This is a genomic window from Burkholderia sp. LMU1-1-1.1, from assembly GCF_040675865.1.
In the GTDB taxonomy this organism is placed as follows: domain Bacteria; phylum Pseudomonadota; class Gammaproteobacteria; order Burkholderiales; family Burkholderiaceae_D; genus Rugamonas.
This window is the reverse complement of record NZ_JBEGHG010000005.1, coordinates 168,678-215,079: the sequence shown is the minus strand read 5'-3', so window position 1 is coordinate 215,079 and position 46,402 is coordinate 168,678. Positions and strand designations below refer to the sequence as shown.

The following is a 46,402-nucleotide window of genomic DNA, read 5'->3' as shown; positions in this document are numbered from 1 at the left end:
CGTGCCGCCGGCCGTGGCGCCGGTGGCGGCGGGGCCGCCCGAGGCGCCGGACGCGCCGCCGCCTCGGCCGCCGCCGCGCCCTTCAGTGCTTGATGCGGCGGCCGGTTCGCCGCCGCTTGATGTGGACTCCGGCGGCGTCGGTGCGCCGCCGTTGGGATTCTTGGGCATGTGGATTCCTTTCAAGTCGGACCGGCCGCGCCGCTGTCGAACATCGACAGCGGGCGGTCCGGCTCTATCGTCAATTGGTGGGTGGGGGCGCCGGCGTCGCGGAACTGCCGCTGTAGCCGTTGCGCGGTTTCTTCGCTGATTTCCAAAACGGCTGTGTGCGGCTGTCCGCGCGGGCCGATCAGATCGACCACGGTGATTTCGGGATCGGTCTCGGCCAGCGCCAGAAAGTCCGTCAGCGGCGTGCCGCAGGCGGCATGTATCAAGTACCTGGCCTTGCCCGGCGCGGTGTGCGCTTGGCTCATGGTTTTCTCCTCAAAGCAGCGCCCTCCGCGGCCGCGGCCGTCGGAGGGCAGGAACGGCGTGTGGCGCCGTCGCCTCAGCGTGTCAGGACAGCATCAGTGCAGTGTTTGCTGACCGCCATACAGTGCGCTGTTGCCGCCTTGTTGCTGGGCCAACTGGGCCAGTTGGGCTTGCTGAGCGGCTTGCTGGGCGTAAGCGGCCGTGACCGGATCGGCGCCGAACGGCAGCATGCCGCCCAGTTGTCCGGCGATGCCGCCGATCGTGCTGCCCAGTCCCGCGTTGCCAAACGCGCCGCCGATGGCGCCGCCCAAGGGCTGGGCGACGTTCTTGATCAGGTTACCGAACCAGCCGCCTTGCGGCGTCAACCCCTGCTGCCCGTCCTGTATCTGCTGCAGTTGCTGCAGTTGCTGCAGCTGGGCCTCCTGCTGGGCGTAGGCTTGCGCCACCGGATCGGCGCCGAACGGCAGCAGGTTGGGGGTGGTTTGGCCGATCGGCTGGCTGCCGATGCGCGGCCCCACGATGCCGGTGTTGCCGATCGTGGGCGAGTAGTAGCTGCTCAGTGGACGGTTGCGCAGCAGGTTGCCCAGCCAGCCGGAGCCGGCCGTCGAGCCGAAGTTCGGCCCCATGCCCTGCGCGATGCTTTGCAGCTGCAGTTGCTGCAGCTGCGCCTCTTGTTGCGCCTGTTGCGCGTAGGCCTGCGACACCGGGTCGGCGCCGAACGGCAGCATGCCGCCCAACTGGCCGGCGATGCCGCCGATGGTGTTGCCCAGGCCGGCGTTGCCGAAGGCGCCGCCGATCGCGCCGCCCAACGGCCGCGCCACATTTTTAACCAGGTTGCCGAACCAGCCTTGCGGCCCCAGGCCTTGCTGCTGCAGTTGTTGCAGCTGCGCCTCTTGTTGCGCCTGTTGCACCTGTTGCGCGTAGGCTTGCGACACCGGATCGGCGCCGAACGGCAGCATGCCGCCCAGCTGGCCGGCGATGCCGCCGATGGTGTTGCCCAGGCCGGCATTGCCGAAGGCGCCGCCGATCGCGCCGCCCAGCGGCCGCGCCACATTCTTCACCAGGTTGCCGAACCAGCCTTGCGCCGACAGCTCGCCCGGCTGCTGCATTTGCTGCTGTAGTTGTTGCAGCTGGAGCTGCTGCAGTTGTTGCTGCTGTGCTTGTTGTGCGTAGGCCGCGCTGACGGGGTCGGCGCCCAGTGGCAGGAAGGAGCCGCCGATGCCGCCGGCCACCTGGCCGATCTGGTTGCCCAGTTTGGCGTTGCCGAACAGCCCGCCGATGCCGCGTCCGATCAGGCCCCCAAGCGGGGCGCCGAACATGCCGCCGAGGAAGCCCATTGGTGCGAGGCCGCCGGTCTGCCCCATTTGTTGCGGCGCTAGTTGTTGCCCATAGTATTGTTGAAACTCATTCATGACATCTCCTTGTTGTTGGTTACTGTTGTTGATGGCTTTATTGATTCCAGCGCCGGCGCGCCGCCACTTTTTATTGTTGGTATTGTTTGCGGTTGTTCCGCAAGGTTGCCTCACTGCGGTGCCCTGCGCTGGAGGAAATTGGACCTGCGGCGCGGCGGGAAGTTTTGGTATTCTTGGTTCCCGCCGCGCGGTAATCAGGTATCATCCAGCCTCATTTGTAAACCGCTTCCATCATGACTTTGCGCAGCCTCGACCTCTTTTGCCGTGTCGTCGACAACTATGGCGACATCGGTATCTGCTGGCGTCTCGCCCGCCAGTTGCGGCGCGAACACGCGCTCGACGTGCGGTTGTGGGTCGACGATCTGGCCAGCTTCCGGCGCCTCTGTCCGCAAGTGGCGACCGATGCCGACACCCAGCTGATCGACGGCGTCACCGTGCGCCACTGGCGCGGCCAGGATGGTGTCTACGGTGCCGCCGACGTGGCCGACATCGTCATCGAGTTTTTCGCCTGCGACATCCCGCCCGGCTACATCGCCGCGATGGCCGAGTCCGCACCGCGCCCGGTCTGGTTCAATCTGGAAGGGTTGACGGCGGAGGAGTGGGTCGAGGGCTGCCATCGGCTGACGTCGCCGCATCCGCGCCTGCCGCTGACCAAGCATTTCTTCTTCCCCGGCTTTACCGACAAGACCGGCGGCCTGCTGCGCGAGGCGGCGCTGGAAGCCGAGCGGCTGGCGTTCCAGTCGGACCCGGCCGCGATGGCGGCGTTCCTGGGCGGGCTGGGCGTGACGGCGCGCGAACTGGTCGCGACCAAGGTGTCGCTGTTCTGCTATCCGCACGCGCCGGTCGCGGCGCTGTTCGACGCCTGGCGGCAGGGCGGCGAGGCCATCGTGTGCCTGGTGCCCGAAGGCGTCGCCGCCGAGGCGGTGCAAGCGTTCCTCGGCGGCGCGGCCACGGCGGGCGCGGCGGCCACGCGGGGCGCCTTGACGGTGCGGGTGCTGCCGTTCGTGCCGCAGCCCGACTACGACAAACTGCTGTGGGCCTGCGACCTGAACTTCGTGCGCGGCGAGGACTCCTTCGTGCGCGCCCAGTGGGCCGGCAAGCCGTTCGTCTGGCACATCTATCCGCAGGATGAAAATCTGCACCACAAGAAATTGCGCGCCTTCCTGCAACGCTACGCGGCCGCGTTGCCCGCGCTGGAACAATTTTCGCTGGGCTGGAACGGCGCCCCGGCGGGGGGCGGACAGGGCGATAGTCCGCGCTTGTGGCGCGCCTTCCACGGGGAGATGCCGCAAATGGCCGCGCGCGCCGAAGAGTGGCGGCAACAGATGTTGGCCAACGGCGATCTGGCCGACAACCTGATGCGTTTCGCCGCCAGCTTGAGATAGGCGTCGCGGGAAAAGCCGGGTATAATGCCGGGTTAATCTCGCACATTTTTACTGGATCAACCGTGAGCTGACGGCTTTTGGCCCGGCGACAGATGATTTTTACGCAACCTACTTTTTACGTACACTCCCTATGAAACCTGCAAAAGAAATTCGTGTTGGCAATATCATCATGGTCGAAGGCAAACCATTCATCGTGCTGCGCTCCGATGTCAACGGTTCGAGCCGCACGGGCTTCACGTACAAATGGAAGATGAAGAATCTTCTGACCAACAGCCCGCTGGAAAACGTCTTCCGCGGCGACGACAAGTTCGACGTGGTCGTGCTGGACAAAAAGCCGGTGACCTACTCGTACTTCGCCGATCCGCTGTACGTCTTCATGGACGCCGACTACGAACAGTACGAAATCGAAGAAGAGAACCTGGGCGACGCGCTGAACTACCTGAAAGACGGTATGGAATGCGAAGCCGTGTTCTACGACGGCAAGGCGATCTCGGTCGAACTGCCGACCACTATCGCGCGCCAGATCGTGTACTCGGAGCCTGCGGTCAAGGGCAACACTTCGGGCAACGTCCTGAAGGAAGCCAAGATCGAAAACGCCATCGAATCGAAGCGTCACACCGTTCAAGTGCCACTGTTCGTGAGCCAGGACGACGTCATCGAGATCGACACCCGCACCAACGAATACAAGCGTATCGTTCGTAACTAATACTGCGATAATCGCCCAACATCGGCGATTTTGTAGCAAAAAAGCACGCCCGCGACAGCCGGCGTGCTTTTTTTACGCCTAAAAGTAGGTCAAATGCAATTAATTACTGAAATAGAAGTAATTTTTGTGGTGTGGCTGTCAACACGCTGATATATTAATGCGACGCAACAAATTTTGCGTATTGATGATCGCGGGATCATCATGACTACCACTCACGAGGACGGTATGGATCGCAGGCAGTTCGTTCGAATCGGCGTCGCGGCGGGCGCCGCCGGTGCCACCCGGGCCCAGGCCGCGCCCGCGGCGGCCGGCAAGCACGCCGGCGGCATACTCGACGCCGGCGTCCGCGAGCAGCAGCAGATGATGGAGGCCGGCAAGCTGACCTCGCACGCGCTGACGTCGCAATATCTGGCGCGCATCCGCACCATCGACAAGGCCGGCCCGCGCATCAACGCCATCATCGAAATCAATCCGGAGGCGCTCAAGATCGCGCTCGAGATGGACCGCGAGCGCCACCTCAAACGCGTGCGCGGGCCGCTGCACGGCATCCCCGTTCTATTAAAAGACAATATCGCCACCGGCGACCGCATGAGCACCACCGCCGGCTCGCTGGCGCTGTCGAACGTGCGGGCGGCGCGCGACGCCCACGTCGCCGCGCAACTGCGCGCGGCCGGCGCCGTCATCATCGGCAAGACCAACTTGAGCGAGTGGGCCAATATGCGCTCGACGCATTCGGTCAGCGGCTGGAGCGCGCGCGGCGGCCTGACCTTGAATCCGTATTCGCTCGACCGCAACTGCAGCGGTTCGAGCTCGGGTTCCGGGGCGGCCATCGCCGCCGGCCTGGCCACCCTGGCGGTGGGCACGGAAACCGACGGCTCGATCGTCTCGCCGGCGTCGATCTGCGGCCTGGTGGGCATCAAGCCGACCCTGGGGCTGGTCAGCCGCAGCGGCATCATCCCGATCGCCCATTCGCAGGACACGGCCGGGCCGATGGCGCGCAGCGTCGCCGACGCCGCGCTGATGCTGGCGGCGATGAGCGGCGTCGATCCGAAGGACCCGATCACGAAGGAAGGCGCGGGCAAGGGCGGCGACTACATGGAGTCGCTGCGCACGGGCGGGCTGAAAGGCGCGCGCATCGGCGTGGCGCGCAACTTCTTCGGCGAGAACGCCGACGTCGACGCGGTCATCGAAAAAGCGCTGGCCGAGCTGCGGGCGCAAGGCGCGGTGCTGATCGAGACCGAGGTGCCGAACGCGAACAAGTACGGCGACACCGAGACCGAGGTGATGCTGTACGAGTTCAAGGCCGACCTGGCCGCGTACCTGAAGGAATACGCGCCCAACGCGTCGGTGGCCAACATGGCCGACGTCATCGCCTTCAATCAGAAACACCGCCAGCAGGAGCTGCCTTATTTCGGCCAGGAGCAGATGGAGCGCGCGCAGCAGAAGGGCGGGCTGGACACGCCGGCCTACCGCGAGGCGCTGGCCAACAACCACCGCTACGCGCGCGCCGAGGGCATCGACCGAGTGATGCGCGAGCACCAGCTGGACGCGCTGGTGGCGCCGACCGGCGGCCCGGCGTGGCTGACGGACTTCGTCAACGGCGATCATTTCACCGGCAGTTTCTCGTCGCCGGCGGCGGTCGCGGGCTATCCGCACATCACGGTGCCGGCGGGGTATGTGCACGGCCTGCCGGTCGGACTGTCGTTCGTCGGCGCGGCCTACAGCGACGCGGCGCTGATCCGCATGGCCTACTCGTACGAGCAAGCCACCTTGCACCGGCGCGCGCCGCAGTTCCCGCCCAGCGTGTCGCTGGCGGTGAGATAGGGTTTAGCCTTCGCTTTATTTGATGAAGCGGAAGGTCGGTTCGATATTCCGTTCCTGCAGATGCCGCACGATGTCCTCGATGGTGGCGTCCTTGAGCAGCAGGCCCGCCGGCGTGGCGCTGGCCTTTGCCGGTGCAGCTGGCGCCGTGCTCCCGGTGCCGCCGCCAGGCCGGTTGCTAAGCACTTCCAGCGCATGTTCAAATTCGGCCGCGGTGATGCCGCGCAGCCCCTCCAGGAAGGCGGTTTGCGCGGCGATGGGCGGCTGCATGTCCAACCCCAGATCGTCGGCGAACGACGCCCCCATGCCCGGATTGATGAACGCCGCCCACAGGCCGCTGGCCATATGCAGGCACGGTGGTAGCTCGACCACCGATTTGTCGATATCGATGTCCTGCTGCGCGAAGTAAGCCTGATGCAGCAAGGCTTTCAGCTGCCGCAGCCGCGCCACCGGCACCGGCGTTTCCAGCGACAGCCACAGACCATAGCTGTCGCCGCCCGACACGCTCACCGCCGGCGCGGGCAGTCCCAGCTCCGTTTGCAGCGCGTTGGCGGTCTCGCACAACTGGCTCCAGTGGCCGTCGTCGGGCAGCTTGCGGAACTCGATCACCAGCGCGCGCACAAGGCCTTCGCCATTGGCCAGATCGACGCCGATGGTCCGTTCGCCGCGCAGATGCGGTTCCAGGTCGGCGTCGCTGTAACGGCGGTCGTCGAGTAAATAAAGCCTGCGCAGCTCCGCGATTAACTTCCGCATTGATCTTTCCCTTCAATCTTTAATCTGATTCGTGCCGCATTATCCATCTTTTGAGGCCCTTACGCCGGCTGCAGCGGGGTGCGCCATTCGGTGAGGTAGTGCTGCGGCGTTTTGCCGAGGATGCGGCGGAACATGGCGCTGAAGGCGCTGGGGCTGGCATAGCCCAACGCCGCCGCGACCTCGCCCACGCCTTGTCCCCGCGCCAGGCGGCCGAAGGCCTCGGCCAGATGCACCTGCCGCACCCACTGGCGGTAATGCAGGCCGGTCTCCTTCGGGAACAGCCGTATCAGCGTGCGCGCGCTGGCGCCGACATCGGCCGCCCAGTCCTCGATCGTGCGCGTGCTTCCCGGGTCGTCCATGATGGCGGCGCATACCGCCAGCAGGCGGCGGTCGCGCGGCCACGGGATCGCCATCGGCACCGTCTCCGCCGCCGCCAGCTCGGACAGGATCAGCATCGCCAGATGCTCGCCGCGCCCCGGCAGCGGATACTCCACTGGCTCGGTCAGCAGCGCCAGTATCAGCTCGCGCAGCAGCGGGCTCACTTCGATCACCCGGCAGCCGTCGCCGAACGCGGTCGCCGCGCCGGCCTCGATGTAGATGGTCCGCATCGTCACCTTGCCGATCGAAGTCCAGTGGTGCACCACGCCGGGCGGTATCATCAGCGCGCGGCGCGGCGGCAGTATCCACACGCCGAATTCGGTCTGCACGCGCATCAGGCCTTCGGTGGCGTACAGCAGCTGCGCGCGTTCGTGGCTGTGCGGCTTGGCCGACACGCCATGCGCGGCGTCGCGGGCCATGGCGGTGACCACGCGCGGCACGCGCTGGTAGTCGCGATGGTCGCTGCTGCGGGGTGGTGAAGGGGGCTGCTTTGTCACGCAGTTGTCACTTAATCGACGAAAGATGGAATATATCGCTATTGGAGCCATCATACACTGGAAGTTTCGACACTCAAGGCTTCATGATGACTTCAACAACCACCGCCGGCGTCCGTGCGGAGACCCCCGCACCCGCCATCCGGCCGCATGGCCAAACCGTCATGGGCATCCTCGGCGCCGTCGCGCTGGTCCACTTGCTCAACGACCTGACGCAGGCCATGCTGCCGTCGATCTATCCGATGCTCAAAGCGCAGTTTGGACTGAGCTTCACGCAGGTCGGCCTGATCACGCTGGTCTTCCAGTGCACCGCCTCGCTGCTGCAACCGTGGATCGGGCTGTACACCGACCGCAGGCCGATGCCGTTCCTGCTGCCGCTGGGGATGTGCGCCACCCTGGTCGGCGTGCTGTTGATGGCCATCGCCGCCACTTTCCCGGCGCTGCTGGTGGCGGCGGCGCTGATCGGCGTCGGCTCGTCGACCTTCCATCCCGAGGCCTCGCGCGTGGCGCGCCTGGCCTCGGGCGGCCGCTTCGGCTTCGCCCAGTCGCTGTTCCAGGTGGGCGGCAATATCGGCTCGGCGCTTGGGCCTTTGCTGGCGGCCGGCATCATCGTCGGCAGGGGGCAGGGCAATATCGCCTGGTTCGCGGTGCTGGTGGTGGTGGCGATCGCGGTGCTGGCGCGCGTGAGCCGCTGGCACCGCGACCACCTGGCGGGCTTGCCGCGCAAGGCCGCCGCGCCGGTCGTATCGCCGTTGTCCCAAGGGCGCGTGATCGGCGCGCTGGCGGTGCTGGCGCTGCTGGTCTTTTCCAAGTACATCTACATGTCCAGCCTGACCAGCTACTACACGTTCTATCTGATCGATAAATTCGGCGTGTCGGTGGCGTCGGCGCAGATGTACCTGTTCCTGTTCCTGGCGGCGGTGGCGGCCGGCACCTTCATGGGCGGCCCGATCGGCGACCGCATCGGCCGCAAGCGGGTGATCTGGATGTCGATCCTCGGCGCCGCGCCGTTCACGCTGATGCTGCCGTATGTGGACTTGCTGTGGACCGCGATGCTGAGCGTGGTGATCGGCTTCGTCATCTCGTCGGCGTTCTCCGCCATCGTGGTGTTCGCGCAGGAGCTCATGCCGGGCAAGGTCGGCATGATCGCCGGCATCTTCTTCGGCCTGATGTTCGGCGTCAGCGGCATCGGCGCCGCCGCCATGGGCCACATTGCCGATGTCGCCGGCATCGCCCATGTCTACAGGCTGTGCTCCTATCTGCCGCTGCTGGGAATATTGACGGTGCTGCTGCCCCGCATCGAACAGCGGCGCCGCTGATACTTCCCTTACGCCTCGATGAAGCGCATCTTGAAGTTGCGGCCCTTGATGGCGCCGAAGTCGCCGCCCAGCGGGTTGTTCTTGCTGAGGCGGTCGAACGCCTCGTAGGCCACGCGGCGGTCGATCGCCACGTAGGTCTGGAACTCGAACACGTTGATCTTGCCGACTTGTTCCTTGCTCAGGCCGGCGTCGCCGGTCAGCGCGCCGAGCAGGTCGCCCGGGCGCAGCTTGTCCTTTTTGCCGCCCGAGATCACCAAGGTCATCATCGGCGCCGGATCGACGCCGTAGTCGTCGCCGTCCAGGCTGTCGAGGTCGAACCACTCGGCCTTCGAACCCTGGTACTCCTCGATCAGCTTGACCCACTTCTTCTCGTTGGGCGCGCATAGCGACAGCGCCAGGCCCTTTTCGCCGACGCGGCCGGTGCGGCCGACGCGGTGGATGTGCACCTCGGTGTCCTTGGAGACGTCGACGTTGATCACCGCCTCCAGGTTGGGGATGTCGAGGCCGCGCGCGGCGACGTCGGTAGCCACCAGCACCGAGCAGCTGCGGTTGGAGAACAGCACCAGGATCTCGTCGCGCTCGCGCTGTTCCAGCTCGCCGAACAGGGCCAGCGCCGAGAAGCCCTTGGCGCGCAGGTCGTCCGCCAGTTCGCGGCACTGCACCTTGGTGTTGCAGAAGGCGATCGCCGACGCCGGCTTGTAGTGCCCCAGCAGCTTGCCGACGGCGGCGGTGCGCTGGTCGAAGCCGATCTCGAAGAACAGCTGCTCGATCTTGCTGTTGTCGTGCTGCGCCTCGACCGTCACTTCGACCGGATCGGCCAGGAAGGAATCGGTGGCGCGGCGGATGTCGTCCGGGTAGGTGGCCGAGAACAGCAAGGTCTGGCGGCGCTTCGGACAGGCGCTGACGATGCCGGCGATTTCGTCGTAGAAGCCCATGTCGGTCATGCGGTCGGCCTCGTCGAGCACCAGGGTCTCGACCTTGGACAGGTCCAGCGTGGCGCGGCCCAGGTGGTCGCGCACGCGGCCCGGGGTGCCGACGACGATGTGGGCGCCGTGTTCGAGCGAGGCGATTTGCGGACGCATCGGCGAGCCGCCGGTCAGCACCAGCACCTTGACGTTGCCGGTGCTGCGCGCCAGCCGGCGCAATTCGTTGGCCACCTGGTCGGCCAGCTCGCGGGTCGGGCACAGCACCAGCGCCTGCACCGCGAACCAGGCCGGATTCAGCTTGGCCAGGATGCCGATGCCGAAGGCTGCGGTCTTGCCGCTGCCGGTCTTGGCCTGGGCGATCAGGTCGCGTCCGGCCAGCACCGACGGCAGGCTTTGCGCCTGGATCGTGGTCATCTCCTTGTAGCCGAGCGAATCGAGGTTGGCGAGGAATTCGGCGGTCAGCGGCAGGCTGGCGAAGGAAGTGCTGTCGCCTTCCGGCGTGGTGGTGTCGGTGGAGGTCATGATGTCAGGCCTGTTCAAAAAGGACGTAAGCACAGTCTAACAGGCTCCGTTCCGGCCCTGATGCTGTGTGCGGGGTTGATTATTACAGTGACTTAGTTTGGCGCCCACACCGGCAGGCCGGTCAGGTCCAGGGACTCGTCGCGGACCCAGACCGGCAAGCCGCTGGCGTCGGTCGGTTCAAGCAGTTCGAGTTGTTCCTGCTTGAGCTGCGCGCGCCTGGCGCGCGGCGCCGGTGGACGCTTCGCTTCCGGTTCGAGCGGCGCGGCCGGGCTGAAACCGGGCAGGTCGAACGTAGCGTTATCTTTTTTATCTCTCATTTCAAAATCTCGTGCCCACGGCGCCATCGAAAACGCGCCGCTCAAAACAAAAGCCCGGCTGCAGGAGTCGGGCTCAGTGAGGTAATAACCGCGATTGTAGCATACCCACGCGGCGCCAAGGGGAATCTCAGCGGAAGCTCAAGGCCCCCGTCAGGTCGCCCGGCGGCGGCGCCTGGCGCGCCGCGAAGGCCTCGTTGCGCACCTTCAGCCCGTGCAGCAGCGGCAGGTCGTGCAGGCGGGTGATGAAGCGCAGGATCGACGTGGTGTCGTAGAAGCTGTGGTCGACCTGGCCCTTTTTGGCGAACGGCGAGACCACGATGGCCGGGATGCGCGAACCCGGGCCCCAGCGGTCGCCCTTGGGCGGCGCCACATGGTCCCACCAGCCGCCGTTCTCGTCGAAGGTGATCACGATGACCATGTCCTTCCACTGAGGGGACTTCTTCAAGTGCTCGATCACGTTGGCGATGTGGGCGTCGCCGGACTCCACGTCCGAATAGCCGGCGTGCAGATTCAGGTTCCCTTGCGGCTTGTAGAAGGTCACGGCCGGCAGCTTGCCGGCGATGGCGTCGGCGATGAATTTGTTCGAGATCGGGCTGTCGCCCATGCCGCCGTCGCGCAGGTGCTCCGCGCGCGCGGCGGTTCCCGGCGCGAACTGCTTGAAGTAGTTGAAAGGCTGGTGGTGGTACTGGAAGTTGGGCTTCTCGCCGCCGCCGCGCGCGTCGAGCGCCGCCTGCCATGCGCCGCCGTACCACGCCCAGCTCACCTTCTTGGCCGACAGCAGGTCGCCGATGGTGTCGTAGGTTTGCGGCGGCAAGGTGCCGGCGTCGTCGGGATCGGCCAGCAGCTTGTCGCCGCCGGCGGCCGGGCGGATGTAGCTCGGCTGGTAGGGCGGCGCCATGGTGTTGACCGCGTAGCCGTCCGGCGTGATGGCGCCGTTGTTGACGTACAGCGGCATGCCGTCCATCGCCGATGCCGGGCTGTCCTTGGTCACGCTCAGGCGCATGCCGGTGGGGCCATCGTCGAGCACCGCGATTTTCTTTTTAGCGGCGGTTTGCGGCGCGTTGAAGTATTCCGGAGTGCGGCCCGTGATCAGGAACTGGTGGTTCAGGTAGGAGCCGCCGAAAGCCGCCATGAAGAAGTTATCGCACAGGGTGTACTGCTCGGCGATCTTCCACAGGCCGAGGTTTTTATTGGTCTCGCCGTAATAGCCCATGACCATGCCGCCGGTGTTGCCCCACGCGGCGAAGCCGTCGTTCTTGCCGCCGTTGATCTGCATCTGGTTCTGGTAGAACAAGTGCCACAAGTCGCGCGTGATGACCGCCTCGGGCAGCGGCTTGCCTTCGACATCGGCCAGCTTGAACGGCGCATTGGGCAGGTCCTTGACGTCGTCCTCTTTCAGCACGTATTTTTTGCCGCCGATGTCCTGCGGCGTGGGCACCATGCCGCCCCAGATCTTGGGCAGCGCCGGCAGCACGTCGCCGTTGCGGTCGCGTTGCAGGCAGGCGGCGGCCGGCGCTGCCGATAGCGGCGCGGCGGTGCCGGGGAAATTGGCGAACAGGTTGTTGAAGCTGCGGTTTTCCAGATAGATCACCACCACGTTCTTGACACTGGCCTTGAGTTTGGCGTCGAGCGAGCCCTTGGCCGGCTGGCGGGCCGGCGCGGCCTCGCTCAGGACGGGCAGGGAAGTGGCCAGGCCGGTCGCGGCGGCGGCCTGGAAGATGCGGCGGCGCGCCGGGTTGGCGGGCGCGTCCTGCTGTGCTTGTGTTTCGACCGGTACCGTATCCTTCACTATCGCCTCCTGAGCTGCCAAAAAGCATGATTGTGGCATTTCAGGGGGGAATGAATGTGTCGGAATGTAAAAAAAATGCGCCCGATTCTACTCCGAGGCGAGTCGACCGTTACTGGATGACCTCTTAATCCGCGTCTACCAATTCGCGATGTGGCTGCCCATCGGTTGTGGTGACTGTTTTGGGTCTACCGCCCTTACGCCCGTTTGCCGCCGACGTTATTTTTTTTGCGGCACTCGATTTGGCTCCTCCTATGGCTCCAAATTTAGAGGCAAACGCTGCATGTGGCACGACTGATAGTGCCGCCTCAATCACCTCTTTGGTGCTTAGGTGAACATCTAAGCTTTCGATAACAATTATTTCGCCGGAAGGAGAGAGGAAAGCATCCTTCAAATTCTCCGGTTGAGCGTCCTTCAATTGGGGGACAAGTGAGGTGGGTAAAGATAATTCCACCCCCTGTTCGAAGCCCAATACAAGACACTTCTTATTTTTAAGATACTTAAGTCCGGTAAGTTGCCACGGATTCTTTGGCGAACTCACGCTCCTTTTCAAAGCCTTTTCGTATTCTTCGTTAGAAATCACGATTTTCGGTTTCATGGTGCTCTCCTATGGACAAGCAGCTACTTGGCAGCCAACGACTCCATTTTGTTGAAAATGTAGGGATCTAGCGATGTCATCATATTTCGCTGTCAAGATTTTAACGGCGCCGAGCTCATTTGGCGTAGCAACGCTAGCCATTCCGGTTTTGTCGATCTTGATATACGTATTTTTTAGGCAAACCTTGCCGAACACATCCCACCAATTCTTCCTAAATTCAGGTAAATTATTGAGAACGTAGTTCATGACATTTACGATGTGAGACTTCTTTGGCGTTCCAAATTTAATCTCAAAAGTTATTTCTGTTGAGACGTACGAGAAGAAGACCCGGAACTCCCATTGCTGAGCTTTATTAAACGCATGGACATGAGGCGGGCAATGATCTGGTGTCCTGAATACAATTCGTATGATCGCACCTTGAGACTGGATCGTTTGTGCATGCGGCATAATTTATCCTAACAGCTTAGGTTTGTCAAAACTGCCTGTGGCGCGGTTGACTTGCCGCCGGCTCTAGCTCAGTTACTCGGCATCAGTTGCCGGAGCTGTTCGTCCAATTTTATGAAATCGAGCGGTTTGGTGAAGTGCAGGTCGAAGCCGGCATCCCTGGCGGCCTGCTTGTCAGCCTCCTGGCCCCAGCCGGTCGCGGCGACCAGCGCGATGTTGCCGCCCCACGGCTCGCTGCGGATTTTGCGTGCGAGCTCATAGCCGTTCATGTCCGGCAGGCCGATGTCCAGGATGGCGGCGTGGGGCGCGGATTCGGCGATCGCGCGCATGGCGTCCCGCCCGGTGTTGGCGACCACCGTGCGGTAGCCCAGCATCTCCATCGCGGCCGCGAGCGTCTCGGCGGCGTCCACGTTGTCGTCGACGATGACAATGCTCGCCGCCTGGCCGGCGGCTGGTGGCGGTGGCGCCGGTTCCTCGGCCACCGCGTCCGCCGGCGGCTCGATCAGGGGCAGGCGGACCGTGAAACAGCTGCCCCGGCCGACGCCCGCGCTGTGTGCCGAGACCTCGCCGCCATGCAGCGCGACCAGCCCCTTCACGAGCGACAGGCCGATCCCCAAGCCGCCCTGCGCCCGGTCAAGCGCCGGCGTCAGCTGCGAGAACATGTCGAAGATGTTGTCGAGCTGGTCCGCGGGGATGCCCATGCCGTCGTCGATCACCTGGATCACCGCGCTGCCGTCGGCCACCTTGGCGACCAGTTCGATGTAGGCGCCCTGGTGGCTGTATTTGCTGGCGTTGTTGAGCAGGTTGGCGACGATCTGCGTCACCCGCGCGCGGTCGACACGGCCCCACATCCGGCAGTCGGGCAACTCGACGCGCAGCGATTGCCCGGCCGCGTGGATCGACGACAGCGCCTCCTCGGCCGCGAACGTGAGCGTTTGCGCCAGGTCGGCCGGCTCCAGCCGCAGATCGATCTTGCCCTGGCTGATGCGCGACACGTTCATCAGGTCGTCCACCAGCCTGGTCATTTGCGCGACCTGGCGCGTCAGCACGGCGAGCTCGCGCTCCGACTGTGGCGCGCCGGCGCCGCGCAGCTCCATGGTGGCGATGACGTTGGCCATCGGCGCGAGCGGGTTGCGCAGCTCGTGCGCCAGCGTCGCGAGGAATTCATCCTTGCGGCGGTCCTCGGCGGCCATGTCGTCGTTGGCCTGCCGCAGCCTCGCTTGCGCCAGCTCCAGGTCGTTGGTGGCCGCCTCCGCCTTGGCGCGCGCCGCCAGCAGCTCGCGCTCGTACAGTTTGCGGTCGGTGGCCATCAGCACCGCGATCTCGTCTTGCACCACGCCGTTGCGCTCGCGCCGGATGGCGCTCAGCATCATCGGGATGCGCCGCCCGTCCTTGTGCAGCAGGTCCAGCTGCACCTCGGACACCGATCCCTGCATTTGCAGCAGCGGCGTCCAGTGGGTTTGCAGGAACACGCGGGCGCCCATGGGCATGAGGTCGGGGAAGCGCTTGTGGCCGATCAGCTCGGCCAGCTCATAGCCGAGCCAGCGCGAGACGGTGGCGTTGGCGCGCAGCAGCGTGCCGTTGGATGCGGCGATCAGCAGGCCGCACGGCGCGTCCTCCCACAGGTCCCAGCCCGAGCTGCGGCGCTCGCGCATGGGGTCAGCGCAGCCCGGCGAGGTAGGCGCGCATGGCGTCGATGCTCGCGGCCGGCGCGCTCAGGTGCGGGCAGTGGCCGGTGTTCTCGATCATCGCCAGCTGGCTGCCGGGAATGGCACGGTGGATGAAAGCGCCCACTTCCCTGGGGGCGATCAGGTCGTCGCTGCATTGCAGGATCAAGGTCGGTGTCGTCGATTTGGCCAGGTCGGCGCGGTGGTCCGACAGGAACGTGACGCGCGCGAAGTGCTTGGCGATGTCGGGATCGGTGCGGCAAAAGCTGTTGGTCAGTTCCACGCCCAGTTCCGGCGCCTCGGGCGCGCCCATGATGGCGGGCGCCATGGTGCTCGACCAGCCGAGGTAATTGCCGGCCATCGTGTCGAGCAGGTCGTCGATGTCCGCGCGCGAGAAGCCGCCCCGGTAGTTGTCGTCGTCGATGTAGCACGCCGACGGGCCGACCATAATTTGCGCGGCGAACTTGTGCGCCGCCACGTTTGAGGCGAGCAGGCCGATCATGGCGCTGACCGAGTGCCCGACGAAGACCGCAGGCCCGGTCGAATAGTGGTCGACGATTTCCAGCAGGTCGTCGGCGTAGCCGCGCAGGGTGGAATATTTGGTTTTGTCGTAGGCCGACAGGTCCGAGCCGCCGCTGCCGACCAGATCGAACAAAATAATGCGGTACTGGTCGCGGAACGCCGGCACCAGATGGCGCCACATGCTCTGGTCGCAACCGAATCCGTGGACCAACACCATGGTCGCGTCGCCATCGCCGTGGACGTTGATATTGTTGCGGGTTTGCAGCTGCATAAAATTTTGTCCGGGACCTTAGTGTCGATTTGGCAAGCTCAAGAGGTGCCAAGGATATCACCAAAACGCGGAGGCTAGCGACGAGATAGTTGTGGCGCGCCGATGCCGAAAACGGAAAAGCCGTTGATTCCTTTGCAAGAATCAACGGCTTTTTGAATCTGGTTGCGGGGACAGGATTTGAACCTGTGACCTTCGGGTTATGAGCCCGACGAGCTGCCAGACTGCTCCACCCCGCGTCTGAGGCCCGAATTATACACAGGCCTGGTTCGATCCGCAAGGGCCAATATTTCCCCGGCTTAAGCGGCGGCCAGGCGCCACAGCGACGTGACCTCGGCGGCGCGCGCCGCATGCAGCGGATCGGTCGTGTCGGCGGCGCGCGGATGCGTCGGACGCACGTCGTGGCGGTCGAGCACCTTGAGGCCGGCGGCGGCGATCCATGCCATCAGCTCGTCGCGCGGACGCAGGCCCAGATGCTCGGCCAGGTCGGAGAGGATCAGCCAGCCTTCGCCGTCCGGTGTCAGGTGGCCGGCCAGGCCGGCCAGGAAGCCGCGCAGCATGCGGCTGTCCGGATCGTAGACGGCGTATTCGATCGGCGAGCTGGGGCGCGCGGGCACCCACGGCGGGTTGCATACGACCAGCGGCGCGCGGCCCTCGGGGAACAGGTCGACCTGCAGCAGTTCGACCTGGCCGTCCAGATCGAGCCGCGCCAGGTTTTCGCGCGCGCAACTGAGCGCGCGCGGGTCCTGGTCGGTGCCGATCACGCGGGCGACGCCGCGCTTGGCCAGCACCGCCGACAGCACGCCGGTGCCGGCGCCGATGTCATAGGCCAGCTTGACGCCGGCCGGCAGCGGCGTGTTGGCCACCAGGTCGACGTATTCGCCGCGCACCGGCGAGAACACGCCGTAGTGCGGGTGGATGCGCGCCTCCAGCGCGGGGATCTCGACGCCGGTGCGGCGCCATTCGTGGGCGCCGATCAGGCCAAGCAGCTCGCGCAGCGAGGCGATGAACGGTTCTTCGAAACGGCCGTAGGCCTCGTTGCAGGCCAGTTGCACGTCCGGCGCGCGGCGCAGCGGGATGGTGTAGGCGTCGTCGAAAGGGATCAACAGCATGGCCAGGGTGCGGGCACGCTGCGATTGCGCCTGGCGGTGCAGGTGGAACGCTTCGGTCGGCGTGGCCGGGGTCTTGGCCGGCTTGGCTTTTTTCGACGGCTTGCCTTTGACGTCGGCACGGCGGGCCAGCGCTTGCAGCAGTTGGCGGGCGTTCTGGAAGTCGCCGCGCCACAGCAGGGCGGTGCCTTCGCAGGCCAGGCGGTAGGCGACATCCGCGTTGGTGCGGTCGTCGGCGATCATCACGCGCTTGGGCGGCGGCATGCCGGCCTCGGAGCGCCAGCGCGCGGAGCACTGCACGCCGTTTTCCTCCCAGTGTATCTGCTGCGGAATCGGGGAGGAGGGAGTTTGTACGGGCATGTCAGGCAATCGGTAGAAAGAAGCGGCCAAGCGGATGGCAATGATGGGAAAAAAACAAGCACAAAAAACGCCGGGGATGCGTAGCATCCCTGCGGCGTTTCCGTGTCGAGGCGCTTATTATACTTGGCGGTCAGCTTGCGGCGGTGGTGGCGCTTTTGTTGTCATCGGCGGCGACGGTGGCCGGGGGCGCAGGATCGGCAGTTGCGGCGGTTGCGGCAGCATCGGCTGCCGGCTTGGCCGCTTCCATGGCCGGATCGACGGCGCCCGACGGGCCGCCGGTCACCTTGTCGGCGGCGCCGGCCTGGCCGCCGTACGCGGCCGCCGATTTGGCCTGGTCGGCCGGGGTCGGCGCGGTGTAGGTGTTGGCTTCCTTGCTGTCGACCAGATTGAGCAGCCGCAGCGAGAGGCTGCGCAGCGCGTTGCGGTCGACGGTGTCGCCGTTTTGGCCGCCGTCGTCGCCGTTGGTGGAGAGCACCGTTTGCAGATCGCGGCCGATCAGCTGGAACAGGTCGGCCAGGGTGCCGGCGAAGTCGATGTTCGGCAGTTGGACGCTCGGCAGGTCGATCGCTTGCGGCTTGTTGCCGGCCTTGTCGCTGGCGCGGTCGTTGGCCCGCTCGCTGGCGTTGTTGCCAATCTTGTCGGCCTTGGGCGCGTTGCCGCCGGTGGTCTGGCTGGCGGCGGCGTCGAGCTGGTAGTCGTATTTGATTTCGACCTCGAAGTCGAACTTGCGGCCGTCGGCGGTGGTGATCGTGCCTTTGCCGATGAAGTGCGAACTGTCGGTCAGGCTGAAGGCGGCCAGCGAGCGGGCGCCGTTCGGTCCCGAGCTTTGCTGCACGCCCAGCGCGTAGCTGGACGAGGCCTCCAGGCTGGCCGAGTCGAAGTCGATGGTCGCGCCTTTGGCGGCGTCGCCGAACAGGGCCTGGGTGAAGCTGTTCATCAGGTCTTCGGCGAAATCGACGGTGGCGGTGCCGATCGAGGCGACACGTTTTTGCATGTCCAGCGCGTTGCTGGACAGGGAAAGCGGCGAGGACGCTGCGCTGTTGCTCTTTTGCGTGGCGGACGTACCGGTGGTCTTGCCGTCGTTTTGCGGAGTGGCGGCAGTGTAGGACGCCGGCAAAGCACGGGCGCCGAGTGCGGAGAGAGAGGACATGGCAGTTTCCGTTTGGTAATACTTATATAACGGTTGTGCCGCCGAAAACTTGAGGGCTAGCGTCAATTAATGGTGGTGGGTCCAGCCTTCCGGGGCTGCCAGGTAGGAGGCGACAGCGTCTTTTTGGCCGATGGCGTGGTGTTTGACCTCGCCGCACGCGCAAATGCCCAGGTACGGCTGGATGTGCGAGCAGGCCGATACTTTTTGCAGGCGGACTTGCACGGCCTTGGCGCACTTGGCGCATTTGAAGGTGAGGGTACGTGGTGCTTTTAACATGATTGATCCGGAAGCGAGAGGCGAAGGCGGGATTTTATCACTCGTCGCCGGCGCACCGGCGGACACTCACGCATAGACATTCAGCGCCGGTTGCGACACGGGCTCGGCGCCATAGGCGCGGCGGATCCGTTCAGATGAGCCTGCCTGATCTTGCTGCCGGGTGGCGCCGGTGGCCTCCTGCGACTGCTGCTGCGCCAGCTCGGCGCGGGCCTGGGTTTCCATTTGCTGCGCCTGGGCGGCCACGGCGCGGTCGGCGCCGGACGGGCCGGCCGGCGCCAGCGCCGCCGCCTGGATCGTCGCTGCGCGGGCGATGGTTTCCTCGGGCGTGCCGCCGGGCGAGGTGTCGATCTGGACTTCGCCGCCGATAGCGTAGTTGACGCCGTTCGGACCGCGTTGGTAGGTGTAGGACGCGCCGGAAACGGCCATGCCGCCGGCCGCCGCCAGGTGCGCCTGCTCGTGCTGGCGCACTTCGGCGTCGCGCGCCTTGAGTTCGTCGATCAGCTTCAGGGCTTCGGGTGTCAGCGTGGTGGTGGAGGCGGCACCGCTGGCGGCGGTCTTGGACGCGGCCGGCGCGGACGCATCCTCCCTGGCCTGGGGCGCTGCGCGCTCGGCCGGCTGGATCGCGGAACTGGTTGATATGGCGCCAATGCTCATGATGGTCGCTTCCGAACTGATGCATTCATGATAGCAAATTTGTCGCAATTGGTTGCAAATTCGCCGTCAACACCCGGATGCGCCGTCGCGTTATGTACTCACCAGGGATCATTCCATCGAGAGGCAAAGACCATGGACGACAGGAAGCAACCGAGCAAAGAGTCCGTGCGACAGTGGTTGCGGAGTCAGATCGAGGAACGGCGCCCGCCGCCGGATCCTAAACAGATCCGGCGCGAGCTGGGTTGGGAGCTCTTGAAACTGGAGCGGGGGGAGCCGTCCAAGCGATGAAGCTCACATCACGCTGATCGTGCTGCGGCCGCCGGCGGACGGCTGCACCAGGATTTTGGTGGCGATCCGCTCCGTCATTTCCTGCACGTGGGAGATGACGCCGACCTTGCGGCCCATGGCCTGCAAGCCGTCCAGCGCATCCATGGCCACGCGCAGCGTTTCCGCATCGAGGCTGCCGAAGCCTTCGTCGATGAACAGCGATTCGACCCGCACCCGGTTCGACGACAGCGACGCCAGTCCCAGGGCCAGCGCCAGTGACACCAGGAACGATTCGCCGCCCGACAGCGAGTGCACCGAGCGCATCTCGCCGCCCATGTCCTGGTCGCGCACCAGCAGTGCTAGCGACGGGCTGGCCGGATTGTTGATGCGTTCCAGCTGGTAGCGGCGCGCGAGGTGGTTCAGGTGGGCGTTGGCGTAGCCGAGCAGCACGTCCAGCGTGAACTGCTGCGCGTAGTTGCGGAACTTCTTGCCATCGGCCGAACCTATCAAGTCGCTCATGCGCGACCAGCGCTGTTCGATCGCCTCCTGTTTTTCGATCTCGGCGAGCATCGCCTGCGATTGCCGGCGTTTGGCGTCGTCCTGCGCCAACGCCAGCTGCAGCGCGGTCGCGGCGTCGTGCGCGGCTTTGCGTTCGGCCATCAGTTCATTGAGGGCGGAGGCGAGTGTGGCGATCGGCGACTCGGGAAGGTCGGGGGGATCGGCCGGATCGGGCGTTTCGTCTTCCGCCGCAACCGTCGCCGGAATGCGTGTTGGCGGCGCTGACAGCTGGTGCTGTTCCCGCTGGCGTTGACGCTCCTTTAAAACGGTGACGGCGTTGTCGGCGGCGCGGTCGATGGCTTGCAGCGCGTTGCGCCGGGCGTCGATGTCGTCGGTGGTGTGGGCCAGCAGGGCGTGCAGCTGTTCGAGATCGCGCGGATTGTGGTCGTCGTCGGCGGGCTGGCGCTGCTGGAATGCCGCCAGCCAGTCGTCCAGGTTTTTAGCGGCCGCCGTGGCGGCGTCGCGTAACGCGGCCAGGCGGTGACCCGCTTGCGCCAGCGCCTCGTCCAGCCGTGTTCTGGTTTGCGTCGCCTGCTGGACCGCCTGCTGGCGGCTGGACAGCTGCGACCTGGCGTTGTCGATGGCGGCAACGAGCGCCTGTTCGACTTCGCGCACCTGTTTGCCGCCCCAGAGTTCCATGCGCTGCTCCTGCATGGCGCGCAGCGCGGCGTCGGCGGCGTTCCAGGCTTCACGTGCGCTGAGCGCGTCGTGGCCGGTCCTGGCCAGGACATCGTTCAAGCCTTTCAGTTCGACGTCGATGGTCGCCATGACGGTGCCGCGTTCGTCGTGCGCGGCGCGTTGCGCCAGCCATTGCTTGCTTTCGGCCTGGCGCGCGGCGTGGAATCGGGCCGGACCGGTTTTCCAGTCGTCCTTCCATTCGTCGCTCGGGATGTCGCCGCCGCTGAAGGCGGCGTCCAGGTCGGACAGCAGCGCGCTCAGTGTCAGCGCCACTTCGATGCGCTGGTCCTCAAGCGCTTTGCACTCGGTATTGGCCAGCGCCAGCGCGGTCTGCGCGCCAGACGCCACGCCTTGCAGACGCGCGTGCTCCGCCGACGCCACATCCCAGGCCGACTGCGCCTGGTCGCGGGCGTTGCGGGCCGCGTGCAGCGCGCGTTCTTGCCGCTCGGCCGCTTGCAAGGCCGTGCGGGCGGCCTCCAGTTCGGAGGTGAACCAGTCGGCGCGCTCGGGTTCCGCCGGCAACTGGAGTTGCGAGGCGCCGTCGGACACCAGCGCATGGGCGCTCCACGCGGCGCTTACTTTCTCCAGCGCCTGCTGCACGCCACGGCCTTCGGTGGCCAGTACTTGCAGCTGTTCCAGGCTGGCCTGGACGGTCGCGCGTTGGGCCGCCTGTTGATTGACGTTGGCCTCCATCTGCCGGCGACAGCGCGTCACCTCATCCTGTAGCCCGCCCAGCATCGCTTGCAGTGGTCCGTCGTTGTGGCGGTACGGATGTTCGTGCGCACCGCACACCGGGCAGGGCGTGTCGTCCTCCAGCGACGCCCGCAGCGATTCGACGTTCTCCGCGCACGCGGCCTCCGCCAGCTTCAGCGAACGTTCGGCCTGCGAGAAAGCGGCCAGGATGGCGATGTTTTCCTGCTGCGCCGCCGTCAATTGCTGCTCGGCCGCCGCCATCGCCTGCCGCAGTTGCGCCGATTGCGCCGCGATCTGCGCGCCGCGCTGCTGGCGCGCTTCCAACTCTATCCATATTTTCTCGGCGCCGGCCAACAGGTCGCGGCGCTGCTCCCAGCCGCTGCGCGTCGCCTGCAACTGCTCGGCGGAGAACGCGGCCAGCGCCTGGACGGCATCCTGGCGCCGGGCCTCCAGCGTTTGCAGCACGGCGCTGGATGTGGCCAGCTTGGCGCTGGCGTCCGCCTCCTCGTCGCGATGTGCCTTGGCGCTGCGCTGCACGCGGGCGACCGCGTTGCCGAGCTTTTCCGCCTGCGACGCGGCTTGGCCGGCCTGCACGAACAGGACGTCCCAGCGGTCCCACGATTGCGCGAGGGTTTGCCATTGTTTGTGCTGGCCCAGCCAGGTGACGCCGGCCGCGTGCTGCGCGTCCAGGCGCAGGCGCTCGTCCTGCTTGGCCTGCATCGCCGATTTGGCGGCGGCATCGGCTTGATCGGCTTTTTCGCACGCGGCGGACGCCTGGCGGTAGGCCGGCAGCATCGCTTCGATGCGCGCGTCCAGCGCCTTGGCCTGGTCGAGCAGCGGCGCGGCGGCGCGTTGCGCGTTCTCCGCCTCCAGCAGTTGCGTCGCGGCCTGCGCGTGCGCGGCGCCGGCGCGTTCCAGCTCCAGCGCGGCGTCGGCCGCCGCCTGGGTGCTTGCGGCGATGGTGGCGTGGGTGGCGGCGATGTCGGCGTCGATGCGGCGGATGTCGTCGGCCAGCGGGCGCGCCGGCTGCACGGCAAGGATGCGGGCGAGGGCGCCGCGCTGTGGCGCGGACGCCAGCACGTCGGCGGCGGCGAGTTCGCTGGCCTGGCGCGCGGCCAGCTCGTCTTCCTTCAGTTTTTCCGCCTGCTTGTGCCAGCGCAGTTCCTGTTCCAGCTCCGCCTTGCGCTGTTCCAGTCCGTGCAGCGTTTCTGCGGCGGCCGCGCCTTGCGCCTCGATCTCGCCGCGCTCTTCGGCGCCGAGCGGCTTCTGGTCGGCCAGGCGCGCGTTCAGCTTTTGCAGCGCCAGTTGTTCCAGCTTGGCGCGCTCGAAGGCGCGCATCGAGATCTCGGTGTAGATGGTGCTGCCGGTCAGGGTCTCCAGCAGCTCGCCGCGCTCGTTGTCCTCGGACTTCAGAAAGGCCGAAAACTCGTTCTGCGCCAGCAGCACGGCGCGCGTGAACTGCTCGAACGACAGGCCGATGCGCTTTTCAATCTCCGCCTTCACTTCGGTCTTGGTGCCGCCGATCGGTTGCAGCGCCGGCAGCAGGTGCAAGGTCATCGCCGTCGGCTGCAAAGCGCCTTCGGCCTTGGTGCGCGAGCGCCGCACGCTCCAGCGCGCGCGATACGAGGCGCCGTCGTTGCCGACGAAATCGACCTCCGCGTAGCCTTCGGCGGTGCCCCGGCGCAGCAGGGTGCGCGTGTCCTGCGTGGAGACGGTTTCGGCGCCGACGTCGGTGAGGTAGTTGCGGCCCGCGACTTTGAGCAGGCGTGGCGTGGCGTCGTACAAGGCCAGGCAGAGCGCGTCGAGCAGCGTGCTCTTGCCGGCGCCGGTCGGGCCGCTGATGGCGAACAGGCCGGTCGAGGCCAGCGGCTCGCTTTCGAAGTCCACGCCGAATTCGCCGGCCAGCGAGGCCAGGTTCTTGCCGCCGATTTTCAGGATCCTCATGGCAGCATCAACTCCGCGAACGCGCTCAGTTGTTCCGGCGGGGCGTCGTTGCCGAAGCGCTGCTGGTAGAGCTGGCGGAAGATGTCGTCCGGCTTGAGCTGCTCCAGCTGGTCGAGCGTCATCACGTCGCTGTCGATGGACGACGCGCGCGCGGCGCTGGAGGTTTCGATCTTCGCCAGCCGCACCGGCTTGCCTTCCAGCGCGGCTTCGATGCGCGAGCGCAGGCCGGGCTCCGGGGCGTCGAGCCGCACCCGCACCTCCAGGAAGGGTTGCTGGTCGGGCGGGGCGTCGGGCACGTCCAGCGCCGCCAGTTCCTCCAGCACCTGCGCCAGCGGCGCCGGTTTGGCGGGAATTCGCAGCAGCTCCACCGCGCGCGGGACGTGGATAGCCGTGATCGCGCCGACCGCCGCGCCGTCGATGTCGATGCGCAGGATCTGGTGCTGGTAGCCGACCTCCGCGAACGACAGCGGTATCGGACTGCCGCAATAGCGGATGTGATCCTGCTTGCCGACCGCCTGCGCCAGATGCAGATGACCCAGCGCGGCGTAGACGATGGCGGGGTCGAAGATCCCGGCCGGCAGCATCTCGGTGCCGCCGATGACGATGCGGCGTTCTGAGTCGTTGGACATCTGGCCGTCGACCATGTGGCAGTGGCCCATCGCCAGGATCGCCTGGCCGTCCTGGCGCTTGGCCAGGGCCAACTCCAGCGCCTGTTTGTAGAGCAGGGCGATGCCGGCCAGGTAGGGATCGGCGCCGCCATCTTCCGCCGGCATTCGGGGCACGTCGCCCGGCCGCAGGAACGGCACCGCCAGGCACCAGGCCTCGACCGCGCCGCCGCTGCCGGTCAGCGGCAGCACCAGGGCCTCGATGTCGATGGCGCCGTCGGCGTCGCGCTGCACGGCGCCGACGACGCGGGTGCCGTGGGCCTCCAGCAGCGGGCCGGGGGCCTCCAGGCGTCCCGGCGAGTCGTGGTTGCCGGCGATGACGATCAGGTTCAGGTGCGGCGCGCGTTCCTTCGCCCGCTGCAGGAAGCGGTACAGCTGCTTTTGCGACGCCGACGACGGATTGGCGTTGTCGAAGATGTCGCCGGCGATCAGCAGCGCGTCGGCCTGCTCGCTGACGACGGTGTCGAGCAGCCAGTCCAGGAAGCACTGGTGTTCGTAGTGGCGTTCGAAATTATGCAGGGATTGGCCGAGATGCCAGTCGGAAGTGTGCAGCAGACGCATGGAGTGTGTAGTGGAAACAGCAAACCAGCAATATAGCGCAAGATGGGTGGGGACGACTTGAGAAATGATGAGTTGGCGGCGGTTGTCGTCAAACCGGCATGCTTTTGCCGGGACGCCGGCGCCGCCGCTTAAGGGTCGGACCCGTCGGGTCCGACCCTGTGTGGCCGTGCGGGTCGGTCCCGGTTTTACGCGAGCGCCGCTCCGGTCCGGAAGGTGTTGCGGCCCGCCTGCTTGGCCTCGTACAACAGCATGTCCGCGCGGTTCAGCAATTCGGCCGGGGTGATGTCTTCGCCTTGGTAATAGGCAAGTCCGATGCTGGCCGACACCGACACCACCGTCCCGCTCAAGTCGAACGGAGCCTGCATCACGCCGACGATCTTGGCCGCCAGCGCGGTGCCGTCCTCGACGCGCTGGATGCGCTCCATGATGACGGTGAACTCGTCGCCGCCCAGCCGCGCGATGGTGTCGCTGGCGCGCATGGCGTGGGTCAGGCGCGCCGAGAATATTTTCAGCAGCGCGTCGCCGACGCTGTGGCCGAACGTGTCGTTGACCGGCTTGAAGCGGTCGATATCCATGTACATCACCGCCATCATGCCGCCGCCCTCGCGGTGGGCGGCCATGCCCTCGTCGAGCTTTTGCAGGAAGCCGGCGCGGTTGGTCAGGCCGGTCAGCGCATCGACCTGCGAGAGCTTGAACAGCCGCTGTTTTTCGCGCTTTTGCGCCGTCACGTCCTGGCGCATGACGTGAAAGCCCATCACCGTGACATCGTCCTCGTCACGCTGCGGGATGTAAGCGACTTCGAAGGTGCGTTCGTCGCCGCCGCTGCTGTCGTCTTCCTCGAACGTCAGCGCCTCGCCGGCCAGCACGCGCTGGATGTAGGGCGCCAGCACCGCGTAGCGCTCCTCGCCCATCGTCTGCCGGATGGTCTTGCCCAGCACCGCCATGCCGCCCCGCTTGAATTCGCGCTCGTAGGCGACGTTATGGAAGCGGTACACCTCCTCGTAGTCGACGTAGGCCACCATCGCCGGGAGCGTGTCGGTGATGGTGCGCAGCCGCGCCTCGCTCTCGCGCAGCGCCATGACCGATTTGCGCACATGGGTGATGTCGTCGACCGTGCCCACATACCCGTACACCTGGCCGTCGACGACCATGGCGGCGACCTTGAACGAGATCCAGATCATCATGCCGTCCGGGTGGATGCAGCGCAACGTGTCCTGGTGCGGCAGCCGCGTTCTGACCATGCGCCGCAGGGCCTTCCGCAGCACCGGGCGGTCGCTTGGATGGACCGCGCGCATCCAGGCGTCGCCCAGCGCCTCCTCGCGCCGCAGGCCGGTGATGAATTCGAAGGTGCGGTTGACGTAGGTGCAGTGGCCGGCGGCGTCGGCGCGGATCAGGCCCAGTGGCGAGGCGTCGTTGACGGCGGCCAGCTCCGCCTGGTTCTTGCGCATCGCCAGCTCGGCCTCCTTGTGCGGTGTGATGTCGCGGGTGGTCACGGCCACGCCGTTGTCGATCGCCACGACCTGGCGGTGCAGCCAGCGCTCGCCGGACGGTCCGGGGCTGGAACGATCGCGCTCGACTTCCTCCTCCAGCGGCCGGCCGGTGGCCAGCACTTGTTTGAATTTTTCCACCAGGCCGCTGCTGTGCAGGTGGGGCGCCACCTCGCGCAGCGGCTTGCCCTTGATGTCCCGGCCTTGATAGCCCAGCCTCGCGGCGGCGTGTTCGTTCAGGTCGGCGATGACGAAATCGGTGATCTCGCCCCCGGCGCCGGGCGCGCGCCTGGCCTTGAGCAGGTACAGCGCATCGAGGCTGGCGTCGGCGGCCGCGCGCAGCAGCAGCTGGGCTTCGATCACCTGCCGGGCGCTGTCGCGCACGCGCCGCGCCTGGCGCATCAGCAGCCCGGCCACGGCCAGCACCAGCAGCGACGCCACCGTCACCGCGCCGTAGTACAGCGTGCGCCGTTTGGCGAAACCGGCCATGGCGCTGGGGACGGGATTGCCCACCGCCGCCATCAGGAGAAAGCGCGGCATCTCCGCGTAGCCGTAGATGCGGTCGACGGCGTCGAAAGGCCGCTTGAGCAACAACTCGTCGGCGGGGCGGGTGGCGCTGCGCGGCACCACGCGAAAGTCGATGGCGTCGCCGATCACGATCTGCTCGTCGATGCGGGCGGTGGCCAGGCCGTTTTCGCGGCTGATCAGGATCACCGCGCCGCCGTTGTCGACGTTGACGCGGTCGTAGTCGTCGACCAGGTCGGCCGGGTCGAGCAGCGCCAGCACCACGCCGGCGAACCGGCCGCCCGGCCCGTCGAGCCGGCGCGAGATCTGGATCTGCCATTTGTTGGTGCGCGGCTCGACCACCGGCGTGGCGACCACGGTGCGTTGCTCGGCGCTGGCGGCGTGGCTTTTGAAGAAGGCCTGGTGGTGGAGGTCCGGCGGAAAATAGCCGTTGCCGCGGTCGACCACCTTGCCGGCGGCGTCCAGGCGCGCGAACGGCAGGTTGAATTTGGTCGGCATCAAGGTGTCGAGCATGCCGTTGTTGGCGGTGAATTCGGCCACCCGCAACGCGCCGCCGGACTCCTCGAACTTGAGCTTGAACAGCTGCGTGGCGTGGTCGGTCTGGCGCAGCAGGTGGTTGGCGTGTTCGGCCAGCGTGTGCGCCAGCGATTGGCTGTGCAGCACGGCCTCGAAGCGCGCGCTCTTTTTCTCCTGCCGCACCTGGTAGATCACCGCCGACCACATCAGCGCGAGCACCAGCAGCGCAAAAGCCGGCAACAGCATCGAACGATACAGTGTGCGCAGCGAAGCGAGCGTCGGGCTATCTGTGTGTGCGGTCATCGAGTCAGCGGTAGCGGGAACAGGGCGCCATGAGTGGATATTCTGCACGGAAATACGCGCTTTGTATCCGGTTTCCTGCCGGCGCCGCCAAAAAAAATGCATTCCGTTCACAGGTGGTATTGGTTTCCTCATTAAAATAGCGGCTAACCTCAGCCCCGCGCTTGTACGCGAAGGAACAACCTTGATTGAATTGATAACGCAGCCGATGTTCACATCCGCCTCCCGGAGGGGCGCATGAGTTTGCCCGCCGCGCCCGCCGGCCTGGTCGGTCCCGACGGCCAGCCGCTGTTCGGCCGCTACGCCGGGCAGGCCGGTCCCATCGACTGGACCCGCCTGGCCGCGCCGTTCGCGCGCGGCCGCCTGTGGCGGCGCTTCCACCACAAGCGCTGGCACTACGTGGCGCTGTGCACCGAGCGGGTGTTCTGCGCGGTCGCCATCGTCGATCTGGGCTGGGCCAGCACCGCGTTCGCCTACGCCTTCGACCGCAACGACGGCGATATGCTGGCCAATTTTTCGCGGGACGGCCTGCCGGGGCGCTCGGCGCGGCTGGCCGACCACGTGGGCGGGGACAGCTGGTTCAGGCACGGCGGCGACCGCATCGCCATCGACAGCGACGGCGAGGGCCGCTACGAATTGTCGCTGCGCTGCGACTTCCTGGAGATCGACGCCGCCTTCGGCCCGGGCGCCTCGCCGCTGCTGCTGGCGAGCGGGCCGGTGGCGCGCGGTTCGGTGCACGCGACGCAAAAGTCGTCCGGCATGCCGCTAACGGGCGAGGTGCGCACCTGGCGCGAGGATTACGACCTGGCCGGCGGCGTGGCCAGCTTCGATTATTCGAACGGCCTGCTGGCGCGCGAGACCGCGTGGCGCTGGGCCTCGGCCCACACGCTGGAGATGGGCTTCAACCTGCAGGCCGGCTATTTCCGCGGCCACGAGAACGCGCTGTGGCTCGATGGCCAGTTGCATGCGCTGGCGCCGGCGCACTTCCTGTACGATAGCAGCGATCCGCTGTCGCAATGGCATATCTTCACCGAGGACGATTTGCTGGAGCTGCACTTCACGCCGGAGGGCGCCCGCCGCGACAACAAGAAGAAGCTGTTCGCGGCGAGCCGCTATCTACAGCCGGTCGGCAGTTTCAGCGGCTGGGTGCGCAGCGGGCCGGATCAGCCGAAACGCATCGTCACGCAAATGATGGGCGTGACCGAGGATCATTCGTCACGCTGGTAGCCTCACCAAACCTGGGAACGCCCGCCATGAGCATCAGGAATCTCGACCGACTGTTTCAACCGCGCTCGGTGGCCGTGATCGGCGCGTCGGAAAAACCGCAGCGCATCGGCACGCGCGTCCTGGACAATCTTGTGCAAGGCGCGTTCATTGCCGGCGGCGGCGCCGTCTGGCCGGTCAACCCCAAATATGCGCAGCTGCGCGGCATGCCGTGCTACGCCAAGGTATCGGCCTTGCCGGCGGCGCCGGACCTGGCCATCGTTTGCACGCCGGCCGCCGGCATCCCCGGCGTGATCGCCGAGCTGGGGGCGCGCGGCACCAAGGCCGCCATCGTCATGACGGCCACGGACGGCCGCTCCAACACCCTGCGCCAGGCGATGCTGGACGCCGCCAAGCCGCATCTGCTGCGCATCCTCGGGCCGGGCAGCATCGGCGTGCAATCGCCGGCGCTGGGCCTGAACGCCAGCTTCAACCACCTGCCGGCCGGCGACGGCAAACTCGCTTTCGTTTCGCAATCGGGCGCGCTGGCGGCGGCCGTGCTGGACTGGGCCGCGCTGCGCGGCATCGGCTTCTCGCGCTGCATCGCCATGGGCGAGAGCGCCGACGTCGACTTCGGCGACCTGCTCGACTATCTGGCCGCCGACAACGGCACCCACGCGATTTTGCTGTGCATCGAGCAATTGAGCTCGGCGCGCAAGTTCATGTCTGCCGGGCGCCTGGCCGCGCGCGGCAAACCGGTCATCGTGCTCAAGGTCGGGCGCGATCCGGCGCCCGGCGCCGACCTGGTGTTCGACGCAGCGATCCGCCGCGCCGGCATGCTGCGCGTGCATTCGACCGAGGACTTGTTCGACGCCGTCGAAACGCTGGCGCGGCGCCGGCCGCAGCGCGGCGAGCGGCTGGCCGTGCTGACCAACAGCGGCGGGCTGGGATTGATCGCGGCCGACGCGCTCGACAGCGGAGGCGCGCGGCTGGCGCCGTTGTCGGCCGAGTCGCTCAAGCAGCTGGCACAGGCCGGCGCGCCGACCACCAATCCGGTCGACCTGCTGGCCGACGCGCCGGTCGAGCGCTACACGGCCGCCGTCCAGGCCCTGCTGGGCGAGGCGCAGGCCGACGCGCTGCTGTTCCTGCACGCGCCGACGGCGATGGTGTCGAGCCAGCTGATCGCCGAGGCGGTGGCGCCGCTGATGCGCTCGGTCGGCAAGAACGTGCTGTCGTGCTGGCTCGGCGGCAGTTCGGTGACGGCGGCGCGCCAGGTCTTCGCCGACGCCGGCCTGCCCACCTACGACACGCCCGAGAAGGCGGTGCACGGCTTCGTGCAGATCGCGCAGTACCGCCGCAACCAGGAACTATTGATGGAGGTGCCGGCCGGCCTGCCGAGCACCTCGGCGCCTGAGCGGGCGGCGGCGCGGTCGCTGGTCACGGCGGCGCTGGCGGCCGGCCGCGCCGAGTTGCCGGACGAGGAAGCGCGGGCGCTGCTGGCCGCCTACGGCATCGCGCTGGCCACGCCGCGGCAGGCGGCGCTGTCGGGTCACACCCTGGCGGCGGCGCGCATCCAGATCGGCGCCGATCCGGTGTTCGGGCCGGTGGTGTTCTTCGGCCAGGGCGGCATCGCGGCGGACGTCGCCGCCGACCGCGCCGCCGGCCTGCCGCCGCTGAACATGGTGCTGGCGCGCGACATGGTCGGCCGCACGCGCGTGGCGCGCCTGCTGGCGCAAGGGCAAACGGCGGCCGATGCCGACGCCATCGTGCGCACCCTGGTGCAGGTGGCCGACATGGTGACCGAGCTGCCGGAGCTGGCCGAGCTCGACCTCAATCCCCTGCTGGCCATCGGCGGCGTCGTGGTGGCGCTGGGCGCGCGGCTGCGGCTCGCGCCGCCGCGCGGCAAGACAACGTTGGCGATCCGACCCTATCCGCAGGAACTGGAGCAGGAGGTCGCGTGGGACGGCGGCCCGATCCTGCTGCGGCCGATCCGGCCGGAGGACGGCCCGCAGCACCAGGCCTTCTTCCACGCGCTCGATCCGGACGACGTGCGGCTGCGCTTTTTCTCGGCCATGCGCGAGCTGCCGCCGGCGCAGCTGGCGCGCCTGACGCAGATCGACTACGACCGCGCGATGGCTTTCATCGCCACCCGCAACGGCGCCGACGGCCTGCCGGAGACGCTGGGCGTGGTGCGGGCCGTCACCGATCCCGATAATCAGCATGCTGAATTCGCCATCATCGTGCGCTCCGACTTGAAGGGGCGGGGATTGGGTTATATCCTGTTCGGTAAGCTGGTCGATTACTTCCGCGCCCACGGTACGGCTGAGATCGTTGGTGACGCGTTGTCCGAGAACCTCGGCGTGCAAAAGCTGGTGCGCCAATTCGGTGGTGTGGTATCGGCGCATCCCGAACCCGGAATGGTGCGTCTCCAACTGCCTTTGCGATAGTGTTAGTTATCCGGTTGATATATATTTGCTGTTCCAAATGAAATAAAACGCGGGGACCTGTTTGTTCTAGCTCAAGGCGCCCGTGTCGGGTTTATTTACACTTTCACTTCCGCTTGCCGCCCAACCGGGTGGGCGCAACTTTAGTCTTGGGAGTCAGAATGTTAACGGCCACATATACCCTGGTAGCGCTGTCGGTGGAACAGTCCAGCGTTCGCCTCAGTTTGTTATCGTTTCAAAAGTATGTGCGCTCGACGCTGATGCAGCAGAACAGCATAACCCTGTCCCAGCTGGAATACGCGTGCGAGAACCTCAATAGCCTGTATCAGGCCTGCCATTGGCGCAAGACCGAGATGTACCTGATCCCGGCGCTGCGCGAAACGACCGAGCGCGCCGACGCGCTGCTCGACGAGCTCAACCATTTGAACCAGGCCGCGCTGGCCGCCATCCGCACCTTGCAGGAGCGCATCGGCATCTTCGCCGACGTGCGCGACTTCCGGGTCGAGCAGGTGTGCGAGAGCATCGAGACCTGCTGCGCGTCGCTGCTCAAGCGGCTCGAAAAAGAAGAACAGGAACTGTTTGCCATGGCGCGCGGTCTGATAGGAGGGGAGACCTGGTTCTCCATCGCCAACCAGCTGATGATGCACGACAAGCACCTGGAGGAGATGAAGCGTTCCGGCGTGGCGCTGGGCGACCAGGCGCCGCCGGCCGTGGCGGCCAAAGCCAAGGCCAAGGCGGCGGCCCAGGCGGCCGGCCGGCGTGCCGTTCCCCGGCTCGACGACGCCCAGATCACCATTCCTGGCCTGCAAGTGTTACCGACGGTGGACCTCGACGATGCCGACGCCGGATCGCCCCCGGCCCCTTTATATGGCGCCCGGCAGCAGCCGCTGGACGATGTCATAACGAAATAGCCGCCAAATAGCACGCGCCCCGGGCAAATTCCCCCTGCTTTGCTATGATGGTGGTTTTCTCCATCACATAGCGCACCATGTTCGATTTCATCTTCAAGCGCACTACCGACCAGTCGACCGCCGTCGAGGCCACCCCTGTGGCGCCGGAGCAGGCCGCCGCCGCCGCGTTATCGGCCAGCCGCCGCGACGAGCAGGCGCAGCGCGCCGCCGCGCTGGCCGGCGATGAAGCGGCCGCCGTCGAGCTGATCCTCCACAGCGAATTCGCCGGCGTGCGCCTGGCCGCCGCCGAGCATGTGCAGTCGCAGCCCTATCTGGAACAGGTGCAGCAGGCGATGCGCAACACCGACCGCCGCGTCGCCAAGCTGATGCAAGGGCGGCTCGACGCGATCCGCTACCGGCAGGCCGAGTTGCAAAAGGCGCAAGCCTGCCTCGACCATGCCAACCGCCTGTTGCAGGATGAGAAATTGACGCCGAACCAGGTCGCCGAGCTCGATCGCCAGTGGAAGATCACCCTGGCCGTGCCGGAGCTGGCCGTGCCGTACGACGCCGCCCGCGCCGCGCTGGCGGCCCGCCTCGAGGCGCAGGTCAACCTGCAGCGCGCCATCATCGATGCGATGGCCGCCGTGCGCCAGTTGCCGGCCGCCGGCCTGGCGCAGGAGGAGGCCACGCAGGCGCTGGAACGCCATGCGGCCGCGCTGGCCGAATACCAGCAGGCGCCCGAGCACAACGCCTTGCCCAAACATTTGCTGAGCGATTTCGCGCAAGCGCTGGAGCAGGCGCGCGCCGCGTTGTCGGCCGCCGCGCAGCGCGTGGCGCAGCCATCTTCGGCGCCCGCGGCCGAGCCTGAGGCCGCGAACGCCGGCGCCACCGATACGGCCGCCGACGCGGGCGCGCCCGGCGAAACCGCGCCGCAGTCCGACGTCCACGCCCAGCCGAAACCGGCCAGCGCCGCCAAGGGCCCCAAGCCCGCCAAGGCCGCGCAGCCGCCCAGGGAAACCGACAAGAAATTCCTTGAAACGCTGGACGCGCTGGAAGCCGCGCTCGAGCAGGGCTCGCTGCACGATGCCGCAGAGCACGATAAGTGGCTCAAAGAGCACAAAACCCGCCTGACGCCGGCGCAGACCGACCGCCTCAACCACGTCCGCGCCGAACTCAAGCGCCTGGGCGACTGGGCGCGCTGGGGCGGCAACGTCTCGCGCGAGGAACTGGTCAAGGCGGTGGAGGAACTGCCGGCGCTGGGTCTGCCGATGAGCGAGCTGGCCAAGAAGGTCGGCAGCATGCGCGAGCGCTGGAAGTCGCTCGACAACGTCTCCGGCCACGCGCCAAAAAGCTTGTGGGAGCGTTTCGACGCCGCCTGCACCACGGCCTACGCGCCGGCGGCGGCCCACTTCAAGCAACTGGCCGACGAGCGTCACGCCAACGCCGCCAAGGCGCAGGCGCTGATCGACGAGACCCATGCGATGGCCGCGGCCGCCGCCAGCGAAAACGCCGATTTGAAGAACGTCGCCGCCGCCGGCCAGCGTCTGCGCCAGGTGTGGGGCCGTCTGGGCACCATCGACCGCAAGGAAAAGCGCAAGCTCGACCAGGCCTTCGACAAGGCGCTGGCGCAGATGCTGGCGCCGCTGTCCGAGCAGCGCAAGATCGAAACGGCCAAGCGCGAACAGTTGATCGCCGAGGCCGAGCAGTTGCAGCCTTCGGACCGCCACACGCTCGACAAGCTGCGCGGTCTGCAGGAGCGCTGGCAGGAGCAGGCCAAGGCGCTGCCGCTCGAGCGCAAGGTCGAACAGGCGCTGTGGCAGCGTTTCCGCGCCGCCTGCGACGCGATCTTCGCCAAGCGCAAGGAAACCGCCCACGCCGCCGATCACGAGCGCAAGACGCATCTGCACGCGCGCGAGGCCATTTGCAAGGAACTGGAAACGGCCACCTTCAGCGGCGACGACAAGGCGCAATTGGCGGCCATCGCCAAAACGCTGCGCGACGCCGCCGCCGCGTGGAACGCGTCCGGTACCGTGCCGCGCGCGGCCGAAGCCAAGATCGGGCAGCGTTACCAGGCCGCCGTGGCGGCGGTGCAGGGGCAGGCGGAGGCGATCAAACGCCGCGCCGGCGCCGCCCAGGCCAACGCGCTGCGCGACAAGCTGCGGCTGTGCCAGGCGCTGGAGGCGGCCATCAGCGGTGTCGACGGCGCTGGCGCCGACGGCATCGACGCGGCCGAGTGGCAAGGCCGTTGGGCCGCCTTGCCGCCGCTGGCGCCCGAGTACGAGCGCGCGCTGCACGGGCGTTTCACGGCCGGGCTGGCCGCGTCGGACGGCACGCGCGAGGCCTACGCCGCGCAGCTTGAGCGCAACCGCGCCAAGTTGCTCGACGAGGTGCTGCGGCTGGAGATCGTCGCCGGTGTCGACAGCGGCGCGGAATTCGCCCGCGAGCGCCTCAAGATGCAGGTCGAGGTGCTGCAATCGTCGCTCAAGTCTGGCCAGAAGCCGTTGACGGCCGCCGCCGCTTACCTGCAGTTGTGCGCGATGCCGGCCCTGGCCGACGCCCGCACCGCCAGCCGCATCGAACAGTTGTTCCGCCGCATCGGCGCCTCGGAGCGCGCATGAGCTTGAACCAGGTGCGCATCCAGACGGAGGATTTCGATCTGAGCGCCGAGGTGGCGGCTTTGCGCGCGGCCAATCCCAAGGTTGGCGCGATTGTCACGTTTGTCGGCGTCGTGCGTGATCTGAACGAGGGCGCCACGGTGGCGGAGATGGAGCTGGAGCATTATCCGGGCATGACCGAGCAGTCGATCGGCGCCATCATCGAGCAGGCCAGGCAGCGGTGGCCGACGTTCGGCGCGCTGGTGATCCATCGGGTGGGGCCGCTCAAGCCGCTGGATCAGATCGTACTGGTGGCGGCGACGGCGGCGCATCGCGGGGAAGCGTTCGCGGCTTGTGAATTTATCATCGATTATTTGAAGACGGAAGCGCCGTTCTGGAAAAAGGAACAGACGCCCGACGGCGCGCGGTGGGTGGATGCCCGCGTTAGCGACGATGCGGCGCTGGCCAAGTGGCGTTAGCGTAACCCGTTCAACCCGCAAGCGGGCGACAGGGGTCGTACCCCGTACGGGGTACGACCCCGCCCTGTCGGGTTTGGCGCCGCTCCCACCCGCCCTTGAAAACTGCCCATATAACACTATCTACCTGATAAGTTAAATATATCGGAGCAATTCCATGCGGCAAGATAAACTCACCACCAAACTCCAGGAAGCCTTGTCGGACTCGCAGAGTCTGGCCGTGGGCAACGACAACCAGTACATCGAGCCCGTGCACCTGCTGACGGCCCTGCTGAACCAGGACGACGGCAGCGCGCGCTCGTTGTTGCAACGCGCCGGCGTCAACGTCGGCGGCCTGACCAAGGCGCTCAAGGCCTCGCTCGACCGCCTGCCGAAGGTGTCCGGCACCGGCGGCGACGTCCAGGCCAGCCGCGAGCTGGTCTCCGTGCTCAACCTCGCCGACAAGGAAGCCCAAAAACGCGTCGACCAGTTCATCTCCAGCGAGATGGTGCTGCTGGCGCTGGCCGACGACAAATCCGAGGCCGGCAAGCTGGCGCGCGAAAACGGCCTGTCCCGCAAATCGCTGGAATCGGCCATCGACACCGTGCGCGGTGGCGCCAAGGTCGACTCCCAGGAGGCCGAAGGCCAGCGCGAAGCGCTGAAAAAATACACCCTGGACCTGACCGAGCGCGCCCGCGCCGGCAAGCTCGATCCGGTGATCGGCCGCGACGATGAAATCCGCCGCGCCATCCAGGTGCTCCAGCGCCGCAGCAAGAACAACCCGGTGCTGATCGGTGAGCCCGGCGTCGGCAAGACCGCCATCGTCGAAGGCCTGGCGCAGCGCATCGTCAACAACGAGGTGCCCGAGTCGCTCAAGGGCAAGCGCGTGCTGGCGCTCGACATGGCGGCGCTGGTCGCCGGCGCCAAGTATCGCGGCGAGTTCGAGGAGCGCCTGAAGGCCGTGCTCAAGGAGCTGGCGATGGACGAGGGCCAGACCATCGTCTTCATCGACGAGATGCACACGATGGTCGGCGCCGGCAAGGCCGAGGGCGCGATGGACGCCGGGAACATGCTCAAGCCCGCGCTGGCGCGCGGCGAGCTGCATTGCGTCGGCGCGACCACGCTCGACGAATACCGCAAATACATCGAGAAGGACGCCGCGCTGGAGCGCCGCTTCCAGAAGATCCTGGTCGACGAGCCGACCGTGGAGGCGACTATCGCCATCCTGCGCGGCTTGCAGGACAAGTATGAGCTGCACCACAAGGTCGCCATCTCCGACGCCGCCATCATCGCGGCGGCCGAGTTGTCGCACCGCTACATCACCGACCGCTTCCTGCCCGACAAGGCGATCGATTTGATCGACGAGGCGGCGGCCAAGATCAAGATCGAGATCGATTCCAAGCCGGAGGTGATGGACAAGCTGGAACGCCGTCTGATCCAGCTGAAGATCGAGAAGGAAGCCGTCAAGAAGGAGAAGGACGAGGGCTCGCGCCGCCGCCTGGACCTGATCGAGGAAGAAATCGTGCGCCTGCAGCGGGAGCTGAACGACTTCGAGGAGATCCTCAAGGCCGAAAAGGCGGTCGTGCAGGGCAGCACCCATATCAAGGAAGAGATCGAGCGCATCAAGCTGCAGATGGAGCAGGCCACGCGCGAGAGCAACTGGCAGCTCGTCTCTGAGCTGCAATACGGCCGCCTGCCGGAACTGGAGGCGGAGCTGAAGCAGGCCGAGACCGCGTCCGCCAACGGCGTGTCGCTGGAGAAGAACACGCCGGCGAAACAGAAGCTGCTGCGCACCGAAGTCGGCGCCGAGGAAATCGCCGAGGTGGTGTCGCGCGCGACCGGCATTCCGGTGTCGCGCATGATGCAGGGCGAGCGTGACAAGCTGCTGCACATCGAGGAGAAGCTGCACGAGCGCGTGGTCGGCCAGGACGAGGCCATTTCCGCCGTGTCGGACGCGATCCGCCGTTCGCGCGCCGGCCTGTCCGATCCGAACCGTCCGTATGGTTCGTTCATGTTCCTGGGGCCGACCGGTGTCGGCAAGACCGAGCTGTCGAAGGCGCTGGCCGGCTTCCTGTTCGATACCGAGGAATCGATGATCCGCATCGACATGAGCGAATTCATGGAGAAGCATTCGGTGGCCCGCCTGATCGGCGCGCCGCCGGGTTATGTGGGTTACGACGAGGGCGGGTATCTGACCGAGGCGGTGCGCCGCAAGCCGTACAGCGTGATTCTGCTGGACGAAGTGGAGAAGGCGCATCCGGACGTGTTCAACGTGCTGCTGCAGGCGCTCGACGACGGCCGCATGACGGACGGGCAGGGACGCACGGTGGACTTCAAGAACACCGTCATCATCATGACGTCCAACCTTGGCTCGCACAAGATCCAGGCGATGGAGGAGTCGGATCCCGGCGTCGTGAAACTGGCGGTGATGGCGGAGGTGCGGTCGCACTTCCGGCCGGAGTTCATCAACCGTATCGATGAAATCGTCGTATTCCATGGCCTCGACGAGAAGAACATCGGCGCCATCGCCAAGATCCAACTGGCGATCCTGGAGCAGCGTCTGGCCAAGATGGAGATGACGCTGACGATGACCGACGCGGCGCTGCACAAGATCGCCGAGGCGGGCTACGATCCGGTGTATGGCGCGCGGCCGTTGAAGCGCGCGATCCAGCAGCAGATCGAAAATCCGCTGTCGAAGCTGATCCTGCAGGGGCGTTTCGGTCCGAAGGACACGATCCATGTCGATGTCGACAACGGCGAGTTGCTGTTCCGCGCGTGACGGGGATGGCCTGTTAGCGTTGGTCGAAAAACGCTGACGGGCTATTGCCGAAGGTCTTCTTGAACATGGCGGAAAACGCCGACTGGCTGGCGTAGCCCAGCTCCGCCGCCACCTGCGACAAGGGCACGCCGCGCGCGATCAACGGGGCGGCGTGCGCCAGCCTTACCTGCTGGCGCCACTGCACAAAACCCATTCCCAACTCCCGCTCGAACAACCGCGTCAACGTGCGGTCCGACGCCCCGACCTGGCCGGCCCACTGCTGCAAGGTCAGCTCCGCGCCCGGATCGGCGATCAGCGCGTCGCACAGCGATTTCAAACGTTTATCCGCCGGCAGCGGCACGCGTATCGGACGCACCGCGCAGCGCGGCAGCTCGTCCAATATCATCTCCCCCAACAAGCGTTCCCGCGCCGACTGTTCATGCTGGTCGTGCTGCTCCAGCGTGGCGATCAGCTCGCGCAGCAGGTTGGACACCTCCAGCACCTTGCAGTCGTCCCCGGGAAACGGCGAGCGGCTGGCGTGCACGCACAACGGGCGCAGTCGGGTAGGCTCGAGCACCTTGACCGCATGGACCACGTCTGGCGCGATCCAGATCGCCCGCTGCGGCGGCACGATCCAGCTGCTGTTGTTGGCCGTCACCCGCATCACGCCCTGCATCGCGTAGGTGAACTGGCCCCACGGATGGTGGTGTGGCAGCAGATCGGCGTCGGCCGGCAGGTCGCGGCCGGACATCGTCAACGGCCGTTCGGGCGTCGGATAGTCGCTGTTCCAATTGAATTGCGTGTGGGTGACGATAGGAATGGGCATGAAGTCGACCTGATGGCGGAAACGCGATAAATATTGTCGCCCTATCTTAAATCAGACTCCCGGCGATTGGTACACTTGTCGTATATACATTAGCAAGGAATGTGGAATGACCGAAAAATCGTTATTGCGGCAGGACGCCAAGGTAATCACGCTGGTGGGGCTGGCGCACGGCACCTCCCACTTCTACCATGTGATCCTGGCCGCGCTGATCCCCTGGCTCAAGCCCGAATTCCATCTCAGCTACGCCGAACTGGGCCTGCTGATGACCGTATTCTTCGCCGTCTCCGGTGTGGGCCAGGCGATGGCCGGCTTCGTGGTCGACCGCTTCGGCGCCCGCGCCGTGCTGTTCAGCGGCATCGCGCTGCTGGGCCTGTCGGCGGTGATGCTGGCCGGTGCGCACAGCTACGCCCAGCTGATGGCCGGCGCCTTCCTGGCCGGTTGCGGCAACTGCGTGTTCCACCCGGCCGACTACACCTTGCTCAACCAGCGCGTCTCCAAGGCCCGGCTGGCGCACGGCTTCTCGGTGCACGGCATCAGCGGCAATATCGGCTGGGCGCTGTCGCCGCTGTTCCTCACCTTTCTCGCCGGCCGCACCGACTGGCGCACCGCGCTGTTGAGCGCGGCGCTGTTGCCGCTGTCGGTGCTGGCGCTGCTGCTGTGGAACCGCCACGCGCTGCGGCCCGAACCGGTGGCCGCGCCCGCCGTCACGGCGGCGGGTTCACCAGCCCCCGCGGGCGCCCTCGGTTTCCTGCGCCTCAAGGTGGTGTGGATGTGCTTTAGCTTCTTCCTGATCTCTGCCGTCGCCCTGGCCGGCATCCAGACCTTCGCCGCCACCAGCCTGGTGAGCCTGTATGGCATGTCGCTGCAATGGGCGACGTCGGCCTACACCTGTTTCATGTTCGCGTCGGCCGCCGGCATGCTGTATGGCGGCTTCCTGGGCGCCGGCAGCCGCCACCACGACCGCATCATCATGCTGGCCTTCGCCAGCGCGGCCGTGCTGGCGCTGGTGCTCGCCGCCGCCGTGGTGCCGGCGTGGATGGCGATTGTGCTGATGGGGATGATCGGCCTGGTCACCGGCATCGCCGGACCGTCGCGCGACCTGATGATACGCGGCGCCGCGCCGGCCAACGCCACCGGGCGCGTGTTCGGCGTCGTCTATTCGGGACTGGACAGCGGGCTGGCGCTGGGCCCGCTGCTGTTCGGCGCGCTGATGGATGCCAATCATCCGGCCGGAGTGTTCGTCTTCATCGCCGTGTTCCAGGCGCTGGTGATCGTCACCACGATAGGCGTCGGCAACAACAGCCGCGTGGCCGGCGTCCCCAAAACAGCATAGAATTGCCTTCATCCCACTCAGCCGCGAGGTCAGACGATGAGCTTTGCCACCACCGATTTGTGCGACGACAATTCCAATCTGCTGGAGGACGGGCGGCTGGCCGTGCTGCCGCCGGTGTTCCGGCACTTCGGCAAGCATGTGCGCTTCTCCGGCCGCGTCACCACGCTGAAGGTGCACGAGGATAACGCGCTGGTGCGCGCGATGCTCGAGACGCAAGGCGACGGCAACGTGCTGGTCATCGACGGCGGCGGCAGCCTGCGGCGCGCGCTGGTCGGCGGACAACTGGGCCTGCTGGCGCAGGATAACGGCTGGGCCGGCATCGTCGTCGACGGCTGCATCCGCGACACCGACGAGATCAACGCCTGCGAGATCGGCGTGCGCGCGCTTGGCGCCCATCCGCAAAAGAGCGGCAAGAAGGGCTCTGGCGAGCGCAACCTGCGTGTCCACATCGCCGGCGTCGCGGTCAATCCGGGCGACTGGATTTACGCCGATGCCGACGGCATCCTGGTGGCGCAGCAAAAACTCGCCTGAACCCGGGGGGCACGCTGGCGACCGGCGTAAAAAAGCCCCCGTGCGGGGGCTTCGTTTGGGGCGGTTCAGGCCTTGGGATCGGCCTTCCGCAGGTGCAGGTCCAGGTGCTTGCGCAAACGCTGCTGGAAAATGGTGGCGTCTTCGATGGTGCCCATGTCGTCGTCCACTTCCATCAGGTGTGTCTGATAGCCCTCCGCGAACGAGACGCTAGCCTCGACCTCGCCTTGTTTCTCCGACAGGGAGTGACCCTGCACGGCACCAAGAATGTTCCCTTGGTCGTCGGTGATGATGGTCATTTTCATACCACGCCTCCGCCTTGTAAGTTGTGAAAGGCGCCACCGGTGCCGCGATTGTGAATCTGCACGAAATAGGTGGCGTTGCCGTTGTTTTCCTTGCGCTTGCCCTGCTCGTCGGCGACGTGGACCGCACCTTGGTTGGGTGCTTTGACATCGGCCGATGCAAACTGCGTGCCGCGGTCGCCCGGATAACTGTAGCTCCAGAACGCCGTTTCGCCGGGCGCCAGGAAGGTTAGCGGGCCCACATTGTTGAATGCCATAATCTCCTCCAGAAAGTGCGTCGCACCGGCGAATGCCCGAGCGGCCATTCCATCTTAGTCACCGTCGCCGGGCCTGCTTTGATGCAAACGATGTGGGGCCTTTTTTGTCCGCACGGGCTTTCTAGTGGATAATGCGGGATTGCGATGCACCATTTATTTAGGAAGTACCCAAGCTATGTTGAGTTACCGCCACGGCTTTCACGCTGGCAATCACGCCGATGTATTGAAGCATTTCGTGACCATCCAGCTGATGCAGTATCTGAACCAGAAAGATACCGCGTACAGCTACATCGACACGCACTCCGGCGCCGGCGTCTACGCGCTCGACAGCGCCTTCGCGTCCAAGAACGCCGAATACGACACCGGCATCGGCCCGCTGTGGGAGCGCACCGATCTGCCCGCGCCGATCAAGGAATACGTCGACCTGATCAAGGCCATGAACCCCAGCGGCAAGATGCGCTATTACCCGGGCTCGCCGTACATCGCCGACCAGGTCGCGCGCGAGCACGACCGCCTGCGCCTGTTCGAGCTGCACCCGGCCGATTCGAAACTGCTGGCCGATAACTTCCGCAAGCTCGACGAGCACGCCGCGCAGCAGGGCATCCGCCCGACCACGCGCGGCAAGCGCGTGCTGGTCACCCGTGGCGATGGCTTCCAGGCGCTCAAGGCGCTGCTGCCGCCGCCGTCGCGCCGCGCGCTGGTGCTGATCGACCCGCCGTACGAAGACAAGATGGATTACAAGAAGGTCAAGGACACCCTGGCCGAGGCGCTGGGCCGTTTCCCGACCGGCACCTACGCGGTGTGGTATCCGCTGCTGCAGCGCATGGAATCACGCCAGTTCGCCGACAAGCTCAAGCAGTTGCCGTGCAGCGACTGGCTCAACGTCGTGCTGACCACGCACACCCCGATGCCGGACGGTTTCGGCCTGCACAGCAGCGGCATGTTCATCCTCAATCCGCCGTACACGCTCGAACCGATGCTCAAGGAAGTGATGCCGTGGCTGGTCAAGGCGCTGGCCAAGGACAGCGGCGCCAAATTCACGCTGGAGAGCGGCAAACCGACTTCTGCGCGCAACACTGCCGCGCGCCGTCCTGTTACTCGATAGAAAAATGTTGTCAAGACGGTAGGAGCGGGGTTAGTCTGGTGGTTAGCGGGTCGCTCGCTGAGTTAGCGGCCCGGATAATGCCATCGCGGATTGGGAAATGAATGATGACAGCCCCGGAGCTGCCGCCGTCCAAGCTTGCGGACAATTTCTTTCTAGCCCGCCAGCCCATCCTCAACCGGGGGCAGCGGCTGGTCGGCTACGAACTGCTGTTTCGCGACGCGCATACCGATAGCGCCGCCAACATCACCGACCAGGCCGCAGCCACGGCCACCGTGATCGCCCACGCGTCCGAACTGGGCATGGGCCACGTGGTCGGCGACCAGATGGCCTTCGTCAACGTCGACGGCGTCGGGCTGATGAGCGATTTCATCCGCTTTCTGCCCAATGACAAGGTCATCCTCGAAATCCTCGAGACCGTCAAAGCCACGCCGGACGTGCTGGACCGCATCCGCGAGCTCAGGCAGGCCGGCTTCCGCTTCGCGCTCGACGACGTCATCGGCGCGACCGAGGACGTGCAGAAGCTCCAGGCGCTGTGCGACGTCATCAAGGTCGACATCCAGGACATGCGGCCCGGCACCTTGCCGGCGCTGGCCCGCGTGCTCAAGAATCCCAAGCAAAAGCTGCTGGCCGAGAAGGTCGAAACGGTCGAGCAATTCCGCCAATGCATGGATCTCGGCTTTGAATATTTCCAGGGATATTATTTCGCCCGTCCGGTGATTTTGAGCGGCAAAAAGATCTCGCCGTCGCAGCGCTGCGTGCTGCATCTGCTGGAGCTGCTTGATGCCGACGCCAGCAGCCACGAGATTGAAAGCAGTGTCAAACATGATGCCTTGATCACGTTGAATTTGCTGCGCTTGGTGAACACGCCGGCGGTCGGCACGCGTTACCGCATCAACTCGGTGGGGCATGCGCTGATGGTGCTGGGCCGTCGCCAGCTCAAGCGCTGGCTGCAGATTTTGCTGTATGTGAAGGCTGGCGGCGCGCAGGAATTCACGTCGCCGCTGCTGCAGCTGGCGACCACGCGCGGCAAGACGCTCGAGTTGATGGTCGAGCATCTGCGGCCGGGGCAGCGGGTCAGCGCCGATATCGGGTTCACGGTGGGCGTGATGTCGTTGATGGACACGCTGTTCTCGATCCAGATGCGCGACGTGCTGGAGAGCGTGAACGTGCTCGACGAGGTGAGGGCGGCGCTGCTGCATCGGAGCGGGGATTACGGCAGCATGCTCAGTCTGATCGAGCATATCGAGCGCGGGCGGGAAGGGCAGGTGCTGGCGCAGATGCTAAGCCAGATGTCGCTCAGGCCGTCGGATCTGTATGCGATCCAGCTGGCCGCGATCGAATGGGTGACGGAATACACGCGCGGGTTTTAGCTTTGACCGCTCCGGCCACGATGGCCGATTACGCTGCGCTAATCCGCCCTACGTGTCTCCGTGGTGCGGCTTTGGACGCGCAATCCCTCTTTTTGTCGGGGCGGCTTTGTGGCTGCTTTTTCGCCGACAGAAGTTTTTCCTATTCCGATCGCCACCAATCCCAACCCCAGCGCTGCTATACGCATATGTTTGCATCCAATTCGCCGTCGAGGTCGTAAGTGTCTGCATAAAGGTAAAACCTACAGGTAAAACCTTAATGCAATGCACCGCCGCCTTCGACTTCGCCATTAATTGGAGTGATCAGTATGATTTACCTGCAGACCTCGCCGTCCGCCACCGCCGTCAAAATCAGCAGCGTTGCGCAGTTGAGCAATGTAATTGCTACGGCAACACTGACTCCTCTGGAGCGCACCGCCTTGCGGTCGTTGATTTTCGATGATCAGGTCAAAAAGACCTACTTGGCCAGTGAGAGCGGGCAGTTGCTACAGGATATACGGCATCGTATCCATAGCCTGCCGCGTGCCTTCGACGATCTGGCGATCATTCGGCCGCCTACGCGCCTGGGCGAAACAAGTGTAACGGTTGCGCGGCAGGAGGAAGTCGAATACCGCATCAATAACACGGTGAAGCGCAACATGGTGCGGATTCTGGCGGGGGGCGGGTCGCCGCTGGCGAACAAGGAGCTGGCGCTGTACGGCTTTTGCAAGCTCGGCGGGCATATTTTCAAAAAAATGGGCGCCGATTGCCTGTACGTATGCGTGGGCCGAAGCCCGACGCCTATCGCGGCTTGGCTACAAACATTGACCCCCAAGGTGTGCATGCTGCCATTTTCCGGCGCGCGCCTGGACGACCTGACGGACGACTTCATTGCCGCGGCCCGGCAAGAAACCCGTCCGCACTTCGAGAGCATGCTCGCCCCCTATCTTGCTTCCACAGACAAAATGGTGTTGGTCGATTATTCGACCTCGGGTGAAAGCCTGCTGACGATGTACAGCATGGTGCACGATTTCCTGGCAACCCGCGGAATGACCTGCGAAGTGTCGTGCCTGTCGATCTGGCAGTCGCAAAACACCGAACGCGCTGCCGCGCCGGCCATGGCGAAATTTTTACAGGCTGCTAGAACCAGGTCTAACGGCGGGGACGAGACGAGGATGCAATCCTTCATCCGGCGCTTTCTAGGCGACAGGTTTGTAGCGCACCTGCACATAAAGGAGCTGATCGAAGAACAATTCGGCGACCAGTTCACCTACTCGACTCGCTGGCCTGTCGACATGCGCGCCGAAATGCTCGACGCCATGATGAATATGCTCGACAACCAATCGTTTGACTTTCTTTCACCGTATAAAAAATCGTCGATTCTTGCCGGAGCGACGGCCCCCACTTTTATGGGGGAAGAAGGACTCCGTCGATTTGAGCAACTTAAGGGTGAAATGCAGCGTGTGGCGAAAGACCGCCGTGAGCTCGACATGATTATCGCCGGGCTTCCGTGACACCGCACGCATCGTGCCGTGACCGGCGCGACCGGCCTTGATCGGTGTGACGGCCATCGCAATGACGCGCGGATTTCGCCAGCTATTGCATGGTCCCTACCTGCGGATCGGTTATTGCGCCAGCAGCAGGAAAACGGTCGGCTTCTTGTGGAAATCCGGCGCCTTGGCGCTTTTCCATTGCGCCGCCGTCATCGTGCGGATCGTCTCGGACGCCAAGCTCAGATCCGTCGCCACGCACACCAACGTCGACGGCGCGCAGCCGGCCACCAGCGCTTCCAGCATCGCGGCGTTGCGGTACGGCGTCTCGATGAACAGCTGCGTTTGCTTCTCCTTGCGCGAGCGCGTCTCCAGCTCCTTGATGCGCGTGGCGCGTTGCGCGGCGTCGGTCGGCAGATAGCCGTTGAAGGCGAAGCTCTGCCCGTTCAGGCCGCTCGCCATGACCGCCAGCAACAGCGACGACGGCCCCACCAGCGGGCGCACCGGAATATTGTGCTGATGCGCCAGCCGCACCAGGTCGGCGCCGGGATCGGCCACCGCCGGCACGCCGGCCTCCGACACCAGCCCGCCATCGCGGCCCGCGAGTAGCGGCGCCAGCAGGCCGGCCAGCGCGGCCGCCGGCGTGTTCACGTTCAATTCGGAGATGGTGATCTCCTGCAGCGGCTTGGCCAGCGCATGGTTGGCGTTGACCAGCTTGAGGAAGGCGCGCGCGGTCTTGGCGTTCTCCGCCACGAAATAATCCAGCTGCGAGGTGATCTGTTGCACCTGTTCGGGCAGGACGGAGGAGAGCGCTTCAGTCTCGCCCAAGGTGTTCGGTATTAAAAAGAGGGTGCCGGGCATAGAAATCTGGGGTTTATTTGATTAAGTATTGAAAAAGGAAACGCCAATCTTGCGCAGCATGCCTGTCAGCGCGATCAAAGGCAAGCCGGTGAGGGCGGTCGGGTCGCTGCTGTCGATGCGTTCGAGGATGGCGATGCCGAGCGCTTCGTTCTTGGCGCTGCCGGCGCAGTCGTACGGCTGTTCGATGCGCAGGTAGGCGTCGAGCTCGGCGTCGGGCAGGTCGCGGAACGTGACGATGGTGCGGATGTCCTCCACCTGCGCGGTGGCGGCCGGATTCGCGGCGCGGCCGTCCCACACGCACAGCGCGGTGTGGAACACCACTTCGCGCCCGCGCATCTTTTGCAGTTGGGCCAGCGCGTTGGCGTGGTTGCCCGGCTTGCCGATTTGCTCGTCGTCCAATGTGGCGACCTGGTCGGAGCCTATGACGATGCAGCCGGGCAGCTTGGCGGCCACGGCGGCCGCTTTTTCACGCGCCAGGCGC

Annotated in this window: 38 protein-coding genes and 1 tRNA gene (1 of these 39 running past the window's edge); 15 read left to right on the top strand and 24 right to left on the bottom strand. The window is 65.8% G+C overall.

Annotated elements, in window-relative coordinates; translation table 11 throughout:
• Nucleotides 1-179: 179 nt before the first annotated feature.
• Nucleotides 180-470, bottom strand: a complete 291-nt coding sequence (locus MRBLMU1_RS06845) for a hypothetical protein (protein WP_363498929.1) — start codon at nt 468-470, stop codon at nt 180-182.
• Between the two features lie 93 nt (nt 471-563).
• Nucleotides 564-1,880 carry a hypothetical protein gene (locus MRBLMU1_RS06840; RefSeq protein ID WP_363498926.1) on the bottom strand — a complete coding sequence of 439 codons (1,317 nt, stop codon included), beginning with the start codon at nt 1,878-1,880 and terminating at the stop codon, nt 564-566.
• A gap of 233 nt (nt 1,881-2,113) precedes the next feature.
• On the opposite strand from MRBLMU1_RS06840, the gene earP reads away from it, so the two are divergent.
• The 3 genes from earP to MRBLMU1_RS06825 all read left to right on the top strand — a co-directional run bounded on the left by earP (nt 2,114) and on the right by MRBLMU1_RS06825 (nt 5,795).
• Nucleotides 2,114-3,265, top strand: a complete 1,152-nt coding sequence (gene earP / locus MRBLMU1_RS06835; protein ID WP_363498923.1) for an elongation factor P maturation arginine rhamnosyltransferase EarP — start codon at nt 2,114-2,116, stop codon at nt 3,263-3,265.
• Between the two features lie 130 nt (nt 3,266-3,395).
• Nucleotides 3,396-3,971 (top strand): elongation factor P, encoded by a 576-nt coding sequence (locus MRBLMU1_RS06830; protein ID WP_209715243.1) that lies wholly within the window; start codon nt 3,396-3,398, stop codon nt 3,969-3,971.
• 225 nt (nt 3,972-4,196) lie between these two features.
• Nucleotides 4,197-5,795: an amidase gene (locus tag MRBLMU1_RS06825; RefSeq protein ID WP_363498950.1), complete on the top strand. Its 1,599-nt coding sequence runs from the start codon at nt 4,197-4,199 to the stop codon at nt 5,793-5,795.
• A gap of 15 nt (nt 5,796-5,810) precedes the next feature.
• Here the strand turns inward: MRBLMU1_RS06825 and MRBLMU1_RS06820 are convergent, their stop codons facing one another.
• Nucleotides 5,811-6,545: a hypothetical protein gene (locus MRBLMU1_RS06820; protein ID WP_363498920.1), complete on the bottom strand. Its 735-nt coding sequence runs from the start codon at nt 6,543-6,545 to the stop codon at nt 5,811-5,813.
• Nucleotides 6,546-6,604: 59 nt separating this feature from the next.
• Nucleotides 6,605-7,420, bottom strand: a complete 816-nt coding sequence (locus MRBLMU1_RS06815; protein WP_363498918.1) for an AraC family transcriptional regulator — start codon at nt 7,418-7,420, stop codon at nt 6,605-6,607.
• A gap of 86 nt (nt 7,421-7,506) precedes the next feature.
• On the opposite strand from MRBLMU1_RS06815, the gene MRBLMU1_RS06810 reads away from it, so the two are divergent.
• Nucleotides 7,507-8,736 (top strand): MFS transporter, encoded by a 1,230-nt coding sequence (locus MRBLMU1_RS06810; RefSeq protein ID WP_414646034.1) that lies wholly within the window; start codon nt 7,507-7,509, stop codon nt 8,734-8,736.
• Between the two features lie 8 nt (nt 8,737-8,744).
• On the opposite strand, the gene dbpA is transcribed toward MRBLMU1_RS06810, so the two are convergent.
• From dbpA to MRBLMU1_RS06735, 15 genes are all read right to left on the bottom strand, one after another.
• Nucleotides 8,745-10,184, bottom strand: a complete 1,440-nt coding sequence (dbpA, locus tag MRBLMU1_RS06805) for an ATP-dependent RNA helicase DbpA (RefSeq protein WP_363498915.1) — start codon at nt 10,182-10,184, stop codon at nt 8,745-8,747.
• A 92-nt stretch (nt 10,185-10,276) separates the two neighbouring features.
• Nucleotides 10,277-10,501 carry a hypothetical protein gene (locus MRBLMU1_RS06800; protein WP_315215088.1) on the bottom strand — a complete coding sequence of 75 codons (225 nt, stop codon included), beginning with the start codon at nt 10,499-10,501 and terminating at the stop codon, nt 10,277-10,279.
• Nucleotides 10,502-10,628: 127 nt separating this feature from the next.
• The gene (locus MRBLMU1_RS06795; protein WP_414646033.1) at nt 10,629-12,329 is read right to left on the bottom strand and encodes an acid phosphatase; all 1,701 of its coding nucleotides are present in this window, start codon (nt 12,327-12,329) and stop codon (nt 10,629-10,631) included.
• A gap of 85 nt (nt 12,330-12,414) precedes the next feature.
• Nucleotides 12,415-12,885, bottom strand: coding sequence for a DUF2442 domain-containing protein (locus tag MRBLMU1_RS06790; protein ID WP_363498908.1), 471 nt, complete (start codon nt 12,883-12,885; stop codon nt 12,415-12,417).
• A gap of 9 nt (nt 12,886-12,894) precedes the next feature.
• The gene (locus MRBLMU1_RS06785; RefSeq protein WP_363498904.1) at nt 12,895-13,332 is read right to left on the bottom strand and encodes a hypothetical protein; all 438 of its coding nucleotides are present in this window, start codon (nt 13,330-13,332) and stop codon (nt 12,895-12,897) included.
• A 68-nt stretch (nt 13,333-13,400) separates the two neighbouring features.
• On the bottom strand, nt 13,401-14,984 hold the full coding sequence (locus MRBLMU1_RS06780) for a hybrid sensor histidine kinase/response regulator (protein ID WP_363498901.1): 1,584 nt from the start codon (nt 14,982-14,984) through the stop codon (nt 13,401-13,403).
• 4 nt (nt 14,985-14,988) lie between these two features.
• Nucleotides 14,989-15,789: an alpha/beta fold hydrolase gene (locus MRBLMU1_RS06775; RefSeq protein WP_363498898.1), complete on the bottom strand. Its 801-nt coding sequence runs from the start codon at nt 15,787-15,789 to the stop codon at nt 14,989-14,991.
• A 159-nt stretch (nt 15,790-15,948) separates the two neighbouring features.
• Nucleotides 15,949-16,025: transfer RNA gene (locus MRBLMU1_RS06770), tRNA-Met, on the bottom strand.
• 60 nt (nt 16,026-16,085) lie between these two features.
• Nucleotides 16,086-17,255: a class I SAM-dependent methyltransferase gene (locus MRBLMU1_RS06765; protein WP_363498895.1), complete on the bottom strand. Its 1,170-nt coding sequence runs from the start codon at nt 17,253-17,255 to the stop codon at nt 16,086-16,088.
• 130 nt (nt 17,256-17,385) lie between these two features.
• On the bottom strand, nt 17,386-18,405 hold the full coding sequence (locus tag MRBLMU1_RS06760) for a hypothetical protein (protein ID WP_363498892.1): 1,020 nt from the start codon (nt 18,403-18,405) through the stop codon (nt 17,386-17,388).
• Nucleotides 18,406-18,471: 66 nt separating this feature from the next.
• Complete coding sequence (locus MRBLMU1_RS06755; protein WP_008449977.1) at nt 18,472-18,681, bottom strand: hypothetical protein; 210 nt, start codon at nt 18,679-18,681, stop codon at nt 18,472-18,474.
• A 66-nt stretch (nt 18,682-18,747) separates the two neighbouring features.
• Complete coding sequence (locus MRBLMU1_RS06750) at nt 18,748-19,335, bottom strand: putative metalloprotease CJM1_0395 family protein (RefSeq protein WP_363498888.1); 588 nt, start codon at nt 19,333-19,335, stop codon at nt 18,748-18,750.
• 291 nt (nt 19,336-19,626) lie between these two features.
• A complete protein-coding gene (locus MRBLMU1_RS06745; RefSeq protein ID WP_363498885.1) occupies nt 19,627-23,475 on the bottom strand; it encodes an AAA family ATPase in 3,849 nt (1,282 codons plus the stop codon).
• A complete protein-coding gene (locus tag MRBLMU1_RS06740) occupies nt 23,472-24,701 on the bottom strand; it encodes an exonuclease SbcCD subunit D C-terminal domain-containing protein (RefSeq protein WP_363498882.1) in 1,230 nt (409 codons plus the stop codon). The genes MRBLMU1_RS06745 and MRBLMU1_RS06740 overlap by 4 nt, the downstream gene beginning before the upstream one ends.
• A 185-nt stretch (nt 24,702-24,886) precedes the next feature.
• The gene (locus MRBLMU1_RS06735) at nt 24,887-27,532 is read right to left on the bottom strand and encodes a diguanylate cyclase domain-containing protein (RefSeq protein WP_363498879.1); all 2,646 of its coding nucleotides are present in this window, start codon (nt 27,530-27,532) and stop codon (nt 24,887-24,889) included.
• Nucleotides 27,533-27,766: 234 nt separating this feature from the next.
• Here MRBLMU1_RS06735 and MRBLMU1_RS06730 point away from each other — a divergent pair, with 234 nt between their 5' ends.
• From MRBLMU1_RS06730 to clpB, 6 genes are all read left to right on the top strand, one after another.
• A complete protein-coding gene (locus MRBLMU1_RS06730; RefSeq protein WP_363498876.1) occupies nt 27,767-28,756 on the top strand; it encodes a DUF2804 domain-containing protein in 990 nt (329 codons plus the stop codon).
• A 26-nt stretch (nt 28,757-28,782) separates the two neighbouring features.
• On the top strand, nt 28,783-31,179 hold the full coding sequence (locus tag MRBLMU1_RS06725; protein WP_363498873.1) for a bifunctional acetate--CoA ligase family protein/GNAT family N-acetyltransferase: 2,397 nt from the start codon (nt 28,783-28,785) through the stop codon (nt 31,177-31,179).
• A gap of 158 nt (nt 31,180-31,337) precedes the next feature.
• Nucleotides 31,338-32,087, top strand: a complete 750-nt coding sequence (locus MRBLMU1_RS06720) for a hypothetical protein (RefSeq protein WP_363498870.1) — start codon at nt 31,338-31,340, stop codon at nt 32,085-32,087.
• A 77-nt stretch (nt 32,088-32,164) separates the two neighbouring features.
• Entirely contained in the window at nt 32,165-34,684 is a 2,520-nt protein-coding gene (locus MRBLMU1_RS06715; RefSeq protein ID WP_363498867.1) for a DUF349 domain-containing protein, read from the top strand.
• Nucleotides 34,681-35,139, top strand: coding sequence for a molybdenum cofactor biosynthesis protein MoaE (locus MRBLMU1_RS06710; protein ID WP_363498864.1), 459 nt, complete (start codon nt 34,681-34,683; stop codon nt 35,137-35,139). Before MRBLMU1_RS06715 ends, MRBLMU1_RS06710 begins: the two co-directional genes overlap by 4 nt.
• A gap of 154 nt (nt 35,140-35,293) precedes the next feature.
• A complete protein-coding gene (gene clpB, locus MRBLMU1_RS06705; protein WP_363498861.1) occupies nt 35,294-37,894 on the top strand; it encodes an ATP-dependent chaperone ClpB in 2,601 nt (866 codons plus the stop codon).
• Nucleotides 37,895-37,907: 13 nt separating this feature from the next.
• Here the strand turns inward: clpB and MRBLMU1_RS06700 are convergent, their stop codons facing one another.
• Nucleotides 37,908-38,699, bottom strand: a complete 792-nt coding sequence (locus tag MRBLMU1_RS06700) for an AraC family transcriptional regulator (protein WP_363498858.1) — start codon at nt 38,697-38,699, stop codon at nt 37,908-37,910.
• 106 nt (nt 38,700-38,805) lie between these two features.
• On the opposite strand from MRBLMU1_RS06700, the gene MRBLMU1_RS06695 reads away from it, so the two are divergent.
• Together MRBLMU1_RS06695 and rraA are read left to right on the top strand one after the other, a co-directional pair.
• Nucleotides 38,806-40,032 (top strand): MFS transporter, encoded by a 1,227-nt coding sequence (locus MRBLMU1_RS06695; RefSeq protein ID WP_363498855.1) that lies wholly within the window; start codon nt 38,806-38,808, stop codon nt 40,030-40,032.
• Nucleotides 40,033-40,068: 36 nt separating this feature from the next.
• Complete coding sequence (gene rraA, locus MRBLMU1_RS06690) at nt 40,069-40,563, top strand: ribonuclease E activity regulator RraA (RefSeq protein WP_363498852.1); 495 nt, start codon at nt 40,069-40,071, stop codon at nt 40,561-40,563.
• Between the two features lie 65 nt (nt 40,564-40,628).
• Here the strand turns inward: rraA and MRBLMU1_RS06685 are convergent, their stop codons facing one another.
• A complete protein-coding gene (locus tag MRBLMU1_RS06685) occupies nt 40,629-40,865 on the bottom strand; it encodes a hypothetical protein (protein WP_363498849.1) in 237 nt (78 codons plus the stop codon).
• A complete protein-coding gene (locus MRBLMU1_RS06680) occupies nt 40,862-41,119 on the bottom strand; it encodes a hypothetical protein (RefSeq protein ID WP_363498846.1) in 258 nt (85 codons plus the stop codon). The genes MRBLMU1_RS06685 and MRBLMU1_RS06680 overlap by 4 nt, the downstream gene beginning before the upstream one ends.
• A gap of 175 nt (nt 41,120-41,294) precedes the next feature.
• Here MRBLMU1_RS06680 and MRBLMU1_RS06675 point away from each other — a divergent pair, with 175 nt between their 5' ends.
• The 3 genes from MRBLMU1_RS06675 to MRBLMU1_RS06665 all read left to right on the top strand — a co-directional run bounded on the left by MRBLMU1_RS06675 (nt 41,295) and on the right by MRBLMU1_RS06665 (nt 45,084).
• Nucleotides 41,295-42,224 carry a 23S rRNA (adenine(2030)-N(6))-methyltransferase RlmJ gene (locus MRBLMU1_RS06675; RefSeq protein ID WP_363498843.1) on the top strand — a complete coding sequence of 310 codons (930 nt, stop codon included), beginning with the start codon at nt 41,295-41,297 and terminating at the stop codon, nt 42,222-42,224.
• Between the two features lie 101 nt (nt 42,225-42,325).
• Nucleotides 42,326-43,594, top strand: coding sequence for an EAL and HDOD domain-containing protein (locus MRBLMU1_RS06670; RefSeq protein ID WP_363498840.1), 1,269 nt, complete (start codon nt 42,326-42,328; stop codon nt 43,592-43,594).
• 305 nt (nt 43,595-43,899) lie between these two features.
• Entirely contained in the window at nt 43,900-45,084 is a 1,185-nt protein-coding gene (locus MRBLMU1_RS06665; protein WP_363498837.1) for a hypothetical protein, read from the top strand.
• Between the two features lie 111 nt (nt 45,085-45,195).
• Here the strand turns inward: MRBLMU1_RS06665 and MRBLMU1_RS06660 are convergent, their stop codons facing one another.
• The gene (locus MRBLMU1_RS06660; RefSeq protein WP_315221607.1) at nt 45,196-45,921 is read right to left on the bottom strand and encodes an SAM-dependent methyltransferase; all 726 of its coding nucleotides are present in this window, start codon (nt 45,919-45,921) and stop codon (nt 45,196-45,198) included.
• 21 nt (nt 45,922-45,942) lie between these two features.
• Nucleotides 45,943-46,402 carry the 3' portion of a Maf-like protein gene (locus MRBLMU1_RS06655; RefSeq protein ID WP_363498833.1) on the bottom strand. Its footprint extends 167 nt past the window's final position, so only the last 460 of its 627 coding nucleotides appear in the window; its start codon lies beyond the right edge, outside the window; it ends in the stop codon at nt 45,943-45,945.

Bases quoted from the DNA above. Each gene is read 5' to 3' on its own strand.
- MRBLMU1_RS06845 (WP_363498929.1), bottom strand. From the start codon at position 470: ATGAGCCAAGCGCACACCGCGCCGGGCAAGGCCAGGTACTTGATACAT.
- MRBLMU1_RS06840 (WP_363498926.1), bottom strand. From the start codon at position 1,880: ATGAATGAGTTTCAACAATACTATGGGCAACAACTAGCGCCGCAACAA.
- earP (WP_363498923.1), top strand. From the start codon at position 2,114: ATGACTTTGCGCAGCCTCGACCTCTTTTGCCGTGTCGTCGACAACTAT.
- MRBLMU1_RS06830 (WP_209715243.1), top strand. From the start codon at position 3,396: ATGAAACCTGCAAAAGAAATTCGTGTTGGCAATATCATCATGGTCGAA.
- MRBLMU1_RS06825 (WP_363498950.1), top strand. From the start codon at position 4,197: ATGGATCGCAGGCAGTTCGTTCGAATCGGCGTCGCGGCGGGCGCCGCC.
- MRBLMU1_RS06820 (WP_363498920.1), bottom strand. From the start codon at position 6,545: ATGCGGAAGTTAATCGCGGAGCTGCGCAGGCTTTATTTACTCGACGAC.
- MRBLMU1_RS06810 (WP_414646034.1), top strand. From the start codon at position 7,507: ATGACTTCAACAACCACCGCCGGCGTCCGTGCGGAGACCCCCGCACCC.
- dbpA (WP_363498915.1), bottom strand. From the start codon at position 10,184: ATGACCTCCACCGACACCACCACGCCGGAAGGCGACAGCACTTCCTTC.
- MRBLMU1_RS06800 (WP_315215088.1), bottom strand. From the start codon at position 10,501: ATGAGAGATAAAAAAGATAACGCTACGTTCGACCTGCCCGGTTTCAGC.
- MRBLMU1_RS06795 (WP_414646033.1), bottom strand. From the start codon at position 12,329: ATGCCACAATCATGCTTTTTGGCAGCTCAGGAGGCGATAGTGAAGGAT.
- MRBLMU1_RS06790 (WP_363498908.1), bottom strand. From the start codon at position 12,885: ATGAAACCGAAAATCGTGATTTCTAACGAAGAATACGAAAAGGCTTTG.
- MRBLMU1_RS06785 (WP_363498904.1), bottom strand. From the start codon at position 13,332: ATGCCGCATGCACAAACGATCCAGTCTCAAGGTGCGATCATACGAATT.
- MRBLMU1_RS06780 (WP_363498901.1), bottom strand. From the start codon at position 14,984: ATGCGCGAGCGCCGCAGCTCGGGCTGGGACCTGTGGGAGGACGCGCCG.
- MRBLMU1_RS06775 (WP_363498898.1), bottom strand. From the start codon at position 15,789: ATGCAGCTGCAAACCCGCAACAATATCAACGTCCACGGCGATGGCGAC.
- MRBLMU1_RS06765 (WP_363498895.1), bottom strand. From the start codon at position 17,255: ATGCCCGTACAAACTCCCTCCTCCCCGATTCCGCAGCAGATACACTGG.
- MRBLMU1_RS06760 (WP_363498892.1), bottom strand. From the start codon at position 18,405: ATGTCCTCTCTCTCCGCACTCGGCGCCCGTGCTTTGCCGGCGTCCTAC.
- MRBLMU1_RS06755 (WP_008449977.1), bottom strand. From the start codon at position 18,681: ATGTTAAAAGCACCACGTACCCTCACCTTCAAATGCGCCAAGTGCGCC.
- MRBLMU1_RS06750 (WP_363498888.1), bottom strand. From the start codon at position 19,335: ATGAGCATTGGCGCCATATCAACCAGTTCCGCGATCCAGCCGGCCGAG.
- MRBLMU1_RS06745 (WP_363498885.1), bottom strand. From the start codon at position 23,475: ATGAGGATCCTGAAAATCGGCGGCAAGAACCTGGCCTCGCTGGCCGGC.
- MRBLMU1_RS06740 (WP_363498882.1), bottom strand. From the start codon at position 24,701: ATGCGTCTGCTGCACACTTCCGACTGGCATCTCGGCCAATCCCTGCAT.
- MRBLMU1_RS06735 (WP_363498879.1), bottom strand. From the start codon at position 27,532: ATGACCGCACACACAGATAGCCCGACGCTCGCTTCGCTGCGCACACTG.
- MRBLMU1_RS06730 (WP_363498876.1), top strand. From the start codon at position 27,767: ATGAGTTTGCCCGCCGCGCCCGCCGGCCTGGTCGGTCCCGACGGCCAG.
- MRBLMU1_RS06725 (WP_363498873.1), top strand. From the start codon at position 28,783: ATGAGCATCAGGAATCTCGACCGACTGTTTCAACCGCGCTCGGTGGCC.
- MRBLMU1_RS06720 (WP_363498870.1), top strand. From the start codon at position 31,338: ATGTTAACGGCCACATATACCCTGGTAGCGCTGTCGGTGGAACAGTCC.
- MRBLMU1_RS06715 (WP_363498867.1), top strand. From the start codon at position 32,165: ATGTTCGATTTCATCTTCAAGCGCACTACCGACCAGTCGACCGCCGTC.
- MRBLMU1_RS06710 (WP_363498864.1), top strand. From the start codon at position 34,681: ATGAGCTTGAACCAGGTGCGCATCCAGACGGAGGATTTCGATCTGAGC.
- clpB (WP_363498861.1), top strand. From the start codon at position 35,294: ATGCGGCAAGATAAACTCACCACCAAACTCCAGGAAGCCTTGTCGGAC.
- MRBLMU1_RS06700 (WP_363498858.1), bottom strand. From the start codon at position 38,699: ATGCCCATTCCTATCGTCACCCACACGCAATTCAATTGGAACAGCGAC.
- MRBLMU1_RS06695 (WP_363498855.1), top strand. From the start codon at position 38,806: ATGACCGAAAAATCGTTATTGCGGCAGGACGCCAAGGTAATCACGCTG.
- rraA (WP_363498852.1), top strand. From the start codon at position 40,069: ATGAGCTTTGCCACCACCGATTTGTGCGACGACAATTCCAATCTGCTG.
- MRBLMU1_RS06685 (WP_363498849.1), bottom strand. From the start codon at position 40,865: ATGAAAATGACCATCATCACCGACGACCAAGGGAACATTCTTGGTGCC.
- MRBLMU1_RS06680 (WP_363498846.1), bottom strand. From the start codon at position 41,119: ATGGCATTCAACAATGTGGGCCCGCTAACCTTCCTGGCGCCCGGCGAA.
- MRBLMU1_RS06675 (WP_363498843.1), top strand. From the start codon at position 41,295: ATGTTGAGTTACCGCCACGGCTTTCACGCTGGCAATCACGCCGATGTA.
- MRBLMU1_RS06670 (WP_363498840.1), top strand. From the start codon at position 42,326: ATGATGACAGCCCCGGAGCTGCCGCCGTCCAAGCTTGCGGACAATTTC.
- MRBLMU1_RS06665 (WP_363498837.1), top strand. From the start codon at position 43,900: ATGATTTACCTGCAGACCTCGCCGTCCGCCACCGCCGTCAAAATCAGC.
- MRBLMU1_RS06660 (WP_315221607.1), bottom strand. From the start codon at position 45,921: ATGCCCGGCACCCTCTTTTTAATACCGAACACCTTGGGCGAGACTGAA.